The 57671-nt window shown below is 45.5% G+C and carries 58 protein-coding genes (2 of these 58 running past the window's edge); 21 read left to right on the top strand and 37 right to left on the bottom strand.

Translation table 11 applies throughout. From position 1 onward, the window contains the following. On the bottom strand, positions 1–1423 hold the 5' portion of the coding sequence (locus QUB35_RS01015; protein WP_333138513.1) for a transposase. 11 nt of this gene lie to the left of the window's left edge; 1423 of the gene's 1434 nt are visible here — the first part of the coding sequence; its start codon is at positions 1421–1423; its stop codon lies off the left edge, out of view. A gap of 353 nt (positions 1424–1776) precedes the next feature. Between QUB35_RS01015 and QUB35_RS01010 the strand changes: the two genes are divergently transcribed. Together QUB35_RS01010 and QUB35_RS01005 are read left to right on the top strand one after the other, a co-directional pair. Then, complete coding sequence (locus tag QUB35_RS01010) at positions 1777–3153, top strand: cytochrome P450 (protein ID WP_333138511.1); 1377 nt, start codon at positions 1777–1779, stop codon at positions 3151–3153. After that, the gene (locus QUB35_RS01005) at positions 3150–3272 is read left to right on the top strand and encodes a hypothetical protein (protein ID WP_333138509.1); all 123 of its coding nucleotides are present in this window, start codon (positions 3150–3152) and stop codon (positions 3270–3272) included. The genes QUB35_RS01010 and QUB35_RS01005 overlap by 4 nt, the downstream gene beginning before the upstream one ends. A 419-nt stretch (positions 3273–3691) precedes the next feature. Here the strand turns inward: QUB35_RS01005 and QUB35_RS01000 are convergent, their stop codons facing one another. After that, on the bottom strand, positions 3692–3979 hold the full coding sequence (locus QUB35_RS01000; RefSeq protein ID WP_333138507.1) for a hypothetical protein: 288 nt from the start codon (positions 3977–3979) through the stop codon (positions 3692–3694). A 494-nt stretch (positions 3980–4473) separates the two neighbouring features. Here QUB35_RS01000 and QUB35_RS00995 point away from each other — a divergent pair, with 494 nt between their 5' ends. The 4 genes from QUB35_RS00995 (at position 4474) to QUB35_RS00980 (ending at position 7070) form a co-directional block, all read left to right on the top strand. After that, positions 4474–4734: a MoaD/ThiS family protein gene (locus QUB35_RS00995; RefSeq protein WP_015179186.1), complete on the top strand. Its 261-nt coding sequence runs from the start codon at positions 4474–4476 to the stop codon at positions 4732–4734. Positions 4735–4795: 61 nt separating this feature from the next. Next, positions 4796–4951, top strand: a complete 156-nt coding sequence (locus QUB35_RS00990) for a hypothetical protein (RefSeq protein WP_333138504.1) — start codon at positions 4796–4798, stop codon at positions 4949–4951. A 271-nt stretch (positions 4952–5222) separates the two neighbouring features. Then, positions 5223–6521, top strand: coding sequence for a threonine synthase (gene thrC / locus QUB35_RS00985; RefSeq protein ID WP_333138502.1), 1299 nt, complete (start codon positions 5223–5225; stop codon positions 6519–6521). Between the two features lie 273 nt (positions 6522–6794). After that, complete coding sequence (locus tag QUB35_RS00980; RefSeq protein WP_006632924.1) at positions 6795–7070, top strand: MoaD/ThiS family protein; 276 nt, start codon at positions 6795–6797, stop codon at positions 7068–7070. 185 nt (positions 7071–7255) lie between these two features. Here QUB35_RS00980 and QUB35_RS00975 read toward each other — a convergent pair whose 3' ends face one another. The 3 genes from QUB35_RS00975 to QUB35_RS00965 all read right to left on the bottom strand — a co-directional run bounded on the left by QUB35_RS00975 (position 7256) and on the right by QUB35_RS00965 (position 11581). Next, on the bottom strand, positions 7256–9136 hold the full coding sequence (locus tag QUB35_RS00975; RefSeq protein WP_333138500.1) for a ribonuclease J: 1881 nt from the start codon (positions 9134–9136) through the stop codon (positions 7256–7258). Between the two features lie 400 nt (positions 9137–9536). Then, positions 9537–10430, bottom strand: a complete 894-nt coding sequence (gene dapA, locus QUB35_RS00970; RefSeq protein ID WP_333138498.1) for a 4-hydroxy-tetrahydrodipicolinate synthase — start codon at positions 10428–10430, stop codon at positions 9537–9539. Between the two features lie 107 nt (positions 10431–10537). Further along, positions 10538–11581 (bottom strand): aspartate-semialdehyde dehydrogenase, encoded by a 1044-nt coding sequence (locus tag QUB35_RS00965; RefSeq protein ID WP_333138496.1) that lies wholly within the window; start codon positions 11579–11581, stop codon positions 10538–10540. Between the two features lie 1015 nt (positions 11582–12596). On the opposite strand from QUB35_RS00965, the gene tig reads away from it, so the two are divergent. From tig to clpX, 3 genes are all read left to right on the top strand, one after another. After that, on the top strand, positions 12597–14024 hold the full coding sequence (gene tig / locus QUB35_RS00960) for a trigger factor (RefSeq protein ID WP_333138494.1): 1428 nt from the start codon (positions 12597–12599) through the stop codon (positions 14022–14024). A 522-nt stretch (positions 14025–14546) separates the two neighbouring features. Further along, complete coding sequence (gene clpP / locus QUB35_RS00955) at positions 14547–15236, top strand: ATP-dependent Clp endopeptidase proteolytic subunit ClpP (protein ID WP_333045253.1); 690 nt, start codon at positions 14547–14549, stop codon at positions 15234–15236. A 9-nt stretch (positions 15237–15245) separates the two neighbouring features. Continuing rightward, positions 15246–16589 (top strand): ATP-dependent protease ATP-binding subunit ClpX, encoded by a 1344-nt coding sequence (clpX, locus tag QUB35_RS00950; RefSeq protein ID WP_333138491.1) that lies wholly within the window; start codon positions 15246–15248, stop codon positions 16587–16589. Between the two features lie 206 nt (positions 16590–16795). Here the strand turns inward: clpX and QUB35_RS00945 are convergent, their stop codons facing one another. The 3 genes from QUB35_RS00945 to QUB35_RS00935 form a co-directional block, all read right to left on the bottom strand. Further along, entirely contained in the window at positions 16796–17320 is a 525-nt protein-coding gene (locus QUB35_RS00945) for a hypothetical protein (protein WP_333138489.1), read from the bottom strand. Positions 17321–17339: 19 nt separating this feature from the next. Continuing rightward, a complete protein-coding gene (locus QUB35_RS00940; RefSeq protein ID WP_333138487.1) occupies positions 17340–17588 on the bottom strand; it encodes a hypothetical protein in 249 nt (82 codons plus the stop codon). 124 nt (positions 17589–17712) lie between these two features. Next, the gene (locus QUB35_RS00935) at positions 17713–19794 is read right to left on the bottom strand and encodes a DNA polymerase III subunit gamma/tau (RefSeq protein WP_333138485.1); all 2082 of its coding nucleotides are present in this window, start codon (positions 19792–19794) and stop codon (positions 17713–17715) included. Here QUB35_RS00935 and QUB35_RS00930 point away from each other — a divergent pair. Together QUB35_RS00930 and QUB35_RS00925 are read left to right on the top strand one after the other, a co-directional pair. Next, entirely contained in the window at positions 19771–20043 is a 273-nt protein-coding gene (locus QUB35_RS00930) for a hypothetical protein (protein WP_333138483.1), read from the top strand. The genes QUB35_RS00935 and QUB35_RS00930 overlap by 24 nt on opposite strands. A gap of 289 nt (positions 20044–20332) precedes the next feature. Then, a complete protein-coding gene (locus QUB35_RS00925) occupies positions 20333–21244 on the top strand; it encodes a hypothetical protein (protein WP_333138481.1) in 912 nt (303 codons plus the stop codon). A 17-nt stretch (positions 21245–21261) separates the two neighbouring features. Here QUB35_RS00925 and QUB35_RS00920 read toward each other — a convergent pair whose 3' ends face one another. From QUB35_RS00920 to devC, 5 genes are all read right to left on the bottom strand, one after another. Further along, entirely contained in the window at positions 21262–21984 is a 723-nt protein-coding gene (locus QUB35_RS00920; protein ID WP_333138479.1) for a DevA family ABC transporter ATP-binding protein, read from the bottom strand. Between the two features lie 37 nt (positions 21985–22021). Continuing rightward, complete coding sequence (locus tag QUB35_RS00915) at positions 22022–22819, bottom strand: Uma2 family endonuclease (protein ID WP_333138477.1); 798 nt, start codon at positions 22817–22819, stop codon at positions 22022–22024. A 255-nt stretch (positions 22820–23074) separates the two neighbouring features. Then, positions 23075–23425 carry a multidrug efflux SMR transporter gene (locus tag QUB35_RS00910; RefSeq protein ID WP_333138474.1) on the bottom strand — a complete coding sequence of 117 codons (351 nt, stop codon included), beginning with the start codon at positions 23423–23425 and terminating at the stop codon, positions 23075–23077. 56 nt (positions 23426–23481) lie between these two features. After that, on the bottom strand, positions 23482–24069 hold the full coding sequence (locus QUB35_RS00905) for a hypothetical protein (protein WP_333138472.1): 588 nt from the start codon (positions 24067–24069) through the stop codon (positions 23482–23484). A gap of 329 nt (positions 24070–24398) precedes the next feature. After that, positions 24399–25559, bottom strand: a complete 1161-nt coding sequence (gene devC / locus QUB35_RS00900; protein ID WP_333138470.1) for an ABC transporter permease DevC — start codon at positions 25557–25559, stop codon at positions 24399–24401. On the opposite strand from devC, the gene QUB35_RS00895 reads away from it, so the two are divergent. Next, entirely contained in the window at positions 25532–25672 is a 141-nt protein-coding gene (locus tag QUB35_RS00895) for a hypothetical protein (RefSeq protein WP_333138543.1), read from the top strand. The genes devC and QUB35_RS00895 overlap by 28 nt on opposite strands. Before the next feature lie 76 nt (positions 25673–25748). Here QUB35_RS00895 and QUB35_RS00890 read toward each other — a convergent pair whose 3' ends face one another. Together QUB35_RS00890 and QUB35_RS00885 are read right to left on the bottom strand one after the other, a co-directional pair. Continuing rightward, complete coding sequence (locus QUB35_RS00890) at positions 25749–27392, bottom strand: HlyD family efflux transporter periplasmic adaptor subunit (protein WP_333138468.1); 1644 nt, start codon at positions 27390–27392, stop codon at positions 25749–25751. A gap of 71 nt (positions 27393–27463) precedes the next feature. Next, on the bottom strand, positions 27464–28201 hold the full coding sequence (locus tag QUB35_RS00885) for a phycocyanobilin:ferredoxin oxidoreductase (protein WP_333138466.1): 738 nt from the start codon (positions 28199–28201) through the stop codon (positions 27464–27466). Between the two features lie 139 nt (positions 28202–28340). Here QUB35_RS00885 and QUB35_RS00880 point away from each other — a divergent pair, with 139 nt between their 5' ends. Then, positions 28341–28538 carry a TatA/E family twin arginine-targeting protein translocase gene (locus tag QUB35_RS00880; protein WP_333138464.1) on the top strand — a complete coding sequence of 66 codons (198 nt, stop codon included), beginning with the start codon at positions 28341–28343 and terminating at the stop codon, positions 28536–28538. A gap of 78 nt (positions 28539–28616) precedes the next feature. On the opposite strand, the gene QUB35_RS00875 is transcribed toward QUB35_RS00880, so the two are convergent. The 11 genes from QUB35_RS00875 to QUB35_RS00825 all read right to left on the bottom strand — a co-directional run bounded on the left by QUB35_RS00875 (position 28617) and on the right by QUB35_RS00825 (position 36049). Then, a complete protein-coding gene (locus tag QUB35_RS00875; RefSeq protein ID WP_333138462.1) occupies positions 28617–28922 on the bottom strand; it encodes a type II toxin-antitoxin system RelE/ParE family toxin in 306 nt (101 codons plus the stop codon). Beyond that, a complete protein-coding gene (locus QUB35_RS00870; protein ID WP_333138460.1) occupies positions 28915–29184 on the bottom strand; it encodes a type II toxin-antitoxin system ParD family antitoxin in 270 nt (89 codons plus the stop codon). The genes QUB35_RS00875 and QUB35_RS00870 overlap by 8 nt, the downstream gene beginning before the upstream one ends. 412 nt (positions 29185–29596) lie before the next feature. Beyond that, the gene (gene panB, locus QUB35_RS00865; RefSeq protein ID WP_333138457.1) at positions 29597–30376 is read right to left on the bottom strand and encodes a 3-methyl-2-oxobutanoate hydroxymethyltransferase; all 780 of its coding nucleotides are present in this window, start codon (positions 30374–30376) and stop codon (positions 29597–29599) included. A 20-nt stretch (positions 30377–30396) separates the two neighbouring features. After that, positions 30397–30696 carry a type II toxin-antitoxin system RelE/ParE family toxin gene (locus QUB35_RS00860; RefSeq protein WP_333138455.1) on the bottom strand — a complete coding sequence of 100 codons (300 nt, stop codon included), beginning with the start codon at positions 30694–30696 and terminating at the stop codon, positions 30397–30399. Continuing rightward, entirely contained in the window at positions 30693–30959 is a 267-nt protein-coding gene (locus tag QUB35_RS00855; RefSeq protein WP_333054747.1) for a type II toxin-antitoxin system ParD family antitoxin, read from the bottom strand. The genes QUB35_RS00860 and QUB35_RS00855 overlap by 4 nt, the downstream gene beginning before the upstream one ends. A 148-nt stretch (positions 30960–31107) precedes the next feature. Next, positions 31108–31524: an aspartyl protease family protein gene (locus QUB35_RS00850; protein WP_333138453.1), complete on the bottom strand. Its 417-nt coding sequence runs from the start codon at positions 31522–31524 to the stop codon at positions 31108–31110. Positions 31525–31677: 153 nt separating this feature from the next. Further along, positions 31678–31947, bottom strand: coding sequence for a hypothetical protein (locus QUB35_RS00845; protein WP_333138451.1), 270 nt, complete (start codon positions 31945–31947; stop codon positions 31678–31680). Positions 31948–32160: 213 nt separating this feature from the next. Further along, positions 32161–33003, bottom strand: a complete 843-nt coding sequence (locus QUB35_RS00840) for a hypothetical protein (protein WP_333138449.1) — start codon at positions 33001–33003, stop codon at positions 32161–32163. Positions 33004–33098: 95 nt separating this feature from the next. Then, positions 33099–33533, bottom strand: a complete 435-nt coding sequence (locus QUB35_RS00835; protein ID WP_333138447.1) for a hypothetical protein — start codon at positions 33531–33533, stop codon at positions 33099–33101. Between the two features lie 200 nt (positions 33534–33733). Further along, positions 33734–35491, bottom strand: a complete 1758-nt coding sequence (locus QUB35_RS00830) for a serine/threonine-protein kinase (protein ID WP_333138445.1) — start codon at positions 35489–35491, stop codon at positions 33734–33736. Positions 35492–35806: 315 nt separating this feature from the next. Beyond that, positions 35807–36049 carry a hypothetical protein gene (locus QUB35_RS00825; RefSeq protein ID WP_333138443.1) on the bottom strand — a complete coding sequence of 81 codons (243 nt, stop codon included), beginning with the start codon at positions 36047–36049 and terminating at the stop codon, positions 35807–35809. 67 nt (positions 36050–36116) lie between these two features. Here QUB35_RS00825 and QUB35_RS00820 point away from each other — a divergent pair, with 67 nt between their 5' ends. The 3 genes from QUB35_RS00820 to QUB35_RS00810 all read left to right on the top strand — a co-directional run bounded on the left by QUB35_RS00820 (position 36117) and on the right by QUB35_RS00810 (position 38474). Continuing rightward, the gene (locus tag QUB35_RS00820; protein ID WP_333045238.1) at positions 36117–37547 is read left to right on the top strand and encodes a form I ribulose bisphosphate carboxylase large subunit; all 1431 of its coding nucleotides are present in this window, start codon (positions 36117–36119) and stop codon (positions 37545–37547) included. A 136-nt stretch (positions 37548–37683) separates the two neighbouring features. Continuing rightward, positions 37684–38094 (top strand): RuBisCO chaperone RbcX, encoded by a 411-nt coding sequence (gene rcbX, locus QUB35_RS00815; RefSeq protein ID WP_333138541.1) that lies wholly within the window; start codon positions 37684–37686, stop codon positions 38092–38094. 44 nt (positions 38095–38138) lie between these two features. After that, positions 38139–38474, top strand: coding sequence for a ribulose bisphosphate carboxylase small subunit (locus QUB35_RS00810; RefSeq protein ID WP_332954823.1), 336 nt, complete (start codon positions 38139–38141; stop codon positions 38472–38474). Positions 38475–38554: 80 nt separating this feature from the next. On the opposite strand, the gene QUB35_RS00805 is transcribed toward QUB35_RS00810, so the two are convergent. The 3 genes from QUB35_RS00805 to QUB35_RS00795 all read right to left on the bottom strand — a co-directional run bounded on the left by QUB35_RS00805 (position 38555) and on the right by QUB35_RS00795 (position 40909). Continuing rightward, entirely contained in the window at positions 38555–39196 is a 642-nt protein-coding gene (locus QUB35_RS00805; RefSeq protein ID WP_333138442.1) for a restriction endonuclease subunit R, read from the bottom strand. A gap of 245 nt (positions 39197–39441) precedes the next feature. Then, complete coding sequence (locus QUB35_RS00800; protein WP_333138440.1) at positions 39442–39675, bottom strand: hypothetical protein; 234 nt, start codon at positions 39673–39675, stop codon at positions 39442–39444. 10 nt (positions 39676–39685) lie between these two features. After that, entirely contained in the window at positions 39686–40909 is a 1224-nt protein-coding gene (locus tag QUB35_RS00795; protein WP_333138438.1) for a hypothetical protein, read from the bottom strand. Between the two features lie 220 nt (positions 40910–41129). On the opposite strand from QUB35_RS00795, the gene QUB35_RS00790 reads away from it, so the two are divergent. Continuing rightward, positions 41130–41399 (top strand): hypothetical protein, encoded by a 270-nt coding sequence (locus tag QUB35_RS00790; RefSeq protein ID WP_333138436.1) that lies wholly within the window; start codon positions 41130–41132, stop codon positions 41397–41399. A gap of 127 nt (positions 41400–41526) precedes the next feature. Here the strand turns inward: QUB35_RS00790 and QUB35_RS00785 are convergent, their stop codons facing one another. Further along, on the bottom strand, positions 41527–41901 hold the full coding sequence (locus QUB35_RS00785) for a hypothetical protein (RefSeq protein ID WP_333138433.1): 375 nt from the start codon (positions 41899–41901) through the stop codon (positions 41527–41529). Between the two features lie 261 nt (positions 41902–42162). Here QUB35_RS00785 and QUB35_RS00780 point away from each other — a divergent pair, with 261 nt between their 5' ends. Further along, on the top strand, positions 42163–42732 hold the full coding sequence (locus QUB35_RS00780; protein WP_333138431.1) for a Uma2 family endonuclease: 570 nt from the start codon (positions 42163–42165) through the stop codon (positions 42730–42732). A gap of 75 nt (positions 42733–42807) precedes the next feature. On the opposite strand, the gene ruvC is transcribed toward QUB35_RS00780, so the two are convergent. Both ruvC and bchI read right to left on the bottom strand, forming a co-directional pair. Beyond that, the gene (gene ruvC, locus QUB35_RS00775) at positions 42808–43341 is read right to left on the bottom strand and encodes a crossover junction endodeoxyribonuclease RuvC (protein ID WP_333138429.1); all 534 of its coding nucleotides are present in this window, start codon (positions 43339–43341) and stop codon (positions 42808–42810) included. Positions 43342–43436: 95 nt separating this feature from the next. After that, positions 43437–44552, bottom strand: coding sequence for a magnesium chelatase ATPase subunit I (bchI, locus tag QUB35_RS00770; RefSeq protein ID WP_333138428.1), 1116 nt, complete (start codon positions 44550–44552; stop codon positions 43437–43439). Between the two features lie 1395 nt (positions 44553–45947). Here bchI and QUB35_RS00765 point away from each other — a divergent pair. The 3 genes from QUB35_RS00765 to QUB35_RS00755 all read left to right on the top strand — a co-directional run bounded on the left by QUB35_RS00765 (position 45948) and on the right by QUB35_RS00755 (position 55951). Next, entirely contained in the window at positions 45948–54380 is an 8433-nt protein-coding gene (locus tag QUB35_RS00765) for a DUF4114 domain-containing protein (RefSeq protein WP_333138426.1), read from the top strand. An 88-nt stretch (positions 54381–54468) separates the two neighbouring features. Next, a complete protein-coding gene (locus tag QUB35_RS00760) occupies positions 54469–54720 on the top strand; it encodes a hypothetical protein (protein WP_333138424.1) in 252 nt (83 codons plus the stop codon). Between the two features lie 55 nt (positions 54721–54775). Next, entirely contained in the window at positions 54776–55951 is a 1176-nt protein-coding gene (locus tag QUB35_RS00755) for a DALR anticodon-binding domain-containing protein (RefSeq protein WP_333138422.1), read from the top strand. 195 nt (positions 55952–56146) lie between these two features. On the opposite strand, the gene QUB35_RS00750 is transcribed toward QUB35_RS00755, so the two are convergent. The 5 genes from QUB35_RS00750 to QUB35_RS00730 all read right to left on the bottom strand — a co-directional run. Further along, complete coding sequence (locus tag QUB35_RS00750; RefSeq protein WP_333138419.1) at positions 56147–56422, bottom strand: DUF5615 family PIN-like protein; 276 nt, start codon at positions 56420–56422, stop codon at positions 56147–56149. A 31-nt stretch (positions 56423–56453) separates the two neighbouring features. Further along, the gene (locus QUB35_RS00745; protein ID WP_333138417.1) at positions 56454–56801 is read right to left on the bottom strand and encodes a DUF433 domain-containing protein; all 348 of its coding nucleotides are present in this window, start codon (positions 56799–56801) and stop codon (positions 56454–56456) included. Between the two features lie 392 nt (positions 56802–57193). Further along, on the bottom strand, positions 57194–57355 hold the full coding sequence (locus QUB35_RS00740; RefSeq protein WP_333138415.1) for a PIN domain-containing protein: 162 nt from the start codon (positions 57353–57355) through the stop codon (positions 57194–57196). Beyond that, a complete protein-coding gene (locus tag QUB35_RS00735; protein ID WP_333138413.1) occupies positions 57327–57572 on the bottom strand; it encodes a twitching motility protein PilT in 246 nt (81 codons plus the stop codon). Before QUB35_RS00735 ends, QUB35_RS00740 begins: the two co-directional genes overlap by 29 nt. After that, positions 57562–57671 carry the 3' end of a type II toxin-antitoxin system ParD family antitoxin gene (locus QUB35_RS00730; RefSeq protein WP_333138411.1) on the bottom strand. 145 nt of this gene lie beyond the right edge of the window, so the window shows 110 of its 255 coding nt (coding positions 146–255); its start codon lies beyond the right edge, outside the window — the gene reads right to left on this strand; its stop codon occupies positions 57562–57564. The genes QUB35_RS00735 and QUB35_RS00730 overlap by 11 nt, the downstream gene beginning before the upstream one ends.

Raw genomic sequence — 57671 nt, 5'->3', positions numbered from 1 at the left:
CCGTTAGACCGCAGGCTTCTTTTTCCTTTTGTTCAAAGGCTTTTTTGAGTGACGGAGTTCCCCCGCCACTTTCGTAAGTTAGACCAATCCTTCTTATAAGTTTGGCTGAATTTTCATCTCGATCTAAGGATTCTCCGCACTGGCAATAATGCCATCGCTCCGACAATTCTTTTGGTACTTTATTAAGGCAATTCCAGCAATGCCCAGATGTGCCTTTGGGGTCAACAAATAAAACGCTTTTACCTAATTTCCAGGCAACATATTTGAGGACGCTGGCGAATTGTCCGTGAGCAGCATCAAGCATGGATTTATTCAAACCACTTTTAGCTGATTGACCATTAGGTAAATAAACCAAGCTACCATTCTCAATGTCAGTCTTCGGCTTGGCACGTCTAGTCAGATTTTTGACACTCAAATCTTCAACAACTAAAACATCACATTTGCCGAATAGCTCCTGTGCCGTTTTGAATTGAAAATCTACTCTATATCTAGCTATAAACTGGTGAAGTTGAGAAATCTTATCCTTGATTATTTTCCAAGGCTTAGAACCTTTAACCCTACTAGCCAGCTTCGCTTGAAGTTTTGCTAATTTCTGGGCAGATTTTCTCAAAAATCTAGGATTTTCAACTCTTTCACCATTGGAAAGGTAAATGTAATTCGTGATTCCCAAGTCGATACCAAGAGTATTTTTATCAGTTGGTTGAATTTCTGCAACCGTTACGGGAACAGTCTTATCTTCTAGCGTTAAGGAAATATACCACCCATCCGCTTCTCGAATAACCGTTCCCGTCTTAACCTTAAATCCTGTTGGTATTGGACGATGGAAAACCATCGGTACTTGACCTATTTTTGCGAGGTCAATACAAATCCTATTCTGCTCATCCTTAATAATGTCAAGATTGTCTAATTGAGGATAAGTGAAAGATTTGTAGTAGTGAAGTCCTTTGAACTTGGGCTTGCCTCTACGATTGCCATTTTTGTCGGGCGTTGTAAAATTTGAAAAGGAAGTTTCAACCCTGTTGACGACATCCTGTAAAACCTGAGAATCCAACACTTTATAATCAGGAAATTGCTTTTTAGTGTTTTTCATGTCGGCAAGCTGTATGGTTTGCCACTGTACATATCCGCCTTCAATGTTCGAGAAAACCTCACCTTTTTTAGTTAAAGGATTGCCTGATTCATCCTTTTTTCTACCATCCCTAGTCTGCACCCTAGTTAAAGGAATATTTTGATAAATTTCCTCAACAGTAACTATCGAAACAATCAGGGGGCAGGCCTTGATAGGTGTTCTCGTGGCTTCCCACCATCTAAATCTTTCGCCAAGTCGGTAGTTGTACTGCCGACGACAGAGTTCTAAATGAGCCACAATTGTTGCTAATTGGGCTTTGGTGGGTTTGAGGCGGTATTTGTATGTGAGTTGCATCGGAAACTCCTTTTTCGACCTACCTTAATGTACCATTTGTTTTGATTTAATATTTAGAAAGTACATCAAAATTTAAGGTACTTGCAATGTTTAATTGTCGGTTTCCGTCCGCGACACCCGACGCTTCTGGACATCACGCTCGGTAATTTATTCGGGGTACTTCGCGTAGCGCTCAGATTCATCCCCTCTAAATATACCGAGGGACTTCCCGGCTGATAGTTAAAATTATTGGAGATGGGACTTACGCAATTCTCCCCTTAAAAACAAGGGTTGGGAGGGATTAAATAAACCTTCAAACCCTTTGAGGTTTTTTGATGCTGCTAAGTCCTGTGACCAAAACCCCGGTAATTCCTATGACACTACCTGACGGCCCCAAAAGCCCCCGCTTCGTGCAGCTAATTCAATGGATCGGCGATCCGCTGACATACATGGATAAATGTGCCAAACAATACGGCGACATTTTCACGGCTCAAGTGAACAACGGGAAACCATTGGTGATGATCAGCCACCCGCAAGCTATCCAGGAGATGCTCAACAGCAACGCGTTTCACGCTCCAGGCCGCCTGAACAGCCTCCTCAAACCCCTGCTGGGAGAACAATCCATGTTTCTCCTCTCAGGAGAAAGGCACAAACGCCAGCGCCAATTATTGATGCCACCCTTTCACGGGGAACGGATGCGGAATTACGGTCAACTAATTTGCGATATAGCTCAAGATGTTGCCAGCAAATGGTCGGCCGATCGACCTTTTGTGGCCCGCAGCGCCATGCAGGAAGTCACCATGCGGGTAATCTTGCAAGCTGTCTTCGGCATGGATGACGGGCCGCGGTTACAAGCACTCAGACCACTACTTGCCTCAGTCGTCGATATGACCAACTCTCCCCTGCGATCGAGCATACTGTTTTTCGGCTGGATGCAGCAAGATTGGGGATCTTGGAGTCCTTGGGGACGCATGAAACAGCGGCAGCGGAAAGTTGACGCACTCATCGACGCGGAAATTGAAGAACGCACACAGCAACCAGACGCCAGCCGCACCGACATTCTCAGCTTAATGATGGCCGCGCGCGACGAAAACGGGCAACCAATGACGAAGGAAGAATTGCGCGACGAGTTGATGACGCTGCTGCTGGCAGGCCACGAAACCACAGCAACGGCCCTAGCTTGGGCGTTTTACTGGATTCACCACCTGCCCTCGGTGCGCCAGAAGTTGCTGCAAGAATTGGACAGTTTGGGGGAAAATCCCGACCCGATGGAGATTTTCCGCTTACCTTACCTGAGTGCAGTTTGTCAGGAGACGCTGCGAATTTACCCCGTGGCAATGCTGACGTTTCCGCGAGAAGTTCTCACGCCCGTGGAACTGATGGGACATCAACTCGAACCGGGCACAGTTGTCGTCGGCTCGATTTATTTGACTCACAGACGGGAGGATTTGTATCCAGAACCGCTGCAATTTAAACCGGAACGGTTTTTGGAGAGACAATTCTCGCCTTACGAGTATTTGCCCTTTGGAGGCGGCAGCCGCCGCTGTATCGGCTTGGCGCTGGCGCAGTTGGAGATTAAACTCGTGTTGGCAACCATTTTGCGGGATTTCGACCTAGTATTGGCCGAGAAAAAGCCCGTACAGGCCAAACGCCGAGGGGTGACTTTAGGGCCGGCCGGCGGCGTGCGGATGGCCCTGCTGGGGCGGCGGATGTCGCAGCAGAAGCCTGAACCTGTTGTTAGTGGGGTTTGAAGTCGCAGCAGTTGCAGGTGGCGATCGAACTTTCAGCTTTGAGTGCAAACAATTTAGCGAGAATGTGCGATCGTCCGCCAATGCCACCATTTTTTGTAGCCCCCGCTACAGATAAATAGCTAGAATCCTTGACCTGTAAGCCTCCCCCCTCTCAATTTTCAAATTCTCAGTCTAAAATAGTATGAACCTCGCAAACACAGCCTGAAAGCAAAAGTGGGTGATTGCAATAGTCCTCTTGATATCTCAAAAGCCTCCCTGCCATACTGTAAAAACATATGCATACCCTGTTATTCAGCAAGGTCGGAAGCGCGTTGGCATTGCCTGCAATCTTCCGGCCTCTTTATTTTTTGGGCTACTTCCGGCATTGGGTACAAGATGCTGAAGGGAAGGCAAAAATATAAATTCTCCCCCTGTTCCCATCTGCCCCTGTCCCCAATCTAGAGTTCTGCCTCTCATTGAAATAGAATCCGACAGCAAGTTTAAGGAATCACTAAGGAATAATTAATAACTTGTTAAATCAGCTCCTTTTGCCCTTCTCTCAATCTTCTGTTTTCAGAAATTCCGATACCGAGACAGACTTCGGGAGACTATCCAGATCCTGAATTTCGCTTTCGTGGGCAAAAAACTCGACTTCTTTGTCGTCAATCTGGATCTGATAGCTAGCGGTAGCTGTCACAACCCGTCGCTTTTTTTTATCTTCTATTAAAACCCAACACACAACAGGTCTTACCCATCTCTCAACGTGCTGGTTTTGCTTCGTACTCCCAAAGGCATACCAGCCTTTAGCTTCAATAATTTGAAGCACTTTAAACTCGTTATTTGCCATATATCTCTATCGCGTTAACTTCAGTATTCTTCTTAGATAGAACGGCTAGCTTGCTAAGCAGGGCAAAGGTTTGACTATTCCAAGCCGCACTTGATAACCTGATTTTTCGTCAGGAGAAGCGGGTTTACAGGCCCTTGTCTGCGTTGTTGCCTGCTAAATTTAGTGGGATCTTTTTGTACTCTCCCACAATTACGGTAAAGTATCTATACCCCATCCTCAAAAATTATTCTCGCATTAGCCTCAACAGCAGCCAACTAGACGTTAGCTAGCTGCATCTAAGTGGATGCCAACTGCTTCTAACGCCTGGTTGGTGAGAGCGATCGGCATACAATCCGGTTAAGACTTTTTGCTGCAATCAACTATCATCTTTACCCGATGGGGTAAAACTTAACTAGAGGTTGCCGCTTTCAATTCTAAGCCTCGGCGCGCCTAATTCCTAATTAATTGTATGGTGTAGTTGATAATTGCCAAACCGTCGATCGCACTCAACAGCCGTGTCTAACTCTTCGATTACCATTACCGTTAAACTGTTTGCCGCCTTCGGTGAAGCCTACGGCGTTTCGGAACTTACCTTAGAACTTCCTCCCGAAACCCCAGTGTCTCAAGTGCTCGAAAGCTCGATCGCCCAATATCCTCAATTAGAACAATGGCGCGATCGCACCCGCTTTGGCCTCAACCTGGAATTCGTCTCCCCCGACACCATCCTCCAAGACGGCGACGAAGTTGTCCTCATCCCTCCCGTCAGCGGCGGGTAGGCTAAGTTGGTTAATCTGAAATGTTGCACCATTCTCAATAAGCTTTTTATGAACAGGCAAGATGCTTGTTCCACAAAGAATGAATTTTGTTGTGGAACAGGCATCTTGCCTGTTAAGCGAGAAGGGTGCAATATCTCAGTTAATCAAAAATTCGAGGTTTTGTAGTTGTGTTCGATCGCACGACTGCCCAATTCTTAGCCCAAAAAAGATTTATTAAGTTTTGTAACAATTTCGTCGGCAAATCATCCTTGAGCTCGATCGGGCTTGCGTGCAGGGCTGACAATCTGGATTAAGAACCCGATCGTGAAAACAACTCAAATCCTTGTGGTGTGGGCGTCCCGCCCGCCCAAATATCAAAGTTAAATACACCACCTTTTAACTGAAAAATCAATCCCGACTAAAAAAATCGGGTATGGTTGACGGGCTAAATTGACCGTGCTAATCTTGCACAAGACTAAGAAAACATCGCAAAACTAGAGAGTTGAGCTATGACCCAGGCGACCAGAACCCAATCCACAGCAGCAACCTTCACAGCCCTCAAATGTAAAGAATGCGGCGAAGAGTACGAACTCCAAGCCAAGCACGTCTGCGATTGCTGTTTTGGCCCGCTTGAAGTCAAGTACGACTACGACGCCATCCGCCGCAGCGTCACTCGCCAAACCATCGCAGCCGGCCCCAACTCGATCTGGCGCTACCGCGCATTTTTACCAGTCGCTACAGATAACGTCATCGATGTCGGCACTGGGATGACTCCTCTATTAAAATCCCACCGCTTGGCGCGCCGCCTCGGTCTAAAAAATCTTTATATTAAAAACGATGCCGTCAATATGCCCACTCTCAGCTTTAAAGACAGAGTGGTGTCAGTCGCCCTCAGCAGAGCGAGAGAATTGGGTTTCACAACGGTATCCTGTGCCAGCACCGGCAATTTAGCTAACTCTACGGCTGCGATCGCCGCCCACGCCGGACTCGACTGCGTAGTCTTCATCCCCTCCGACTTAGAAGCAGGCAAAGTCCTCGGCACTCTGATTTACAATCCAACTGTCATGGCAGTTCACGGCAACTACGACCAAGTTAACCGCCTCTGTTGCGAAGTCGCCAATACACATGGCTGGGGATTTGTCAATATCAACTTGCGTCCCTACTATTCCGAAGGCTCCAAAACCCTCGGTTACGAAGTTGCCGAACAACTAGGCTGGCAATTGCCCGATCACATCGTCGCTCCCCTCGCCTCCGGCTCTTTGTTCACAAAAATTTACAAAGGTTTTCAAGAATTCATCGAAGTCGGTTTAGTTGATGAAAAGAAAGTCCGATTCAGCGGCGCCCAAGCTGACGGCTGTTCCCCCATCGCCCAAGCCTTCCGCGAAGGCCGTGATTTCGTCAAACCGGTGAAACCGAATACAATTGCTAAGTCGATCGCGATCGGCAATCCAGCCGACGGTATGTACGCCTTGGAAATCGCCCGCAAAACCAACGGCAACATTGAATCCGTCAGCGACACCGAAATCATCGAAGGCATGAAACTGCTAGCAGAAACTGAAGGCATATTCACAGAAACCGCAGGCGGCACGACCATCGCAGTCTTGAAGAAACTTGTAGAAGCAGGTAAAATCAATCCCGATGAAACCACCGTCGCTTACATCACCGGCAACGGTTTGAAAACGCAAGAAGCAGTTCAAGGCTACATCGGCGAACCCATCACCCTCGAACCGAAACTAGAAGCGTTCGAGCGCGCCCTAGAACGCGCCCGCACGCTCGAACGCTTGGAATGGCAACAAGTTTCGGTTTAATAGTCATTAGTCATCAGTCATTAGTCATTAGTTATTAGTTATTAAGCTGTTGACTAATGACTGAGGACTACTGATTAATAGTCATCAGTCATTAGTCATTAGTTATTAGTTATTAAGCTGCTGACTACTGACTAAGGACTACTGATTAATAGTCATCAGTCATTAGTCATTAGTTATTAGTTATTAAGCTGCTGACTACTGACTAAGGACTACTGACTAAGGACTACTGACTACTGACTACTGACTACTGACTACTGACTAAGGACTAAAAAAATGACCGTCAAAGTTTTAATTCCCACTCCCCTGCAAAAATTTACCAACAATCAAGCCACGATCGAATGCGCCGGCGATAACATTTCCGAACTAATTGAATCCCTGGAAACCAATTGTCCTGGCATCAAAAAAAGCCTGTGCGACGAAAAGGGAGAACCCCGCAGATTTCTCAACTTCTACGTCAACAGCGAAGACATCCGCTTTTTGGATGGCTCAAAAACAGCCCTCCAAGATGGCGATGAAGTCAGCATTGTTCCTGCTGTTGCTGGTGGCTGATTAATTTTTAACCGCAGATTGAGGCAGACGAACGCAAATGAACGCAGATAGTTATTTAAATCTATCTGCGTTCATTTGCGTTTTAGGAAATCAAATGTAGGTTGGTAGCTGCGCTTGGGTACCCAAGCGCAACTACAAACCTAAAACTTATTTCTTTGTCCGCAGTGCGTCAGAAAATTATCGCACTAGGAAGCTGCCCTTGCAGCAGTCCGGGGACGGCGCCGGCCAGTCACCTGATTGGCAGGAGATGGCAAGGATGGGGATGGCAAGGATGGCGATGCCGATGATGGCGATGATAATAGCTTAGGTGCTTCCAGGGCACCTGGAGATACTGCTGCTTTTTCCGATCGCACGGCTTCTTCAGGAATTTGCATCAGGAATACCAGCAACGGATTGCTTTGCAGTTCCCGGCGCATCACTCGCCCAATTGCCTTTTCTATTTGCGTTTGAACTCCTACCCAGTCAATGTCAACTTGCGAGTCAGCAGTCGCGGGTTTTACAAATTCTGACCAGCGATCGCTCAAAACTGTTTCAATGGTTTGAGTGATTAATCCGATCACCTCCGCGCGATCGGCTGATGTCACTACACCTTTCAAGTGAACTTCTGGTTTGGCAACTAATTTGCCTTCCCAATTCAAAGCCGCCGCTACCGTTACAACGCCATCTCCGGCTAACTGCTGACGTTCCTTGAGGACGCTAGCTTTGACCACGCCCGATCGAGAAGCATCTACCAATTCAATTCCTGAAGGCACTTGACCAGCGACTCGCATCGAATTTTCGGTCAATTCTACGACATCGCCGTTATCAATAACCACCATATTGCTAGCGGGAATGCCCATGCTTTGAGCCGTCTTGGAGTGCTGGATCAGCATCCGGTGTTCCCCGTGCACTGGCAAGAAGAACTTGGGACGAGTCATGTTAATCATTAACTTTTGGTCTTCTTGACAACCGTGACCCGAAACGTGAATGCCTTTATCGCGGCCGTAAACCACGTGTGCTCCCAGCATCATCAGTTTATCGATCGTGTTTACCACTGCGATCGTATTTCCGGGAATCGGATTAGCCGAGAAAATGACTGTATCGCCCTTTCTGATTTTCAGTTCGTGATGTTCGCCGTTAGCAATGCGAGTCATCGCCGCCATTGGTTCGCCTTGGGAACCTGTAGTTAAAATCAGCACCTTGTCTTCAGCCAAATTGCGGATTTCTTTCAGCGGTTTGAAAATACTATCTTCGCATTTGATGTAGCCGAGATTGCGGCAGTGAGCGATGACGTTAAGCATCGACCGGCCAACCACTCCGACATACCGATTGTTTTTCTTAGCCAAGTCCAAAACAATTTGCAATCGGTGTACCGACGAAGCAAAAGTCGTCAGCAGCACTCTTCCCGGTGCTTGAGCGATAATTCTGTCTAAATTCGGCGCCACAGAACCTTCCGAAGCGGTAAAACCGGGAACTTCCGAGTTAGTAGAATCGCTAATCAAGCACAACACGCCTCTTTCGCCGTACTCCGCTAGCTTTTGCAAATCAAAATGCTCGCCGTCTACAGGAGTGTGGTCAATTTTAAAGTCTCCGGTGTGGATCACAATTCCCACGGGAGTGTGAATTGCCACAGTAAAACTGTCGGCCATCGAGTGAGTGTTGCGGATGTATTCGACTAAGAAATTCTTGCCAATTCTTACAGTATCCCTGGGTCGAACCGTTCTCAATTCAGTGCGGTGAGACACTCCGGCTTCTTCGAGTTTTCCGGCTAGCAAAGCCATCGCCAAACGGGGGCCGTAGATGACCGGAATTTCAAATTGTTTGAGGTGATAAGGGATACCACCTATGTGGTCTTCGTGACCGTGAGTCACGATCATACCTTTAATTTTGTGGCTGTTTTCCCGCAGGTAAGTCATGTCTGGGAGGACAATATTTACCCCGTGCATTCCATCTGTCGGGAACGCTAAACCGGCATCTAAAAGAATGATTTCGTCGCCGTACTCGAACACACAAGTGTTTTTACCGATTTCGTGCAGCCCGCCGAGGGGAATAACTTTTAGAGCAGATGCAGTTGTATTTTTGATCATGCGTATCCTTTGTTAGTTATTTTTGTTATTGGTCTGTTAACTGTTGACTGTTGACTGTTGACTGTTGACTGTTGTCTGTCGTCTGTCGCCTACTGTCTATACCTCTCCAATAATCCCTGTGGAACAGGCATCCTGCCTGTTCAAGACAAGCTTTTTGGGAGGTTTTTATCTGTTGTTCGTTGATGGGGGCGATTTTTTCCAAGATATTTGTGGAAAACTCCCCTACGGGGTTTTACTATCCCCTACAGTCAGTTGTCTTTTGCCTTCAGTCTTTAATCCTCAGTCTTTACTTTTTGACTGTTAGCTAATTACTAACAGTTAATTACTAATGACTAATGACTAACAACTAATGACTTATCACAACCAATATTCAGTTGTCTGAAAACTCGTTCTCGCTCGTCTAGCTAGCTGATACTGCTGCTAGCTGACTCAGTACGTCCTTTAACTTTTGAGTTACCTCAACGGGCGGATCGCACAGGGGCGGACGGGTGGAGCCTACATCCCAGCCTTGAAGTTTGAGAGCTGTCTTGACGGGAATGGGATTTGTGGTGAGAAAAAGAGCTTTAAACAGGTCAAAAAGTTGCAAGTGAATCTGGGTAGCGACTTGAACTTGACCGGCCTCGAAAGCTTTGATCATCTGTTGTAGTTGCTCTCCTACCAGATGGCTGGCTACGCTAACTACACCAGATCCTCCTACCGCCAACATTGGCAAAGTTAGGGAATCATCTCCAGAATAGATGGCAAATTCAGGGGATGTCAAGCACCGAATTTGACTTGCTTGATCCAAGTTGCCACTTGCTTCTTTTACGGCCACAATGTTGGGGATTTCTGCCAATCGAGCCACCGTTTCCGGCAACATATTCTGACCAGTGCGACCGGGGATGTTATATAACATTATAGGCAATTCGGGAGCAGATTGCGCGATCGCCCGAAAATGATTATATAAACCTTCTTGCGGCGGCTTGTTGTAATAAGGAACCACCTGCAAACAACCATCTAACCCTAGTTTAGCTGCTTTTTGGGTAGCTGCTACTGCTTCTGAAGTAGAATTCGATCCGGCTCCTGCGATTACCAACGCCTTACCGGCCACCGCCTTTTGTACCACCTGAAATAATTCGTACTCTTCATCCCAGGTCATAGTGGGAGACTCGCCAGTAGTGCCGCACACTACCAAGCTATCAGTACCGCGATCGGCTAAATGAACTGCCAATTTTTCTGCTACCGCATAGTTAACGCTGCCGTCTTCCTTAAACGGCGTAATCATTGCAGTCAGAACCCGTCCAAACTTTACCACACTTTCTCCGATTTTAGACTGTTGATGTTTGATTTTAAATTTTTGATTTCAGATGAAAGGTTGATCTAAAATCCCCAATTTCAATTTCCCAATTGCCAGGGTTCCCCCTAAGTAGAAGCCGCCGCCACTTGGGTTCGCAACAAATCTTTTTGGGCCAGCAACTCAGCTATCTGCACCGCATTTAAAGCCGCCCCTTTGCGAATTTGATCGCCCGACAGCCACATTTCCAACCCGCAGGGGTGAGAAATATCTTGGCGAATCCTGCCGACTAACACGTCATCCTTACCGCTGGCCTCGACCGGCATCGGGAAATAATTAGCTTGCCAGTCTTCTACCAGCTTAACCCCGCTTGCCTGCTTTAAGATTTCCCTGGCCTCGATCGCGCTAAAAGGCTCTGCAAACTCTAGATTAATCGCTTCCGAATGAGCCCGCAGTACGGGAACCCGCACACAAGTTGCCGTAATTTTAATCTCGTCCGTACCAAATATCTTCCGAGTTTCGTTTACCATTTTCATCTCTTCTTCACAATACCCCAAATCATTAATCGGGGTGTTGTGCGGAAACAAATTAAATGCTAAGGGGTAGGGAAATATATCTGTTTGGGGCGTTTCCCCCTGCAAAATTGCTCTTGCTTGAGCTTTCATTTCCTCCATTGCCCTCGCCCCCGCGCCGCTGGCTGACTGGTAAGTCGCTACAACTATGCGCTGTATCGGCCTAACTTTGTGAAGCGGCCAAACGGCAACTGCCATCAAAATAGTCGTGCAGTTGGGATTAGCAATTATACCTCGGTGAGCTGCCGCCGCTTGGGGATTGACTTCTGGAACCACTAGCGGTACGTTCGCATCCATGCGGAAAGCGCTAGAATTGTCAATTACCACTGCTCCGGCTGCCACCGCTTGCGGAGCCCATAATTTAGAAGTAGAGCCGCCGGCAGAGGCGAGCACCAGATCTACGTTATCAAACGATCGCGCCGAAACTGCTTCGACCGGCAGCATCTCGCCGCCAAAAGGCAAGGTAGTGCCTGCTGAACGTTCCGAAGCCAGCAGCTTCAAGTGAGAAATCGGAAAACTCCGGCTGTGCAATAGTTCTAGCAACTCGGCACCGACTGCGCCGGTAGCCCCTAAAATGGCAACTCGATAGGATTGAGACAAATTAGTTTCCTCCACAAATTAAAGTCTAAACGATCGAAATCAAAAATTTAAATAACTGCAATTCTCAATATCAAACTTAATTAATGTTATGCGACATCAGGAGCATGAGAGGATAGCAATGGTGCAGTTAAGCGAAAAGGCAGATCGAACTTCCTGAATGCGACGTGCGATCGTACCCAATGCCAGTTTAGCATCTTTTGTCGCTCGCCCACGCCCAATCCGCATCCGGTTAAGTTTTGCGATATATCTGCATTTTCGCAGGCGCATCCATTGACTTTGACTGGCCGCAGAGACCGGCAAGATTGACATCACAGGGCGATATGTGCTATGGTGCATCGGCAATTAGTGGACTTAACCTCCACATTCCTAGCAGCAAAAGCTAGTATCCTCAAACCAAAACTATTTGGCAAGAGCCAAAAAAGTAGCCGGCAATGACTTACAGTCTCATCCGGTAAAGGTGTTGTAGTTGTGCCGTTACGAGTCAAAGCGTACCAAATTAAAATGCAGGCAAAGTCAGATTTGTATGTATTTTATCAAGGAAATTGGGTCTAAAACCCTGTCCTTCTAGGACGGCTTTAATTTCTTAAATCCCTTCCTAAAAGTCAGGAAATTTCTAGTATTCTAGAGTAGTCAAGGTTAAACTCCTGCGCCCTAGTGCATAAAAACAGTTAACGACACACTTTGGCGCGTAAACCGGGGGACAAAGAGCGGCGAAAACTCTATAAACAGCTAGGGGCTTAACACAGTTCCTTTAACCAGAGAAACAAACTATTTAGTCTTGTTAAGTAGGGTAGGGCATACCCGAACTCTAGGTAAATATCCTAGTACGCTTTTGGAGATAGACCAAGAAGGGATGACTGCGAATCAGGCTCGTTAATTGGTAGGATTTCTACGGTTAAAAAGTTTGAGGATTGCCGAAAGGACGCAACATTTTAAGGTCAGTCGCTGAATTAAGAATCCCTGTCCTTTAGGTCAGGGAGTGTCAATACACTATTGTTAAATATCAAAAAAGCCGATGAAAGTAACCCAGGAAAAACTTCCAGCTAGCCAAATTGGTCTGGAAATCGAAGTACCGTCAGAAAAGTCAAAACAAGCTTACGAGCAAGTAATTAAACAATTTGCTCGCGAGGTTAATATTCCTGGGTTCCGCAAAGGCAAAGTTCCCCGTCAAGTTTTGCTACAGCGCCTAGGCCAGACTCGTTTGAAGGCGACGGCTTTGGAAAATTTGATTAATGATTCCCTGCAAAAAGCCCTCGAACAAGAAAAAATTGCCGCAATTGGCAGTTTTGAACTTCGCACCGAGTTTGAAGAATTACTAGAGAAGTTCGATCCAGAACAGCCTCTGATTTTTTCGGCGAAGGTTGATGTACAACCCGAAGTGAAAATGGGTCAGTACACAGGTTTGCAGCTTCAAGCAGAAGAAGCTAAGTATGATGAGGCTCAGGTAGATGAGGTACTGGCCAAATATCGATCGGACAAAGCTACTTTAATCCCTGTAGAAGGCCGGCCGGCTCAGTTGGGAGACACGGCTTTGGTTGATTTCTCCGGTAGATTTGCGGAAGCACCCGAAGGCGAAACTCCCGCAGAAATTCCTGGCGCTCAAGCAGAAGACTTTCAAGTAGAATTATCGGAAAATCAGTTTGTACCGGGCTTTATCCAAGGCATGATCGGGATGAATCCAGGAGAAACTAGAGAAGTTTCTGTGCAGTTCCCAGATGAGTATAGCAGTGAAGAATTAGCGGGGAAACCTGCCGTCTTTACGATTACTCTCAAAGAACTTAAGGAAAAAGAATTGCCGGAGTTGGACGACGACTTCGCCCAAGAAGTCAGCGAGTTTGAAACTTTAGCAGAACTGCGCGAATCGCTCGAAACTCGGTTTAAAGCAGACCAAGAAAACAAGACATCAGCTAATAAGGAAAAAGCTATATCAGCAGCCCTCGCGCAGCTAATAGAAGTGGAAATTCCCGAAACAATGCTCGATCGCGAAATCGATTATTTGTTGAATCAACAAGCCCTCCAATTGAAAAATTACGGCATAGATATCAACCAACTGTTTACCGAAGAAAATATGGGCCCGATGCGGGAACGCTCGCGCCCGGAAGCAATCGATAGGCTCAAGCAGACTCTAGCTCTGGCAGAAGTAGCCAAGCTGGAATCCTTATCTGTTGAACCAGCAGAAGTAGCAGCAGAAGTAGCAAAAATCAGAAAGCAGTTTCCCAAAGGAGATTTTGACCCCCAAAGGTTGCAGGAATTTGTAGCAGAAGACTTGCTCAAACAAAAAACCCTGAAATGGTTGGAAGAAAAAGGAACAATCGAACTCGTACCTGAAGGCTCACTGACTCCTGCCGCAGAAGAATCTGATGCAGATGCAGATGATGCAGATGATGCAGAAACTTCAGAAGCAGCCACAAGCGTCGAAGTTGAAGTTGTAGGCGAAGATTAGGGCGCAGAATCAAAGTAGTAGGGACACCGCACGCCAGCCCTTCTTCGTGTCAACAAACACGTTAAACCCGCAGTCCGGCAGGGGTTTAAACCCCTGCCTCAAAGCTAAAGTCCTCGCTATGAGGACTGAATAATTCATTAGTCCTCATAGGGAGGACTTTAGCTATAAGCCCCGTGGAATTCATTCCCTGGCGGACTAGCGGGCCCACTGGTGGACTTGGCGGGCTGAAATCTTAAGTGGACACTAAGGGGGTATTGGAGTGTCCCTACGGCGGGGATCGATCGGAGGTATCTGAAGTGCGATCGAATTTTACGTTAAATGTCGAGCTACTGTTGAATTTGGGTTAAATAGTCACAAGATTTTTGCTCGACTATACCCAATGCCCAATGCCCCATTCCCCATTCCCCATTCCCCATTCCCCCGATATCTGTTCAGAAGAGGCATAATAGTTAAAAGCTGGCGGCTTAATTTAAAGCTTTCATCAGCAGCAGCAAATTGTCTAGAATCCTTGACTGGTGTCTTATGGTTGTATCTCAATCTTCCAATTACCTAATTACAAGCTATAACGATTTTGATGTCAGTTCCAGCCCCAGCAATGTAGTGCCGATGGTGCTAGAACAGTCGGGGATGGGCGAGCGAGCCTTTGACATTTACTCGCGCTTGCTGCGGGAGCGAATTGTGTTTTTAGGGACTCCCGTAACCGACGAAGTTGCTGACTCGATAGTGGCTCAGCTATTGTATCTAGATGCCGAAGACCCAGAAAAAGATGTCCAAATGTACATTAATTCCCCCGGCGGCTCGGTGACGGCCGGCATGGCAATTTATGACACAATGCAGCAAATCCGCCCGGATGTGGTGACGATTTGTTACGGTTTGGCAGCGAGTATGGGCGCATTTCTACTGACAGCAGGAGCCCACGGTAAGCGGATGTCTCTTCCGAGTTCCCGGATTATGATTCACCAGCCGCTTGGAGGCGCTCAAGGTCAAGCAGTTGATATTGAGATTCAAGCCAAAGAAATCCTTTATCATAAGCGTAAGCTGAATCAACTGCTAGCGCACCACACAGGTCAACCGATCGACAAATTAGAGGCGGATACAGAGCGCGACTTTTTTATGTCAGCCGAGGAAGCCAAAAATTACGGTTTGGTCGATCGAGTTATCGAAAAGGAAAACCTTCCGACGGCGGGAGAGAATGTCACTGCACTGAATTAAGAGGCTGTTATGTCTAAGTACGACTCCCATCTAAAATGTTCGTTTTGTGGCAAGTCTCAAGAGCAAGTACGCAAGTTGATCGCAGGCCCTGGGGTGTATATCTGCGACGAATGCGTTGACTTGTGCAATGAAATTTTAGATGAGGAGTTGTTTGATTCGAGTGCAGTACCCGCAGCGGCGGTGCCTCCGAAGCAGGAAACGACGCAAAAGCGCCGCGCTACTTCGGGCAAAAGTATGTCGCTGAGCCAAATTCCCAAGCCGAGGGAAATTAAAAATTATCTCGACGAAAATGCGATCGGGCAAGATGAGGCGAAAAAGGTGCTCTCGGTGGCAGTTTACAACCACTACAAGCGCCTCAGCTTTATCCATGCCAAAAATAGCGGCAAGCACCCGCCGGAAGAAGTAGAACTGCAAAAATCGAATATTTTGTTAATCGGGCCGACTGGTTGCGGCAAAACTCTGCTGGCTCAGACTTTGGCAGATATGCTAGACGTGCCCTTTGCGGTGGCTGACGCGACGACGCTGACGGAAGCGGGCTATGTCGGGGAAGATGTGGAAAATATTTTGCTGCGGCTGCTGCAAGTGGCAGATATGGACGTGGAAGAGGCGCAGCGCGGAATTATTTATATTGATGAAATTGACAAAATAGCCCGCAAGAGCGAAAATCCTTCGATTACGCGGGATGTGTCTGGGGAAGGCGTACAGCAGGCGCTGCTGAAAATGCTTGAGGGGACGATCGCCAATGTACCTCCCCAAGGTGGCCGTAAGCATCCCTACCAAGACTGCATCCAAATTGACACTAGCAATATCATGTTTATCTGCGGCGGTGCTTTTGTCGGTCTTGAGAAAGTGATAGAGCAGAGAACGGGTAAAAAGTCAATGGGTTTTATTCAGCCGGGAGAAGCTCAGCCGAAGGAAAAGCGGGCTGCTGATGTACTCAAGCAACTGGAACCGGATGATTTGGTGAAGTTTGGGATGATTCCTGAGTTTATTGGGCGGGTGCCGGTGGCGGCGGTGTTAGAGCCGCTGGATGAGGAAACGTTGATGGCGATTTTGACTGAGCCGCGCAATGCTTTGGTTAAGCAGTATCAAAAGCTGCTGAAGATGGATAATGTGCAGTTGGACTTTAAGCCAGAGGCGATTCGGGCGATCGCCCAGGAAGCATACCGCCGCAAAACTGGAGCACGGGCGCTGCGGGGAATTGTCGAAGAATTGATGTTGGATGTGATGTACGAGTTGCCGTCGCGCAAGGATGTTGCCCGGTGTACGATTACTAAGGAAATGGTCGAGAAGCGATCGACCGCCGAGTTGTTGGTACTTCCCTCTTCGCTACCCAAGCCAGAGTCAGCTTAAGTTCAGATATTTTACTATTCTCGTGGAACAGGCAGGATGCCTGTTCCACAAAAATTAAATTTTCTTGTGGGGTGGGTTCTTATAGCCCGCTCTAAAGCATTATTGAACGAAGTCAGCGCAACGAGAGACTAAAGAATCCAGTATGAAATCTATTTGTGGAAAGGAGGAAAAGTCGGCCAAAGCTAGGGAGCGAGAGAAGTTGATTTTTAGTCATTTTCGGTTTCATCTAGATCGTCGGGTTTCAATCGTTTTAGACTTTTTTCACTAATCGGGAAATACACATTGAGGGATTGATGTCCTTGGTAAGTATCAGTGAATTTCCATTCTAAAATTAAAGCGGCTACAATCAAGCAACCGTTAGCAACATAAGACCCAGTGTCTTTAATACCAAATTTACTTTTTTTTCTAGCCCACCAATTTTCACAAGCGTGTTTTAACCCATAACTTGTATGTCGATAATTAAATGATTTGATGGACTCTATTTGACTCAGCCAATATCGAGAGCGATAAATTTGGTCAAGATAATATTTATTATTCCAATCTTCGATTTGCCACAGCTTAAATTCACTCGCATCTGTCCCCATTCTAATTTTGTAACGGCTGTATTGTTGTTCAGTCTGAAAATACCCATCAACAGTTAACCAAGGATGTTTTTCAACTACGGTCAAAACTCTCTTCCATTCTGATTCAAAATCGATACCTAATAAAAAAGGAAAATCGTATTCGCTCAAAAGTTTTCTCATTTTTTCTCTACCTCAACAGGAGGACAAGTATTAGTATAGCAATAAAGATAACTGGTGCTGCCAGCCTAGCCCAAAACAAGGTTTCTGTAAGTTCCAAAGCCAGAAAATCCCAGACACCAACAGATATCCACAGGATAATACCTACCAAACTCAAAATAGCGGAGAGCGACATACTCGCCGGAAACCCTGAAAACGGTTGTATAATAGCAACCGCCAAGGCGGTTATGGCATAAACGGGATTTTGAGTGCGGAGCATTGTGGAACAGGCCGGAGAGCCCGTTCCTAATAATAGTGCAAGATGTAATATCAACTGGACTTAATATTATATGTCAAGCCAATTCCCAATTCCCAGTTCCCAATTCCCAATTCCCAATTCTCATTTACCAATCTATAAAATCATCCTCATTTAACTCAGAAGATAACTCGGAAAAATCGGGTTCAGATTCCAATCTAAAAGTTTCCGACTCCCAAATCTCCAAGTCATCCGACAAATCGACTACTTCCCCGTCAAACATATCAGCCAACTTCCTAGTCGAATTCGCGACATTTCGCGCATCATCACGCACCGCTATAGCCTGAGCGTTAAAGTCATTTTGAGAGTCTGTAGAACCGTTTGTGGGCGATCGCGATTCGGAAATTGCCGGCACATTAACGGCGGTATTTTCAGGCGCTGGCGGGTGTTTTTGTTCTTCTCTACCCTTCCCCAAAAAATCCTCTGTAATCTCAGAACCCGCCGAGTTCTGCACCTGTTGGCCGGCATCATCTGCAGGATGAGAATTCCTGGGATTTTCGCCACCAAGTCCGTTAGAAGTAGGCAAATCCTTGGCGCGGGAACTTTTAGTTTCAGCGGGATTTGTCAAGCCCACCTTTACTGTTACTCGACGGTTAAAAATTTGCAAAAAAGCTTCTTCAATATTAGCTACTTTGTCTTTAACCATATTGAGCAACGGCTGCGAACTAATCTTAACATGAGCAGTATCATTGCTAAAAATTACTAGCTGTCCATGTTGGCGAAGCAGCGATTGAGTTCCATGCGGCCGCACGCGGTCAAGTACCTGTTCCCACACTCGATTTAAATCGATTTCATCGGCCCAATTAGTCGAGGAATAATTTGTTTGATTAGTTTCAGCAGTTGGTACAGGTGCGGGAATCGCTGCTGCAGGTGTGCTGTCTATTCGATTAGCCACAGACGGCGACTGCGGCGGAGGAGTTTGCGAATTGGGAACTGAAGATTGTTCAATATTAGATGTCTGGCTCCCCGCCGATTGTAGGGGCGGTGCCCCCGTGCCCGCCCTTGGTTGGGGGGGGTGATTTTGTGGTGGTTGAGCAACATTTTTAGCTGGTTCGGCTGTTGGTTGCTGCTGAGTTCTAATTGCTGAGGGCAACAATCCCAACAGCGTTACTTCCAGCCATAAACGCGGCTGAGTGGTGTTTTTAATTTGCACTTCGTGGGTTTGCAAATGTTTCTGACCTGCCAAAATCAACTCCGCATCCCAATGGCGGGCAAAATCCGCCAATTTTTCCCAAGTTGCCGATGTTAAAGCTACTAAATCTGACCGCTTTGGTGCAGCTTTGGCTATTAGCAAATCTCGGTAAAAGCTCGCGAGACTTTGCAGCACGATTAGCGGTTCCCGACCGCGATCCATGAGGTGGCGAGTCATGTCTATTAGTGCTGTAGCGTTATCTTTGTCAATAGCTTGCAGCAAATCCATTAAATCATTTTCGGGAACCGCGCCGACTAAATCCCAAACTTTTTCAACTGTTACTTGACCGGGAAATAAGCTCAGTTGGTCTAGCAAACTTTCGGCATCTCGCAGACCTCCTTGGGCGATTTGAGCAACCATTTGTACTGCATCACTGGCAATATTGATATTTTCTAATTGGGCAATTTTGTGCAAATGAGCAATCATTGCTTCGAGGGGTATGCGGCGAAAGTCGAACTTTTGGCAGCGAGAAATAATAGTTGGTAATACTCTTTGTGGGTCGGTTGTTGCGAGAACGAATACAACGCGATCGGGCGGTTCTTCTAGGGTTTTCAATAAGGCATTAAATGCCTGGGTACTGAGCATATGAACTTCGTCGATTACATATACTTTATAGCGGCACTGTACGGGGGAAAATTGAGCTCGTTCGATCAAATCCCGAATGTTATCTACTCCGGTGTTGCTGGCGGCGTCAATTTCGATGACATCTAGTGTGGAACCTCGGGCAATTTCTTGGCAAACGTTGCATTTGCCACAGGGGGTCGGGGTGGGGGCAACCGTAGAAATACAGTTGAGAGATTTGGCGAAAATTCTGGCACTAGAGGTTTTACCGGTGCCTCTGGGGCCGGTGAATAGATATGCTGGTGCTATGCGCTCTTGTAGGATGGCGCTGGTGAGGGTTTGGGCGATCGCCTCTTGACCGACTAATTCGGCAAATGTCTGAGGGCGATATTTGTGGTGCAGGGGTTCGTAGGTCACGATCGAATATTGGTGGTATTAGCTGTAATCTTAGCTAAGGAGACGTTGTTCGATCGCAAAGAGGGTTCGACTCTCACAGCCAGCCGCCCGGTGGGCTTGCAAGGCGGGAGTGAGGGCACAGTAGGAATTATCACTCTCCCAACGTCCGCCCCTCGATCGTCCGGGCGATCGGCTGTTCTCCGTGATGTTTTCCGCTGCTCGCTCCCAGAGTTACTATTAATTTATGTGTATTTCTTTTTATTTTGCTAGAAACGGAGACCGCCGAACAAACATTTTTTTAGCTGTATTGGTATAATATATTACAGACAATTCACCATTTCTATTGGCCAGTACCAGCGCGGGATTCTCCGATATTTCGGAAACCTGCTTGCAGTTAAAGATAAAGTATTAATTAGAGGGTGCGTGCTCCAGTTGCAGAAATCCAGTTGTACCAAGATGATGGTGGAATAATGTCAATGTTGGTTGATCCAGTTGCACTACCAGCTCTACTCTGGAGTCCTGTATAAATATAGCGTCAAATTTTACCCTTTAAAAGCCCATGTCAACCCAAATAATCCTTGTAGAACCAAGGTTGGCAGTAGCCTCTCCCAAACCTAAAAAGGCTAAACCCGGAGATCCGTCCTCAGACCAACTCTTAATAGGAGGGGCGGGATTACTGTTGTTATTGCTTATCGGTTTAGCGGTGTTTACCAAGCTAAAACTCGACGATTTGAGTAAAAAGCTCAAATTTGAAGAGTTTAGAAATCGAGAACTCCAGAAAAAATACAAAATGGCTCTGGAAACCATGTCAAAGATGGAAAAGAATCCCGACCTTATCCACTCGCGAGACTTTAATTTAGACTACCTGAGAATGCGGATGGCGGAAGAAGTCTTTCACTTTGCCATTGTGAACCAGATCAAGGTAAAAGTCAAAGAAAAAATTAGTATTGCCCTGCGTCCGACTCAGGCTGCAGTGGGAGATAAAAACGGGAATGCCGGCAGCGGCAGGCAAGTTGATTCGATGTTTGATATCGAATACGAAACTGGCGATCCCGCAGTAAAAATAGAAAAACGAGTGCTGTTTCGGATTCAAATTAAGCTGATGAAACTGCCGACTCAGGCAACATCGGCGACAATTAATCAAATTATTGACTGTTTGGAAACTTATCTGAGTCCTTCAGACGACCACGACAGTTGGCAGCCGACAATTCAAGGTCGCATCGTTCATATTGAGTGGGATCAAAAAGCCAAGCCGACGCCGATGTTGGTGCTGGAACAGTCGAATGAAGGGGTAAATGTTACCTTTAGGACTACGAGAACGCCTGCGGGCAGACCTGCAAATGACCTTGACAGCCAGTTGACAGGAGCTAAAGGTCAAAAAAGTGGCAAAAGTAGTTCTAAAACTCCAGCCAAAGGTACAACAAAAAGTCCTACCAAGGTAGGAGGAAAGCGTCCCGGTTCTCGGAAATAAGTTGAGGTGAATTAATATTATTTTCCCGAAAGAATGCCTGTGGCAGCCGTTGTGGATGTGTCTTGTGCGAGGTAGCCGTCTTCCATGTGAATAATGCGATCGGCTATGTCTAAAATGCGGTTGTCATGGGTGACAAGCAAAATAGTGCAGTGCTGTTCTTTGGCCAAACCTCGCATAATTTCTACCACATCTCGACCTGATTTACTGTCTAGTGCTGCTGTGGGTTCGTCTGCTAATACTAATTTCGGCTGGCTGACTAATGCGCGGGCGATCGCCACTCTTTGTTTTTGTCCACCAGAAAGACTGCTTGGGTAATAATCTATTCTTTCTCCCAAGCCCACAGCTTCCAGAATCCCTTCTATTTTATCATTAGTTTCTTGGTTAGAAAGATGGTTGTGCAGGTCAAGGGACATTTGCACATTTTGCCTAGCTGTCAAGCATTTGAGCAAATTATGAGCTTGGAAAATATAGCCGATGTCGCGACGGATTTTAACTAATTTATTTTTCGCCGTTCCCCGCAATTCTTGGTCGAGAATTTTCAGACTACCTTCTTGGATCGATCGCAAAGCTCCAATTAAGGTTAACAATGTTGTTTTACCAGACCCCGAAGGCCCTGTCATCAGCACAATTTCGCCCGGATAAATTTCGAGGTTGATATCAAATAATGTCTGTTTGCGAAGTTGACCTTCGCCGAAAGAATGGTTGAGATTTTTAATTGAGACAACTGGTACTGTGTTCATGGTAATGGCTAGATTTAAAAAGAGCAACAGACCAGTCTCATATACGATCGGGATCGATTCCCTGCGATCGCAAATAAGCCGCCAATCGCTCTTTTTGTTCTCGTTCGCTATCTGCCCGTTGGCGTTCCTGTTCGGCGCGCAGGCTTTCAAGCCTAGCTCGCTCGCTTCCTGTCAGCAATAAATTGCCTTGGTTATCCCACCAGCGCAACCACTGCTGCGTCTGATTTTGATAGCTACCCGACCATACACCCAACTCTACTCCCATTAGGTCGATCGGGTAATGTCCGCGATCGTTTGGTTCCAAGCGCCGATACCGAGTATTCACACAGTTATAGACTTCTAATTCACTGGTTTGGATCTTGTAGATTGCGTAGTACGGAATCCTGATAATTCGCTCGTATACCCAAAATTTTCCCGGTTTCTGGTTTCCGCCAGATGGTAAAGCAGATAAAGGAGTGCTGTCGAGTTCTTCAGAACCATCACCCGAAGCAAATTCGATCGCAATCAACGGCACAATATACTCTCGCCACAGCACGTAGGAACGGCGGTATTGCCCGTCTAATCTCGGCGGGACGTTGGGGACGTAGAACCAGTCAGGCGCTTCGGCACCCTTTTCTGGAGGGTCGGTTTCGCGCCAGTAGATACCGCAATCTTGCCCGATCGCATATTGTCCGTCAGGATGAAGATTTTGCAGCGTAATTTCCAGGGAGTCTGTGAGCAGGATACTCTGGGGATGTTCTTGAAAGTTTTTCACAAACGTGCCGTCAGATTCTGGGAGTTGCGTGTGATCGGGAAAGGCGGGAGGCAACGCTGTGGGGTTGAGGTTTTGGGTCATAGCGTATAACCGAGGGAGAGCGCGATCGAGACGGATGCTTTCTTACAGCATAGCGTTCGATCGGCACAGCTATCCAATTCCCGATCTGGCAAAAAATTAAGGGGATAGTAAACCCAGAGTTGGTATTACTTTATTTTTTCGAGGCAGAAACCTGGTTTTTTGTGTAAATATGAGATTCCGAGCCTTTAATGTCGATTAAAAACCCGGTTTTTTTTGTACGGCTGCGTCCAGGACTGTACTTATTCTTAGCATTCTTCAATGAGATAAACCTGTAAAATTCAAAATAATCACACCTAGGATGATGAAGGAAATGGCAGAAATCCTAAAAACCGTAATGGGATCTTTAAAAAAGAAAATGCCTCCAATAGTGACAAGAGCAATCCCCAACCCGGAGAAAATTGCATAAGCTACGCTCACATCTAACTTTTTAATAGCTAAATTTAAAAATATAAAACTAATTCCATAAAAAATTAGCATCAAAATCGAGGGAACCACTTTTGTGAAACCCTCTGATAATTTCATATAAATAGTGCCTGCGGCCTCTAAAACGACAGCAAGAAGTAGATAAATCCAGCTTACAGAATAGTGTGGCTTTGGTATTGACATTTTTGTTCCTCAATAATTTTGCGTGTTTTGCTCGTTTCCTGGATAATTTAAGGGTTTTAAATTTTCACTTCAGGATATAAGGCGTTTTGTTTTGCTCTGAGAATCTTCTGTTTGACTCGATCTCCCAAATTATCTATAAGTGAATACGCTGCATCAAATCCCAAAAATGCCATAAAATATAAATTAGCCTTATACCCAAAAATGCAAAATAATAAAACTGTTATTTTGGTAATAATCCGATTGTAAGAAATTACTTTTAATACCAAATGTAACGAATTTTTATGATTATCGCTAAAATCATTTAACCATTCATCTGCAAAAGATGAAAACGCTATGGCAAGAAATATCAACAACCCAGTAGATAGCGATGAGAAGTCGATTGCAACTGGAAAAATTAATATTCTCAATACAGCAGAAATAAGGATCGATACTGTTAAAAGTCTAAAAATTAAGTTGTCTATTTTACCCGATCCCAATAATCCTACAGCTACACCTATGAAAATTATCCCAGAGATGTAGTCTATAAAAACTAAAGAAACAAGTAAAAACATGGAGATAGCAGCTAGGAATAGTGCAATTTTTTTATTAAAAATGGATTCGTCATAGGCTTCATCAATGTATTTAGTGGAACCTCCTAAAACCATATAACCACATAAAATGTAAAAGTTTAGCGCTAGATTATCAGCATTTTTTTATGATAAAAAAAACTTCTATTAGTATAACTAATGACAGGATGACAGCAGGGGTGACGATTTTCATAGTAAAGATCAACCAAAGGAAACTTTGGGCGCAAAGGAAAGTTAGACTAAAACAAATCATAATACGCATGGGGGCGATAAACCCGGTTTCTCCGAATTTTGCATTGAGTAACGAGAAATCTACGAAGAAACTGGGTTTCTGAGACTTATCCCCTGAAAATCTATCCGTTAAATCAGTTACATCCCGTACATTGCTCGTTGCCGAACTTCTTGCGTTAAAAAATATCTGCCGGATCTGCCGCCTGCAACTTCCTAACTGCGATCGCCCCTGATACAGTACACATAATAACTGTCATTGTAAACACAGTTACAACTTTCCCCAAAGTCATGTACATCGGTAAACTCGTAGCAGTTCTCGCTAAATTGTACAGCACCACAGAAATCCCTAGTCCGGGCAAATAGCCCAGGATTGCCAAAATTAAAGCCTCTTGAAAAACCACACTCAAAAAGTAACTGTCTTTATATCCCATCGCCTTCAAAGTAGCGTATTCTGGCAAATGGTCGGTAACATCAGTATAGAGAATTTGATAGACAATCACGATGCCGACAATAAACCCCATTGTCGCGCCGAGAGTGAAAATAAATCCGATCGCCGTGCTTTCCTCCCAATATTTTCTCTCAAAAGCTATAAACTCTTCTTTAGAAGCAATTGTCACGTCTTGCGGTAAAGTTGCCCTCATTTTTTCAATAACTGCCTTGACATCAGTTCCCGGCTGCAAGTGAACAATTCCGACATCAATTAAGCCTCTAGTTCTTCTACTGTGAAAAATCCGCAGAAAGTTCAAATCGCTGGTAATAATATTGCCATCAGCACCGAAAGATGCTCCTAAAGTAAATAACCCCTCTACAGTAACGCGGCGGTTATCTATTTCAGTTTCCACAGGCTTTCCCTGGTTGAAATATTCCGCTACTGGCCCAAACTCCGGGCGGGAAGATCGATCGAATAAAACGACATCTGAAATTTTGATTTTGTCCAAATTATCCTTAACTTCCGGCAGCTCAAAGATGGGACGAGCGGGGTCAAAACCGATTACCATCAGTTGGCGGGTATTGTTTTTGTCTGGTTCGGGATTTTTCCACAAACCAAAGCCTAGATATACCGGGCTGATTCCTGTAACGCCATTAAAACTCAAAGCTTGATACAAACGCCGTTGGGGAAAACTTTTCATGGCTATTAAAGCCGTAGACTGGGTGCTGGTGATAAAAATATCCCCTTTTAATTGCGAGTGAAAGCTGATGGAACTTTCAAACAGCGCATCTCTAAATCCAAACTGGATAAACATCAGCAAGTCAGCAAATCCAATGCCGGCTAGCGCGATTACTAAACGCATTTTTTCGCGAGTTAACTGTGCCCAAGCTAGCGGTATTTTTGCCATACAATGAAGGAAGAAGGAAGAAGGAAGGAGGAAGAAGGAAGGAGGAAGAGGGAAGAAGGAAGGAGGAAGAAGGAAGGAGGAAGAGGGAAGAAGGAAGAGGGAAAAGGGAATAAGGAAGGAGGAAGAGGGAAGAACGAGTAATGAGTAACAAGCTCGATCGCTCCTCTGACCAATTACCAATTACTCATGTTAGATGTCTATTTTAACTTCTACTTGCAAGTTTGTTAGGGTTGCAACTTTCTTGCTCGATGCCGGATCGAGGCGAATTCTTACTTCGATAACTCTCGCGTCGGTGTCGGCGGCGGGGTCTGTATTAAGGACATCTTTTTTGCCGATTTGTTTGCCGATGCGAGCGACTGTTCCTTCCAAAGCGCCTGCAAATACGGGGCTGGTGACTGTTGCGCGCTGGCCGTTTCGCACTTTGGCGATGTCGGTTTCGTAAACTTCTGCTACGGCATACATTTGATCCGTGCCGCCTAGTTCTACGATGCCGTCTTGAGTGTTGACACGTTCTCCTTGTCGGCTGTGAACTTTGAGGATGTAGCCGGATACCGGTGCTTTGACGTAACTTAAGTTTAAGTCTACTTGAGCTTTTTGTTTGGTGGCGATCGCACTTTCTACGGCTGCTTGGGCTGCTTGCACGTCTTCGGGACGTACTTCGGCAATTTGGTCGAGATTTGCTTTGGCTTGATTGATTTCTTCTTGGCCGGTTTCTGCTTTTTGTTTGAGTATTGCTTCGGCTTGATTAATTTGTTCTCTACCAGTTTCTATCTTTTGATTTAAGGTGGCTCTAGCTTGGTTAATTTCCTGCCTGCCTGTTTCTAACTTGCGTCTGAGATTGGCTCGCGATTGATTGATTTCCTGCTGGCCTGTTTCTACTGTTTGTTTGATTGTTGCTTTAGTTTCGACTATTTCCTCACGCAAAGTTTGCACGGTTTTTTCTAATATGGCTTGAGCTTCTTTGACTCTCTGGCGAGCCGTCTCTGCTGCTAAGCGTTTGGTGTCGTAGGCGGAAGCTGAAATTGCGCCTGTTTCGGAAAGTTCTTTGTTGCGTTGTTCCTCGGCTTCGGCGTTGGTTAATTCGGCTTTTAGCCGATCGACTGTAGCATTTTGAGAGGCAATTTCGCCGCGCAATTGAGCTTCTAGCCTAGCCAATTTGGATTGCTGCACCTCTGTTTCTCTGTCTAGTTGTGCCTCAAATTTGGCAAGATTAGCTTGTTCGGCTTCGGTTTCTCTTTGCAGTTGTGCTTCAAACTTGGCGACGTTAGCTTGTTCGGCTTCGGTTTCTCTTCGCAGTTGAGCTTCTAAGCGGGCGACATTCGCTGCTTCGCCTTCGGTTTCTCTTTGACGTTGAACTTGAAACTTGGCAACTTCTGCTTTCCCGGCGCCGACAACGCCTGTTTTTGCGCCTGCTTGAATTTTCGCTAATTCTGCTTGTTTGACTTTGACTTCTTTGTCGGCTTGTTGGAGGATTGCTTGGAGCCGATCGCGCGTATCGAGAACTGCTATGATTTGTCCTTGACTGACTCGATCGCCCTCTTCCACCTGCAACTGTTCAATTCTTGCTCCCTCCGACGCAGAAGGGGCGGACAATTTGATAACTTCCCCCTGGGGAGTCAACCTACCCAAAGCTGTGACGCTGTTGCGGGTGGCGACGGAAGTTGCAGCCGCCGTTGCAGCCGCCGCCTTTAACTCTTCGGCTTTTTTAAGTTGAGATACTTGCCAAAAACCGACTCCTGTGGTAATGAGAGTTGCACCGATCGCTAAACCGATAATTCCTCGCCCTGGGGGTTTTAAAAATGATTTATCCTTGAGCCGTGATTCCTTTACCATTACTTATAAAGTAGGTGATTTCCTGATTAAGTTTTTTTCACCTACTGTGAAGTATTGTAAACCAATTTCAGCTATTTAGGGATATCAAAAAGCACCTCGGTCATGTAATGTTCAGCCCAATCTTGACCGAAAGCTTTTTCTAGTACGCGGCGGGTTTTGTCGTTTTGCTGCTGCTGGGTGCAGTAGTAAATTTGAGCGTCTAGAATTTCCGAGGCTTCGGCGGCAGAGACTGGTTCGGAAGCGACTGCCTGTTTGCAGTGAATTTCCACGTAGGATTCAACAATATCCAAAAACCGACTGTTTTCTTCGATCGACTCTGGCCGCACAAACAGACAAAATTCTGAGAAAATATCCCCCCATTCGGGAATTGGGCGGGGACAAGAAAATTGCTTAATCGGCAAAATTTCCAGTTGGGTTCGGTAGGTTTCCGACAAAGTTCGATCTCGATTGAGGGGAGAAAGGTCTGCGATCGCGGCGCTAACTTGGCCTTTGCCTGCTACGATATCCGTACCGAACATCGGCAAAGCATAATTCGGTCTGGGAAACATCACGCAGTGCAGAATGTCAAGCAAGGGCCCGACTTTAGCGAGTTCGAGGTGTATTTTGCGGAACTGGGGCGTTTGATAGCAGCGGTTTTCAATGATCAGTTTTTCTCCTTCCAAGCGGCCTTCTACGTATCCCAACTCAGCGGGCAGGTGGTAGGGTTCGAGGTCGAGATAGCGGTGCCATACTGCTTCCATCCGGTCTGCTAAATCGCGGATGAGATGGTGCTGTTGCTCGCGTAGAGAAGGCTGGGATGTTTCTAACATTCTTATTTATCGTGCGATAGCTTAATAAAACTTGATTCTACTGTTGCAGGATGCAGGAAAAAAGGTAGATACTTTAACAATATCAGTAGATTGACTTAAGATTGACTTACGATCGAGCAAGTTTTAGAGGAGATTTTGTATGTTTGGTCTGGGATTGCCCGAAATGGGCATTATTGCGGTGGTTGCCATACTAATTTTCGGCCCCAAGAAGATTCCTGAGTTAGGAAATGCTTTGGGCAAAACGCTGCGGAGTTTTAAGGAAGGGGTTGGTCAATCTGAGGATGAAGCTGTTGAGAAGGAGAAGGAAAAGGAGGAAAAGAGCCAGTCTGGGGATTAGATAAATTAGGGATCGTTCGATTTTAAAAATGCGATCGATTCTGGGGAGAGAAGGCGATCCACTAATTTTAAATGTCCATTAGTTGTCGCCATTCTCACATAATAGAGCTTCTAGATCGCGGTAGCCACTCAGCAGGCGTTCAACTGCAATCCCATTTTCAATGGGACGGTAGAAGATGATATAGTTTCCAATAGCAAAACCGCGCAATCCCGGTGCTAGTTCTTCATAACTCCGTCCCATTCTAGGAGATTTTGCAATTAAATTGCATTGGTTTCTAAAGGTTTCAACAAAACGCCTCGCTGCTGCAATATTATCGCGAGCAATATAATTTTTAATCTCCCTCAAATCATACTTAGCTTGAGTGCTCAGAAAATAGCTACTCATTGATTGCCCGCTCTTCTAATTCTATTTCTTCCAGAAGTTCTGCAACTACTTCTTCGCCATCAAAAGTTTCTCCTCTGTTCGATTGCTCAATACCAACAGCCACTTCTCGGCGAAGTTTTTCGATCCGCATTTGACGCTGCATATCTCGCTCTTCAAGCAGTCGCAATGCTTCCCGAATTACTTCACTAGCCGATAAATACCTGCCAGTGTTGACCTTTTGCCGAACAAATTTTTCTAATTCAGGTGTCAGCGATACATTCATAGCTGAGTTGAAGTTGTGATGTATTTAAGCTGATTTTAGCAGGAATGTCAAAGTTTGTCAAACTTTGTTATGGCTGAGATAGAGCAGGCTTTCCAAAAAGTTCCAGGGCGGGTTTCACCGACAATAAGTAGTAGGACACAATTAATTACACAAAACTCTGGGCTACAACCCTTGTTTAGTAAAAAATCAGCAAAGAATTAGTGTGTAATTAATTATGTCCAATTACTTAATTGCAATACTCCGGACAGTTTTTGAGACCGAGGCTGAAACCCTCATTCTACCGTTAGCATTTGACCTCACTGAGAAGGTGGAAACCCGCATTCTGCCGTTAGTGATTGAAAACTGTCCGGACTATTGTAATTGGGGAAAACCCGCAATCTCCTAAACCCGAAAGATCCCAACTATAAAATCTTTACGAATTAGGAAATTTTCGTTCTCTAACTTCTAAAGAATAATCTTTCACAGCTTGGGTAATTGTTTCTCGCAAATTGGCGTAAGCTTTCGCAAAAGGCGGCTGTTTTTCGGAAAGTCCCAACAAATCGGAAGTAACTAAAACTTGACCGTCGCAGTGCGGCCCGGCGCCGATACCAATGGTGGGAATAGTTAGTTTTTGGGTAATTTGAGCGGCTAAGTCTGCGGGAATGTGTTCTAAGACGATCGCAAAGGCACCGGCTTCTTGAAGCGCGATCGACTCTGCTATGATGCGATCGGCTGCTTCGGCCGTTTTTCCTTGTTTTTTATAACCGAGTTGGTGTACCGACTGCGGAGTTAAACCGACGTGTCCCATCACCGGAATTCCGGCGGATGTTAGCTGCGAAACTGTAGCGGCCATTGCTGGATATCCACCTTCCAATTTTACAGCTTGAGCGCCGGTTTCTTTCAAAACTCTCCCGGCCGAGTGCATGGCTTGCTGGGGACTTTCTTGGTAAGTCAAAAACGGCAAATCGACAACAATTAATCCTTGTTTAACTCCGCGGCGCACTGCTTTAGCGTGGTGCAGCATTTCATCGAGGGTTAGCGGCAGGGTTGTGTCGTAGCCTAAGACTGTCATGGCGAAGGAATCGCCGACTAGGATGATATCTACGCCGGCTTGATCGATGAGTTGGGCGATCGCATAATCATAAGCTGTCAGGGCAACAATTGACCGCCCTTGTTGTTTCCACTGAATTAATTGATGAGTAGTGACTGACATTTTAGTGCAAAAATATAATATTATCTGTCTTCTACAAAAACATCCTCAAAGTCTCTATAACCACTCAACACCCTTTCAATTTGGATACCATTTTTAATAACGCGGTAAAAAATTACATATTTATCTACAGGGAAACTGCGTAGAGACGGTGCTAATTCCTCACGACTGCGCCCCCTTTCTGGAAAATCTGCTAATAAACGAAATTTTTCCTGAAAAACATTAAGAAAATGGTTGGCTGCATTGGCGCTAAACAGCAACAGATAGTTCGTGAGTTCCCTTAAATCTTGCTTGGCGGGGGCACTCAAAGTGTATCGACTCATTTTTCACCCTCATCGGCTTGCTGAATCTCCTCACGCAGTTCTCTTAACACTTCTTCACCATCAAAAACCTCTCCGCGATCGGAAGCTTCAATTCCAATCATTATTTCCTTGCGGAGTTCCTCTAAACGCACCAAGCGTTCCATTTCTCGTTGTTCTAGCAATCGTAACGCAGCCCATACCACTTCAGAAGCTGATGAGTATCTACCGTTGTTGACTGTTGACTGAACAAACTGCTCTAGTTCGGGAGTTAAGGATATGTTCATTACGTTGAGTCACCTATTTGAGTCAACTACTATTTCCCATAATAACAAAAAACTATCAAATTTTGCGATCGGGATTTTAAACAAGGAATCAGAGACAAGTAAGCTCTAATGTAGGTAAATCAAGCATTTAACGTTAATCATCGAGATTTTACACGCGAATATAGCTTTGCATTCCCTCCGCCGGCAAAACAATCAACCGCTGATTTTTTAAGTCCGGTTCTAAACCCAAATCTTCGAGGGGAATTAAGCCGAGTAAAGGTTCTTCTCCTGCGGGAATTTCTACACAATCATACCTGCCTTCTCGTCCAGCTACGGCAAGAGTGACATCTTTGAACAGACGAAATTTTCTGGTTCCTATTGCCGTATGTCCGTCGATTTCACCTAGCATTGGCAAACCCAACTGACTGATAATATCTGCTGGTAAGCAGAGTCGAGTTGCGCCTGTATCGACTAAGACGTTATCGATGGTGATAGAGCGTATTTGCTCTGCGGGGATGAACCCTCTTTCTCCCAGAATTTCATCGATGTGATTGGTGACGGTTATTGTTGCGGTGACTCGATCCATTTTTTTATCCTTTTGTTTTGCTAGAGAATGTTTTCGTTGCTTTTTGACTAAATGATCTACGATCGAGGTTGCCTATTTTACATTTTAACAATATTTGTAACTAAAAGCGCTGTTGTTATTTATTGTTGAAATGGGATTGACAAATATGGCAACTTAATAGCAAAAATGCTCTCTAATTATTGAATTACGAAGCTTCTGCCATTCTTGTTTAGAAACATCTGCACGAGTTTTGTCACCCGATGGATCGCGGATATCCCAAATTGTATCTGCAATCCGATCTAGCGATCGCCCATGAGAACGATAATCGAAGTCCCAGAAAGCATCACCGACGCAATCTCCTTGTGTAGTAATCATTTCTCGATCGACTGTATTACGAATAGCATTCCATTCGCGGATGTAGGCAGAAGAATCGTCAGAACGCAATTTGCGACCTCCTAATTGAGGATTCACTCTATAAAAAAACCAATCCGTAAACCTATCCACAGCTTGAGTTCGTGATTCATAATCGCGCGCTGTAGCACTGTCTAGATTGGAACCACCGAGTACAAGGGCTATAGCTAACGCACACACCCCTAAAAACTTCGATTTTGACTTAATTGAAAGTGATTTAATTACCACGATGAAACCCAATAATAATTATCCATTTCCCCGATATAGCTGGTGAGATATCTTTTGTTTCCATCCATCTTTAGAACAAGAAAAACCTCCCGTTTTCGGTGCTAGAGTAGATAAACACCAATAATTTCTCCCATCAAACACAACGCCTTTTTTGATATATTGTAGATCAGAGAGAGGTTGCCACGGTCGCTCGATATTAGACTCGTCATAATATCGATATTGTTGTCCCTTGACCTCTAAACCCTGAGCCGTACCTCCCAACCAATAACGACCTTCTTGAATTATGTTTGATGACGATTTTTGTTGAGGGCTATCTGTCTTTTTCTCAAGCCACCAATTCCTCACAAAACGTTTTGTATTTTCAGAACCTCTTGTCGTAGCGACTATAACTAGCAGTTCTCCTTGTTGATTGATAAACTCAAAACGACAAGGCCCCTCTCCTGTACCCGAACAATCCTTAATCTCTTTATATCCCAAATCAAATAGCTCTTTAACCGAACGATCTCTGAGGTTGGGTTGACCCTGTAAGCTTGGCTGCCACCGTTGTTGAATCAGGATTTGGCGCGCCTCTTTGTATGGCATACCTTGTTGAAGAGGTATTTTTTTGGGGGCATTTACATAAATTTCAAGGCTGACTTGAACTTTTTTATTTAAAGCCTCGATAGTTGAATTTTCGGGTGGATTATTCAGGTAATTTTTTTTACTTTTTGTATCGATGTTTGCACTATTTATGCTGGGAAGTTGTTGCTGTGTGGCAGCATCCGCCAAACTTGTATATCCAATGGCGATTAGTCCCATCAAGGGTGCAATAATTCTGGTTGTAACAAGAGTGCGATCGCATATCCAATTTTTCATACTCATCGGTTTAAAACCTTTCTTTTTACAGAGTTGTGTAGAGATGACCTCTACTCTAGGAGTTATCTTCGATAAATGCTGCGCTGTAAGGCGATCGAGTCTCACAGTCCACAATTGGAAATATACATTTCGCGTCGAATTGCTGACCATTCACTAATGCCGATCCGATCGCTTTTGGGAATGGGCTGTCCGGTTCGTTGAGGATGGCGGCTATAAAAAATTGTATCTGCAAGTAAATCGTAGGTTTGCTCGTAGGTTTCGCCGTTAATTGTCGTGAATTCCCATCCTGTCTCTTCTGGGGCTGGCCTAAAACAGACTTCTTGTACCGACTTAACTCGTGGATCGATCGCTTCGCGCAATCTCCGCCATTGATTGCTATATTCGCGATCGCCCGCTTGCAGTTTGCGATTGTTTAACTGAGGATTAACCCTGTAGAATAAGAAATCGGTCAATCCATCGACGGCTTGTTCTCGCGATTCGGCTTTGGCTAGATTCTGGCTGCTGAGGACAAGGGCGATCGCCAGAGCACCAACCATTGAAAATCTTGAGACAGACTTAATTGATAACGACTCGATTAGCATATAGCAATCCTAAATCATTTGCATAATTATTGTAGGGGCAATCCGACCCCTACTCCCCGTGGTTGCCCGATAGATATGGGGTAGGCACTCTTAGCACTACCCCTACAAATGTATCTGAATCATTTAGGATTGCTATAGTGATTTGGTGTTAATTCCTACCGCCATCCCAACCACCTGAGCACGGGCACAATTAAATAATGACTCACTCCCAAACAAAGCCCGATCGCACTTCCCAACAAACCAAAAAACATAATCGAGCCCCAAACTTGCAGCCAGCCGAAGGTAACGTTAGACAGTGACAAAATCCCAAAGAAACTCCCCGGAAAAATGTTCCACGCATTCAGCAACAGAAACATTCCCGTAGAGAAAACAGCCACTACCAAAGCGTGAACTAATTGATGACTCCGCAAACCCATTCCCACAGTCATAGAGGCGATCGCAAAAGCTCCCAAAATAACCCCCTGCACACCACTAGAAGCTGTTGCTTCCATCCAGCACAAACCCGCCAACAAATAGCCCTGAGCTCCCATCAATCCAGACAGCCAATACTGTTTTTGCTGGCGAAAACTCCCCGCATCCGTCAAACCGATCGCAGTTCCGAACCCCGCAAATCCAAACAGCAGCACTTCCGGCCCGACGGCGAAAGTCATATTAGGAATTAATTGCTGCAAACCTTCATTTAGAAAACTGGCAATTTCCGGGCCAATAGGCGAAGCATAGGCCAAAACCAAACCGCCGATCGCCCCCGCAGTTCCACCAACGCCACCGAGTACCATTTCCCAGCCCGTATCCAGAGAAGCTACCACGATTTGGGCGATCGCGCCGAACAGCACAACCATCAAACTTCCCGTTTTTTGCGCCCCCGTCACCACTACTTGCCGGCAGAATTCTACAATAGCTTGACCCATTGGGGCGATCGCGATTTTCCCCTTACTCCTAGCATAAATCTCCTGCAAACGCGCCCGAACATCCCCAGCCGTCGCCGGACGTTCCCGCACGTTCGATCGCACCATATCGTCCAACAAATTCGCAAAAGGCGGACTCACAGATACAATGTGGCGCCATCGCAACTCTCCCGTCATCGGATCTTCAATTTCCGCCGGATACTTCCCCGTCAGCAAGTGAATGCAAGTCCGCCCCAGCGCATAAAAATCCGTCGCCGGCACCACACCGCCTCCCACAATTTGTTCCGGCGGACTGTACCCAGGCGAAATCAACCGCGTCGAACTCGGAGAATCTTTCCCCATCGGTTCGACACCGCCCATTTGTTTAACTCCCCCAAAGTCGATCGCCACCAATTGCAGTCCGCCCAAACCCTTGCTAAGCAAAACTTGGGGCGATTCCGGGTCTCGCAGCATCAAATTTGAGGGTTTAATGTCGCGGTGAATAATCTGAGACCTGTGCAACTCCTCTAAAATTTCCACAGCTTGACTCAGCCAACTAAACACCCATTCCTGCGGACATCCTTGAGGGTGCTCGTCGAGAACCTCTTCTAAAGTTTTGCCGTGAATCTTTTCCATTACCAAACAAGGCAGCCGCTTCGCCGCAGGATTTCCCTCCCCGCCTGCAAAATTTTGCGTTTGGACGTGAAAATAACCCTCACGATCGACTCTAGGGACGCCTGGGTGCTGCAAACCTGCCAAAACTTCAGCTTCTTGCTCGAACAGTTTCAGCGCTTTCGGGGCAGTTTCGAGCAACACTTTCAGAACGCGCTCGGTTTGAGTTTCTTTGTCCCAAACTGTGAAAATCGCTGCAAAACCCCCGGAAGCGAGGCTTTCTAGAGGCACATAGCGATTTTTTAGCTGCAGCGGAGCCCCGCAACTATGACAAAAATTGTTGCCCCAAGTCTGAGGGTAGGGCCTTGGGCAATCTGGATTGATGCAGTGGACGGCTTTTGAAGGGGGGTGAGGCACAACCAGAGTAAAAATGGGACTAAATATCCATACTAGACTTACGCGCAGCTAAGGCAGAAACCAGGTTTTCAGCGAGGTTAAATTGCTGTAACGACGGATTTGGTTTGAGAAACAAGCTTGCTCTTGCTGCACAAGCCCTGTCCATATTATGTGGTATCCTGTGGATTTTTGAGTTAGCGGTCTCAGATTCACGGGATTTTAGATTTTAGATTTTGGATTTTAGATTGCTACATACTGAATGGCAGTTGAGATCGATCTTAACTCCCAACCACAACTTTAGGTATTTCTAACTACTTCCCTCTGCCCCATTACCCATTACCAATTCTGATTTTTCAGTATTAAATTCTTTACATAAACCGTATTGCTCCGCTGTTCGGCTCGCTGCACAATATATTTCGATCGCTCAAAATTCCCCCCCACTCTGCGATCCCCAGCCTTTCCTCCTGCATCCTTCGCCACGGAAATTTCATAAGATATGTTACAAATATTTTCGGAATGTAAAGCAAAATAAACAATACTTATGATGATTAAAAGAATATTAAAATTGGAGAGTGACACTTTGTTGATATATTTTTAACAGCCTGCGATCGGGCAAAAAAATTAAGCGAATACTAGGAAGCGAGATATGGCTTACGCGCAAACCCAAACTCAATCAAAGGCTGGGTATAAAGCCGGAGTTCAAGACTATAAACTAACGTATTACACGCCGGACTACACGCCGAAAGATACAGATATTTTGGCTGCCTTCCGCGTCACACCGCAGCCGGGAGTTCCCCCAGAAGAAGCAGGCGCTGCTGTGGCTGCTGAATCTTCTACAGGTACATGGACGACTGTTTGGACTGACCTCCTGACCGACCTCGACCGCTACAAAGGTCGCTGCTACGACATCGAACCAGTTCCCGGTGAAGACAACCAATACATCTGCTTCATTGCTTATCCTTTGGATTTGTTTGAAGAAGGTTCCGTCACCAACTTGCTGACCTCTTTGGTGGGTAACGTGTTCGGTTTCAAAGCTCTGCGCGCTCTGCGTTTGGAAGACTTGCGGATTCCCATTGCTTACCTGAAAACCTTCCAAGGCCCTCCTCACGGTATTACCGTTGAGCGGGACAAATTGAACAAGTACGGTCGTCCTTTGCTGGGCTGTACAATTAAGCCCAAATTGGGTCTGTCTGCTAAGAACTACGGTCGTGCCGTTTACGAAGTTCTGCGCGGCGGTTTGGACTTCACCAAAGACGACGAAAACATCAACTCGCAACCGTTCATGCGCTGGCGCGATCGTTTCTTGTTCGTTCAAGAAGCTATTGAAAAAGCCCAAGCAGAAACCGGCGAAGTCAAGGGTCACTACCTCAACGTAACCGCCCCTACCTGCGAAGAAATGATGGAGCGGGCTGAGTTCGCTAAGGAAATCAAAACCCCCATCATCATGCACGACTACCTGACCGGTGGTTTCACTGCAAACACCACCTTGGCCAAATGGTGCCGCCGCAACGGTATCTTGCTGCACATTCACCGCGCTATGCACGCCGTGATTGACCGTCAGAAAAACCACGGTATCCACTTCCGCGTGCTTGCCAAGTGCTTGCGGATGTCCGGTGGCGACCACCTGCACTCCGGTACAGTTGTGGGCAAACTCGAAGGCGAAAAAGGCATCACGATGGGCTTCGTAGACTTGATGCGCGAAGACCACATCGAAGAAGACCGCAGCCGCGGTATTTACTTCACCCAAGATTGGGCCTCCATGCCCGGTGTCATGCCGGTTGCTTCTGGTGGTATCCACATCTGGCACATGCCGGCTTTGGTGGAAATCTTCGGCGACGACTCCTGCTTGCAGTTCGGCGGCGGCACCTTGGGCCACCCTTGGGGCAACGCACCTGGTGCAACTGCTAACCGCGTTGCTTTGGAAGCTTGCGTCCAAGCTCGTAACGAAGGCCGCAACTTGATGCGCGAAGGCGGCGACGTAATTCGCGAAGCTTGCAAATGGTCTCCTGAACTGGCTGTTGCTTGCGAACTCTGGAAAGAAATCAAGTTTGAGTTCGAGGCAATGGATACCCTTTAAGGATTTTTGGTTTGAGATTTTAGGTTTTAGGTCGCAAACTTGCTGGGAAGTCTTTATCTTTGAAGAAGATTTACAAGTAAGTTTGCATCCAAAATCTAAAATCCAAAATCTAAAATTTGAGGGGGCTGGGGTCAAAATGGATCTCAAACAAGTTGCGAAAGACACCGCTAAGGTGCTGGCAAGTTACCTAACCTATCAATCCGTGCGGATGGTGGTCGCTCAGTTGAGCGAAACCAATCCTCCTCTGGCAATCTGGTTGAATGACTTTTCCACTAAGGGCAAAATCCAAGATGGAGAAGCTTATATTCAAGAGTTGCTTTTGGAAAATCAAGATTTAGGCTTTCGGATCATGACTGTGCGAGAGTATCTGGCTCATGATGTGACAGAATATTTGCCAGAAATGGTTTGTACTGGCATTCAACAGGCGAATATGGAACACAGACGCCAGCATTTAGAGCGAACTACGCAACTTAATTGGTCTGTTCCTAGCAGTAATCCTGAAACATCAATAGATTCTGAACCGAATCTGGATAATTTGTCGAGTTAATCGATCGACAAGTGCGATCGAACACACACCTTAGAGATACAAAAATGAAGACTTTACCTAAAGAGCGTCGTTACGAAACTCTGTCCTATTTGCCCCCGCTGACAGACGCGCAAATTGCCAAGCAACTCCAGTACATCCTGGATCAAGGCTACATTCCCGGCGTAGAATTCAACGAAACCTCTGCTGCTGAAATGCGCTACTGGACTTTGTGGAAGTTGCCTTTGTTTGGTGCTCGCAGCGTCCAAGAAATCATGGCTGAAGTTCAAAGTTGCCGTCAAGAAAATCCTAGCTGCTACATCCGCGTCATGGGTTTTGACAACGTGAAGCAATGCCAAGTGCTGAGCTTCATCGTGCACAAGCCTAACACCAGAGGCTACTAAAAAGTATTGGCTGGCTAATCTAACTTTTAGGTTAACAGTCATTGCAGATTGGAGGCGGGGAATTTTCTCTGCCTCTTTTTTTATAGTTTGCAAATAGCTTTTAAAACTTGCAGCAACAAAATTGAAGGTTCGGACTCCATCAAAGTCAGAAAGGGCATTAGCTGATAGGTTGGGGGATTTCCTCTGCGGATATTGACAAACTGATAAAACTCTCCGCTAGTTGCCAATCCCCAAACAGACTCTTGATATTCTAAACTTTTAGAGGCGTAAGTTAGGAGTTGGGGCAAACCTGCGCGGGGAGCAATTAGACTATTTTTAGATTCTACTACTAAAATCCAAAATGGTATATCAGCGGCAATTTGTTTCTCTTTATTGATTGCTAAAATGTCTAATCTGCCTGTAATCGTTGTGTCTTCATCTTCTATAGTTATGTTAGCAATGTCTTGTTCTAGACTCATCTTGATTGGGCGGCGGTAGAAGCCAGCCAATCGCATTAAGGGAAACGTAGTTAAAGCCTGTACCAGTCCTTCAGAGACTCTTTCCACTGAGAGGTATTCGCGAAAATCGTTGCGGATTTGGGCGAGTTCTAACTGTTCTATCTCTGTTAAGGATTCTAAGGATAAAAAATTTGTGTACGTGTCATTATTAAGCTGCTCTTGGAATTTCAAAAATTGACTTACTTCACCGAGAGTTATATTTTTGGCGTTAATAGTTGTTGTCATATTTTGATAGGGATTTAAGTTTTAGTGATAATTATAACATAGAGATTGTGAGAGTCAATTTGTACCATTTTTAGGAACAGGCAAGATGCCTGTTCCACAACATATCAAGTTTCTTGTGGGGTATGCCGGAGAGCCGGCCCATATTATTAGGAACAGGCATCTTGCCTGTCCCACGACATATTAATTTTTTTGTGGGGCGGGCATCTTGCCCGCCCATGAAAGTGACAAATGGGATAACTGCGAACCTAATCTATCCTTTCCATCACAATTCCATCAACTATTTCATAACCCCAATTAAAATGTCGATTTGCCAACTGCTGGGCCATGTCATATTCGCCCAAATTGCAGAGTTCAACTAACTTTTGATATCCTGCATCTCTTTCTCGCTGCAACCTTTCCCGCCGCAGTTTTTCCCTCTCTTCCTCAGAAGGATTTGGTCGCTCTTCTCCCAGCGGATTAATCTCGCTAACTCGTTTCATATCAGCCTCATTAAAAAGGTATTGATTCGACTATTTCACCGTCAACTATTTCGTACCCCCATTCTGGGTTAGCAGCGATTTGTTTTTCTACTATACTTCGACCCAGAGGAGTTTGGTAAGCTTTTTGCAAAGAGGAAATACTGGGGATTTCGGCGACTGTTGGCAGCTCTTTTTGTTCGTTTTTTGGCGGTTCAGCAATTGTTTCAGATGTGGAGTGATTTAAGGCCGATTGAGGCGCGATCGCCCCTAACTTCCGCATAACGCTATCCTTGGTGATTTGCGGTTTTTCGTTGAAGGAAGAGGGCAGATATGGTGTGTCAACCCCCTGCTGTTTTGCTTTGAGTGCATCGTCGGCAAGGCGATCGCACTTTCGCAGAAATCCCTCCCACAAATCTTTGCCCAAAACCGGGTTTCTCAAGTCAGCACGGGCTTTAGATACTGCTGCTTCCAGCGGTTCGCCTTTGTGCACGTAATACTGAATTCGCTCCTCTTCAAAGGCAGGATAAGGCACTTCCGGCTCGATTTCCCAATCTCGCTTAACTTTCTGACTTTCTCCTAAAGGAATTCCGGCGATAAATTCATCCCAAAAAGTCGAGGTTAAGCCTTTTGTCATGCTGTCAATAATTTTAAATGCCCATCCAGAAGGATTGCCAAATCCTAAGTTGTGCTCTTGAGCATATGCTTCTAAAGCTCGCTGAAAGTTGTGCAGTTCTTCTTGGGAATTCCAAGGGCCGCTAAATCGGTAATGAGGCGTGACAGCAACGGCTATTTGCTGGCGAGGTTGCCCGAAATATTTGTCGGTTTTAACTACATGATTTGGGGGTGATGTTTCGGGGATTATTTCTACAGGGCGATTGTTGCTTTCGCGGCTTGTCTGTGGTATAATTCCGGCAGGATTGGATGTCCAAAAGTTATTGAGTTTTTCCTCGAAAGCGTCAATGTCCGCCCAGAGTTCTAGGGCGTCGGTGTTGGGATTTGTTAATTTTTCTTTCAGGAGCGATCGCACTTTGAGTTGCTGTCTGGCTAATTCCTGTTCTTCCTGATTTAAACCGGTGGCTTTTTCTATTTCTGCGCTGTTAGTTTTCACCCATTCGCCGGAGTAGGAATGTTGTGCTTGCCATTGCAATAATTGGCACAGAAAAATACTGGCTGTGACTCCGCCGGTGATTTTGGCTAGTTTGGGATAGTAGATGGCGGGGTTTCCTAGATTTCCTAAAAATATTCCTATTTTCATTTTTTATATTCCTAATTCCCTTGAATAGTAGGGTGCTCTTCGGCGCACCTTACCTCGACTAAACTAGCATGGAGAAACTTAAGATTTTCTTTAAACTTGTGTCTATTCCTGACTGAATGGAGTTCCTAGAGTAAAAACGGGGATCGCTTATTCGATCGCCTGATTGACAGGACTGAGTTAAACGTAATAATAAATTATTTACTGTAAAGCTCCTGCCAAAATGAATCCAGAACGCCAAGAGGCTTATTTGAACTTAATCGAGCGAGTGCTTACCTGTCCCAACGGCCAAGAACCAGAGGTTTTGAGTTCCTGTTCCGATTTAATTGATGCGGGATTTGTGCAAATGCTAATCCAGATATCGGCTTCAATGGCCCGCGAAGGTGACGAAGATACTGCTAATTTTTTAGTGCAACTTGCTCGTTTGCTGGGGAAATCTTTGGGTTTGTCGCCGGATTTGATGCTGGCTGGGTACAGTAGTGGACAGGGGTAGAGAAAAAGTGCGTTAGCGAAGCCCTCGAAGAGGATCGCCTCGTTGTATCATGTTTTGAGAAATGAGGGCGATTCCCTACCCTTGGCGATAGCTTCGCTTCACCTACCTTTTAAATGCAGCGATGGCTTTACAGTTTATATTCTAGAGGCTCGCAAAAATCATCCACCCCAGTTTTAAATACATAAATAATCACCGACGTTACCAAAATATCAGGGCAAATTTTTGCGGCAACTAAATCTCTAAATGCTGCATTCAATTGTCCGTTTGTCAACTCTTCTTTAACCTCTGATTTGCAGATAGCAACGCGGCATCTTTTTGCCAATCCGTCTAACCAATTTTCCGAGATATTCGGTTCTTGTCCGGCTTGAATTGCTAGAGATATCGCTGCATCTTCGATGTTACCTTCGCAATCTTCGATGGCGTCTAGGGCTTTTAGGGCTTCGGGATATTCGGCTAATTGTGAGCGAAATTGGGCAATTTGTTGTGAGGTAATAATCACCATATTATTTTCCTGTGTTCTCTGCTGGTGGGATAAGTTTAGCAATTAAAGTTGCTATTATAGCATTTTTTCATTAAGGTGGGAATTGGGCGATCGAACTTAATTACATTTTCAACTAATATTTTGCACCTCGCAATAGTCTGTCTGGGGCTTAAGCCCTGGTATTAAAGCTTAAGTCCGGGCTATGAGGAGTGATGTTAAAATTGACAAAAGGCGGCGCTAAAATAGGTTTGCAGGGCTCATATTTCTAGGGAGTTAGGAAAAATGACAACCATTATTTTAAACTTAGATACTGTCGAATTAACCGACGAACAATTTTACCGTTTATGCCAGATGAATCGAGATTGGCAATTTGAACGGACACCTAAAGGAGAAATCATTATTATGTCACCCGTAGGCGGAGTCAGTGGCAATCGAGAAGCCTATTTAATTACAGATTTGGGCTTGTGGAACCGTAAAACGCAGCTAGGGAGAGTGTTTAGTTATTCTACAATTTTTCGCTTGCCTAATAATGGCTATCGAGTTCCAGACGCCGCTTGGGTTAGCTTAGAAAGATGGTCTGCTTTAACAGCAGAAGAACAAGAGAAATTTCCGCCCATTTGTCCTGATTTTGCCATTGAATTGCGATCGCGCCCAGACCCCCTGCGGCCGCTTCAGGATAAAATGCAGGAGTATCTAAACAGCGGTTTACGCTTGGGCTGGTTAATTAATCCTCTAGACGAAAAAGTAGAAATTTATCGCCCTTCTCGCGAAGTAGAGATTGTACAATTTCCTGTGAGTTTATCGGGAGAAGATGTCTTGGCCGGATTTGTTCTTAATTTGCCCATGATTTGAACGGGAATTAGGAATCGGCGATTGAAATCGCTACTACACAAACCAAGTCCGCGCAACGCGAGACTAAAGATTAGATTAAATTTTTCCTGTTTCCAACTCTATTTTCTTCGGACAAATATCATCATCGTACCAACCAGTCAAAGCCACCGCCAAAGCATCCGCCGCATCGTCGGGTTTCGGAATGTAACCCAACTCCAACTCCCGCGCCACGGCATCTTGCACTTCAGACTTATCCGCATTACCGCGCCCTGTCAAAGCTTGCTTAATTTGAGCCGGCGTAAACTCGAACAGCGGCACTCCACACTGCGCCAATACTAGGGTCAAAACGCCCCGCGCTTGCGCTACAAGTATGGTATTTCCCATCTTGTAAAAGAACAGTTTTTCGGCAATTGCTATATCAGGTTTAATCTGTTCAATTACCTCGTGCAAATCGTCGTAAATTGTTTTCAACCGCTGTCCCATTTCCTGTTTTGGCGTTGTTTGTATGACGCCGCAATCAATCATGGAAACGCTGTTTTTATCTTGTTTGCCCGGTACAATTTGACAGGAAATTGCCCCGTAGCCGAGATTGGCCAAGCCCGGATCTAGTCCTAAAATTCGTTTTTCCATTGCCAGAATTAGTAATTGGAAATGGGGAATTAGGTATGAAAATTTGGGAAGGTTTCATCACCACCAATTACCCATTTCCAATTACCAATTACCAATTACCCCTCAGTTGTTTCTAGGCCGAATACCCGATCGAACACTTTCGTCACTTTATACCCCGAATCTATTGATTCTAGCGGGTCTTTCCGCAACCGGTGCCGCAAACACAGAGTCATCACCCGGCGAATATCGTCCACAGTCACCTCCGTGCGACATTCCAAAGCCGTGAAAGCTTTCGCAGCCCGATTCGTCACCAAATCGCCCCGCAGCCCGTCTACGTCCAATTCCGCGCAAACTTGGGAGATTTTTACCCGCAACTCTCGATCGATAGTTACCGATTTCAACCTTTCCTGGGCTTCCACCAACTTCTGCTGCATATCATCTTGTTCCTGCTGATATTTCGCGAGAAACTCCGCCGGATTTTGGTCAAAACTCGATCGCTGTTCGACAATTTCCACTCTTAAATTCGGGTCTTTTACAGTCCGAATTTCTGCGTGCATCCCGAATCTATCGAGCAACTGTGGCCGCAATTCTCCTTCTTCTGGATTCCCGGAACCGATTAAAATAAACTTAGCCGGGTGGCGGATTGAAATGCCTTCTCTTTCAACAGTATTCCAACCGCTAGCGGCGGAGTCAAGCAAAACATCGACTAAATGATCGTCGAGCAAATTGACTTCATCAACGTACAGAATGCCGCGGTTAGCTTTAGCTAAAAGGCCGGGTTCAAAAGCTTTAACACCTTCCGACAAAGCTTTCTCGATGTCGATCGTACCGCAAACTCGGTCTTCGGTAGCGCCCAAAGGTAAATCTACCATTTGGACTTTTTTGCGGGCGATTTTAATGTCAGTTTGAGATAAAGTGCGATCGCGCACCTCATCGCTCATCAAATCAGGATCAGTGGGATGACTGTTAAAAGGATCGTCAGCCACCACCTCAATTTCCGGCAGCAAATCAGTGAGGGCGCGGATTGTGGTAGATTTACCAGTACCTCGATCGCCCATAATCATCACCCCGCCAATTTTGGGATCGATGACATTCAACAGCAGCGCCAGTTTCATCTCCTCCTGGCCAACAATTGCAGTGAAGGGAAAAACAGCGCGGCGGGCTGCGGTAGCGGTAACGGTTGGTAGAGCGCCCGCATTTAGGGTATTGCTGACTTCGGCAGTAGGACTCACAGGATAACTCAAAATATAATAATTGCTTGTTTATTGTAGGGGATAAGGGATTGTCTGGGGCGATCGCACTTGTAGGGCCCGCACGGAGCACAAAGTCGCTTCAACATCCAAGCGCAACGCCAGATTTGTTGCATTTACATTGTAGATTTTGGCGGGCAGGATGCCCAACCCCTACTCCCCACAATAGTTTGAACCAAAATCACCAGGTACATTCAATGTAGGTAGCGCCTTCAACACTCAAGCGCAACTAAGCTTTTCTCGATCGCGACTTACGCATCAAAACCAAAGAAACCGGGTTTTTTGCCGTTTCTGCGGTTTGTAACGAAATATTGTCGCAAAAAACGGTTTCTGACCACCGGTGCGTTCAGGAGTATTTATTTGAATTGCAGCTTTGGGCGGGCTCTCCTCCCCACCCCACAATAGTTTCAGTCAACTGAACCAGTAAGTTAAATGCGGGGTGGCTTTGAATTTTTGGGCGATCGGCAACCCAACTGTAAACTAATGTAACGATTTCCTGCGATTCGCATAAAAACCTCAAGTTCCCCCAGATAGATAATTAAGAGCGCTTTGCTCGCAAAGTGCTGTAACTTTGGGCGATCGGGCAACGCTAATGTAAACTTATGTAACAATTTTCCCGAATTTGCATAAAACCCTCAAGTTCCGCCAGATATATATTTGAGTCCACTTTGAAGCAAATTTTTTTCATGGTAGTTAGTCCAAGACGCAGAAACAACGTATTTCTATCATTATTCGCTGTGCTACGTAATCGCAACCCTTTGTTTTTAGCGGTTCTTGCGTCTAGGACTGGTAGTATAGCTGTCGATCGACGATTAAGGAGCTTTAAAGTAATCGTCATTAAATTCGGTTTAAAGGAGTTTTAAGTAATGTCATAAAGTCCTGTTTCTTTGATACTTTACACAAAGTTAACAAATCTTCTGCATTGGGGATGCTTTACATCTGCCGTGCTTTGCTAACAGTCTGGTGGGCAATAGCGCTAATACTTTATTAGTGCTTAATTTCTATGGTTTTTGGCTCTTTCACAGTCATCCTACCAAAAATTATATTGGCGATCGTAAAGTTCCTGTAAAGTCTTTAATGTAAAAAAACCGTATTCCTACGTATTGCTTTTTTTTTGCTTTCTGATAATATAAAAACGAGGTAAAATTTGGATTAAAATCTGACACGCTGGCAAATATCACTAAAGCTTCTTCACAAATAAATGCAATACTTCCCTGCTTCGTTGAAACAGTAAACAAGCAGTCTTGAAAGTTTACATTTTGAGGAAAATTTCAGGTGGCTCGAAATGCTCAAAAACGCACCGGAGAAAACATAAAAACATAATAAGGCGAGCGCTTCTCAACAACTGATTTAACCAACTATTTTTCAGGGGTACAAATGGCTGAACTTAACATCGGGGCATTGGCTGACGGCAAAACCTACACAGGTAGTGTTGGCGCTACAAATATCTACGACCTTTACAAATTTAATATCACCAGTCCGGGAAGTTTCCAATTTTCGATCGACGGTTTGAGCGGGAATGCCGACGTATTTTTGTTAAACTCTAGTGGCGAAACCCTTTACAGTTCCACCAACGCGGGAACCAGTGCAGAAACAATTAGTGTTGACAGCTTACTAGCCGGAGACTATTCAGTCAAAGTTTTGCAAATCAGTGGCGACATCAAATACACGCTGAATTTAGCACCAACTAGCACTCAAAAAGCATCCGACGCAGACACCCTCACTGGTGCCAAATCGGATTCTCCACTTCCCTCAAACAGCGCCGCAACTTCGGAAAAACCCACTGCAAACATAGATGTAATTACAGGAAGTGCTGTTGATGACAAGACTGTCACCGCAGAAACAACATCAACAACTACCGACAAACCAGTCACTACAGACTCCGAAACAACTCTCACATCTGAACCAGAAAAACCTGTAGCAACGACTGAATCTGCCACAGAAACATCAACAACTACCGACAAACCAGTCACTAGCGACTCCGAAACAACTCTCACATCTGAACCAGAAAAACCTGTAGCAACGAGTGAATTGGCGGCAGAAACAACATCAACAACTACCAACAAACCCGTCACTACCGTCTCCGAAATAACTCTCACATCGGAACCAGAAAAACCTGTAGCAACGAGTGAATTGGCGGCAGAAACAACATCAACAACTACCGACAAACCCGTCACTACCGTCTCCGAAATAACTCTCCCATCTGAACCGGAAAAACCTGTAGCAACGACTGAATCTGCTACCGAAAAACGGCCAATTGAAGAGACTACATCTCCACCAGACAAACCACCAACCGATTCTGCAATTTCAACCGCCGAAAAACCCAGCGAAACTGTTGCCACAAACAATCTAAATAGCACAACCGCCACCAAAACAGATGCAGTTGCAGGCGAAACTGTCGCCACTCAAGAACAAAAAATAGGCGAGACTGTAGTTACTATTTCCCCAGATGCCAGCAAGCCAGAAGACGAAACAACTACTGACACTAGCAACGGGGAAGAAACAGAGAAAGAGAATTCAACTACTACAGTAGCAACAACTGAAACCAAAAAAGAACCAGAACCGACTACAGACAAAAAGTTAATTTCTCCCTTTACATCGGGGGTATTTACTACCGATGAAACTGGTCGGATCAGTGTAGACTACACATTTGATGGTGGGAGGTTCCAAGGTGAGTTAGCTATTTTCAGCTTAGACGATTTAGACAAATTTGAACCAGGTTCCGAAGCATTCATTAAAGAAGTAGCTGCGCGTTCTTTAAGTAACTCGGTGAAAGGTCATGTAGTGATTAATGATGCTACAGAAGGTGCGCGGTTTTCCGGTTTCTTAGGAGAGAGTAATGCCAATGAAGGAGCCTACTTAGGAGTCAAGAGTTTTGCCGTTACTGCTGGGGGTAAATATGGGGTGATGTTGGTACCCAATGGTAGTGTCAAGTCTGTGTTTGATAATCCGACTGTTGGGGGCGCTCAACGTCCTTTATTTTCTATGGCTATGGCGAATCCTGTGGCGGGATTTCACTTTGGTCAAATTGCGGATATAACCGGAGAAGGTAACACCTTTATCATGGAGGATATGCGGTTAGATGCCGGGAGTGATAGGGATTACAACGATATCATTTTCCAAGTGCGGGGTGCGACGGCAACAACTGCTTTGGTGGATAGTGTGATTAACCCCGATAAAGAGTGGCGGAAAACAGATTTGGGCAAGGCACTTATTGCTTATGCGAAACCTTACATTACCCCGGAACCAAAACCAAATGTAGATGCTGAATTATCCGATTTACTTGATGATTTAGAAACGGAAATTCTGAATCCATCAACTTCAGATAAAGAGACTCCAAAAACTCCAGCGCCTGTCGCAAATACCGACACCAATACTACTGATGCAACCAAGGTTGTACCAACGGATAAGGTAGATGCAAATCCTACTACTCCAGCGGTGACGACTGAGGAAGAAGTCAAAGATACTGCGAATAATTCGGGTGATTCGACTCAAGTTGAAACAACCGACAAAGTAGATGCAAAGCCTACTGCTCCAGCGGTGACGACTGAGGAAGAAGTCAAAGATACTGCGAATAATTCGGGTGATTCGACTCAGGTTGAAACAACCGACAAAGTAGATGCAAAGCCTACTACTCCAGCGGTGACGACTGAGGAAGAAGTCAAAGATATTGCGAATAATTCTGGTGATTCAACTCAAGTTGAAACTACCGAAAAGGTAGATGGAAATCCGACAACAGGTGCGACAACTACACCAACTGCTGGCAAAGATACTGTGGCGGATTCGACTGAAAAATTACCAGTTGAAAAAACGCCTATTCCCGCAGCGACAACTGAGGTAAAAGACAAAGTTACTGAAGCACCAGCGATGCCAACTTTGCCAGCTAAATCTACTACTGAGACGGAAGTTGCTGCAACGATACCAACTGAGAAAGTAGAAACAAAGCCGTCAGTTTTGCCAGCGGAAACTCAGGCGAAAGTAGAAACAAAGCCGTCAGTTTTGCCAGCGGAAACTCTGACAAAGGTAGAAACAAAACCCGAAGTTTTGCCAGCGGAAACTCAGGCTAAGGTAGAAACAAAACCCGAAGTTTTGCCAGCGGAAAGTCTGACAAAGGTAGAAACAAAGCCGTCAGTTTTGCCAGCGGAAACTCTGACACAAGTAGAAACTCAACCCGAAGTTTTGCCAGCCGAAACCCCGGCTAAAGTAGAAACAAAGCCGTCAGTTTTGCCAGCGGAAACTCTGACAAAGGTAGAAACAAAACCCGAAGTTTTGCCAGCGGAAACTCAGGCGAAAGTAGAAACAAAGCCGGCTTTAGTAACTGAGGTAGAGAAAACTGAAACTCCTCAAGTTGTTGTAGCCGCAAATCCTGTAGAGTCGGTGAAGGAAAGTCAGCCAACAGTGGCTATTGAGCCGAAAGAAACTCCAGCGATTGTGCCGCCGACAGCAGCGAAAACTATGCCAGTTGTAGGTACGAATACTGCTGTAGACTTGCGGAACAAGGAGATAGTTACTCAGACTGAGACTGCGGGTGTTAATGATGCTGCACCAAAAGAGTCATTGCCAATTTCTCCAACAGTTGCAAAACCAACTGAGGATAATTCGACTGCGGCGGTGACTGAACCGGTTAAGCAGGAAGTAGCACAAAACAATAATGATGTCAATGCTGATTGGGTTGCGCGATTGGATAGCATTAAACAGCGTTTGAGTAATTTGGGTGGTGTTGATGTTGTTGCCGAAAATGCGATCGATCGCACTTTGATTGCTCGTTTGGAAACCATGACTGAGAAGTTGAGGGAGCAAACTGGGGCGACTCCTATTTCGGCTCAGACAGGAGCGTTGATTTCGCGACTGGAGGATATGGTAGTGAAAGTTGCACCACCTGCGATCGCACCAGTACAATTCGAGTTTCCTCAAGCCGATCGCCCTTTGGTCGGTTTTATCAACGATACTGGCTTGACTGTCGATAATCCTGCTGAGGAAAAGAGTCTGATTGTTGCAGGGGAAAAACCAGAAAATAGCACAAATAACTCGTCGCAGCCAGTCCTTCGCACTCAAGATAATTCGAGTCAGTGGGTAGAATCTCTGATTAAATTTGTGGATGCTGCTAAAGTATCCAAGCAACCCCATGCCGTTGTTAATATTAACATCAACCTGACTCAAACTCAGCCTGATGGAACTGTGATTCCCCGCAGCGAACTAACGGCAGCGGAACGAGCGGCAATCGCCTACGCATATCAGAACAAAGTGATTGTTGTTGTTCCGGCGGGAGATAACCCTGGCACAATGTCAGCTCTGGGTCTATTATCTAAGGAAGTTGACAACGTAGTTACTGTGGGTGCGGCTCAACGATTTAACAATTCGGTTGCACTATCCAATGCCTTTAAATTGGCAGATTATTCGGGCAGTGGCAATACTCTTGATATTCTCGCTAACGGTAGCAGCGGCAGTACATCCAGCACAGAGGTTGCTGCTGTTGAAGTCACAAATGGACTCGCTCAAGTGTTAGCAGCAAATCCTAAGCTGAATTACACTCAAGCAATTGACGCGATCAAGCGTACTTCTACAGACCTCGCTCAACCTAATTGGGACGCTAAAACTGGGTCTGGTTTGTTGAATGTTGTTGCTGCGGTGCAGTTGGCAAAGGTAACTATACCGGAACTTTACACGATTAAACCCGGACTGCGAACCATTACTGATGTCTTCATTTCTCAACATCCGAGTGCCAAGCAATTACCCGGCGATCCGACTCCTCCTGCGGTTACAGTCCCTGGAATTCCTCAAACAAATGTCGATCGGGGCAGCAATGATCTTGCTAATGCAACGCAGCTGATTCCTTCTGCTACCGAAGATATTATCGATCAGGTTAGCAGCGTCGATCCGTCGGATATTTATCGGGTTGACAGTCGCTACTTAAATGGTGCTAAGTTTTCCGTACTCTCAGGCGACTTATCCGTCAGCTACCTGACAACTTCTGGACAAATATTGGGGACTCAATCTTTGAGCAAAGGCAGCCATAAATTGCAGTTGCCAGCCAATGCACCAGCAGAGGTGATTGTCAAGATCGACCAACGCGATGCCGATCCTGCAACTTACGTTCTCTCTGGTTTTGAGAGTACCGCGACTGAGCCGTTTAATATCGATCTGGAATATGAAACGCCGCTGAGTGATTCGCAACAGGCTATTATGCAAGCCGCTGCAAAAAGCGTCGCTGGATTGATTGGCAAAGGGTTGCCGAGTGCAGTGGTTGACGGCAAGATTATCGACGATATCAATATCAAGATTTCTACTGCCAATATTGACGGTGCGGGCGGTACTCAAGCGCGAACTAAAATTGATTTCATGCGCTACGGAACTATGTTGCCCGCTCAATCTTTAGTGCAGTTTGATGCAGCGGATATTGCCGAGTTGGAGCGTTCTGGGAAGTTGTTCAGCGTCGTGCAGCATGAGTTTTTACACGCTTTGGGCTTTGGGAATCTTTGGGAAGCTAAGGGTTTGGTGGATTATGCGGGTACGCCGTTGGCTCAGTATAACGGTGGAAAGGCGGTTGATGCGTTTAAAGATTTGGGCGGTTTGACTGATGCGATTTCTCTGGAAACTGAGGGTAAAGGTTCGGCTGGTTTGCATTGGAATGAGGCGCTGTTCCAAGATGAGGTGATGACGGCTGATTTGAACTTTAGCGGTAAGACTGGAAATGCGCCGATTAGCCCTGTTACTATCGCATCTCTGGCCGATTTGGGTTACGAGGTGAATTTGAATGCGGCAACTCCTGATTTTGGGTTGTTTGGCGGGCAGCGGTTTAATGCAGCAGATTTAACGCCTGAGCAGATTGAGGCTTTCCGGCAACTGGCAGAGATTTTTGGCGATGGGGATGAGCCTTCTGAACCTGCGATTTTGCAAGAGGTTGACCCAAGTAAAGTTGCGCCGGAGATTTGGGCGCACGCGGAACGGGCACCAGATGGTCAATATTACGATTGGCAGCCTTACAAACTTAAGTGGGGCGATACTCTCAGCGGTATTGCCGCAGCGACAATGGGCAGTGGTTCTGCTACGAATTACTGGTGGATTGCTAACCATAATGGCATTCCGAATCCAGACAAAATTTATGAGTATGACACAATTGACATTCCCGTCCACCGCCCTAATTACGAGCAAGATCAAGAAGCCGAACGGCAGCGTCGCGAACAAGAATTACGGCAAAGGCAGGAACAAGAAGCAAGGGATCGCCAGCAACAAGAAGACCGACTCAGGAACGACCAAGCTGAACAAGAACGGCTACGGCAAGATGAGGAACGCCGTCGGCAAGAGGCAGAGGCTAATCAACGGGCGCTAGAGGAACAAGCTCGAAGACTAGCAGAGGAACAAGAACGTCGCCGTCGGGAACGGGAAGAATACGAGCGCGAACAGGCGCGGTTGGCGGAACTGCGGCGACAAGCGGAGATTGCGCGGCAACAAGGTAAGGGAGGATTGGATTGGTATGTTGCCAAGCCTATGCCTGAATTTGGGCCTGTCGATCCGTTTGAAACTTCTCTAACGGGTGAAACAGTTGGAAATTTAGTTCCAGATGATTATTATCGGTTTACTCTGTCTCGCGGTGGTCGGATTACGGCTGAATTGAGAAAGCTTTTGGCTGATGCAGATTTGGTTCTGTACGATGTGCGGAATGAACCTATTGCCTATTCGATGCGGGAGGGAATTACCGATGAGCAAATTATTGCTGATTTGATTCCCGGTACTTATATGCTGCGAGTCAATAGTCCTAAAGGTGTGACGACTGACTACGAGCTGATTGTTAAGTTCCAGCACAAGCTTTCTGCCACTCAAACTCAACCTTTACCTCCGGGTTGGCGGCCTAGTGGTAGTGGCAATAGTGGCGGTAGCGGTGGTAGTGGCGGTGGGAACACGTCTCCGGGTGTGGCGTTCGCTGACCCGCGAATTCAGCAGATTTATGAGGTGGCATTCAATGAATTTTCTAGCACTGAACCAGCTAAGATTAATCCTGAAATTGCTCGGCTAGAAAATCTAAAACAACAGTATGAAGCTGAGAAACAGCAATATCAAAATGAGTACGATGCAATTTTAGCTAGGATGAATGGCGAACAGCGAGCTAAAATTCATTCGTTGCTTGATAGTGGACGTAGTATCGTATTAAACGCGATTGAATCAGTAAATGCTGAAACAGTGAAAAATATTGCCAACACTATCAATAGATCGCTTGATATGCTCGGCAACATATCACTGCTCTCTGGACCTTTAGGATCGGGAGTTTTAATCAAACTTGGTACTGATTTACTAAAAACTGCCATTAACTCTACTCAAAGTTGGTTAATAGCTCAACTTGAGTCAGTTAAAAAGAAGATCAAAGATTTTGTTTGGTCGTTTACTGAGGACTTAAAAAGAAACTACCAAACAGGTGGCGAAATCAATGCTAATATTGAAGCCAAAGCTCAACAACTGAAAAATCAAGTGGATCGGGAGTTGGCTAATTTCAATATAAATCTACAACAGACTAAGGGTAAATTTCTTCAATCTCTTGGTTCTTTACGCAATTTGGGCTTTGGCAACTTTAACTTATACGATCAAGTAGCGGCTCCCATAGCAAATACAATTGCTGGTCAAGTTAGCCAGCTAGGTCAATCTCATGCTAATGATTCCAAGGAACAAATTAATTATGAAAAGCTGACTCAGCAAAGAGATATAGCTAATTTCACCTCAACGTTTCTGGCAGATCCAACTGGTCTGTTTTTCAACAAGATTCATAAAGTTGAAGAGCAACTACAAGAAATTGAAGAGCAAATTCGTCAGCAAAAAGAAAAGGCACGTCTGGAAGCTCAGGAAAAGGCACGTCTGGAAGCTCAGGAAAAGGTACGCCAAATTGAAGCCCTACTTAACGATCCAGAAGAAAGAAAGAGTGTTTTAGATGCTCTTTGGAAATGGGGTTTCAAAACGGTTGATGAGGCTTACAACTTTGTGAAAGAGGAACTTTCTAAAGTCCGCGAACAAATCAAAGAAAAAATGCGGAGTGACTTTGTTTTTTCTTGGAAAAAAGAAGTTCCATTAGTAGGTCTTCCTCCTGTATTTCCAATATATGCAGGATCAGTAGTGTACTTCATTCAGCCCACAAAGTTTACTCATGAAGCCTTACTGAAGATCGGTCCACATCTTGGACTTGAGCTTGTCAATGGTGAAACAATCAATATAGCAGCCGAGAAAAAACTAAGTAATGGGGGTGTTCAAGGATTTGAAATTGATTCAGAAGGTAATTTTGTATTTGGTTTTGGTAATGAGAAATTCAAGCTAAAGCCTTCCTTCAATATTCAAGAAGGTGAAGTTATGATTTCTGCTGCTACTAGCATTCCCGAAATTAAAGTCATTGAAAACGATGATTCAAAAGTTGCTTTGTCTGGAGAGGTAAGTTTAAAGTTGACAGGAAAAGTCGGAGCAAAGTTCAGGTTAGAACCTGTTTTTCTTTTGACCGAGGCAGCAGTTAGAGTTGCTCTGAAAAAACTTCAAGAGACAAACAGTGCTTTTCGGGAATGGAGTGACAGTGTTATCGACACCCTCGCCGAAACTTTTTCAAACCCAGACTTTTGGATCAAAGTTGGCCTTGGGGTTGCTGGTATTGCCACTGTTGTTGCTGCTATTGCTGCTGCTCCTACGATTTTTGCTGGTATTGCCACTGTTGTTGCTGCTATTGCTGCTGCTGCTGGGACTGTTGCTGCTGCTAAGGCTACTGTAACCTCAGTATTTGCAATCTTGTTTGCACTTGGCGTACTGCAACTAGAAGAAGGTAATAGTGATGTGATTGCCTAATCCTTCTAAGCTAGCGGAATTGCCTCTACATAAAGAAAGCAAGCGCACCGCAAGCATATCCCCACCAAAAACCCAACCTCCCTAACGCATGCCATCAGGTAACATCCTAACTGCCGCCGATGTCCTCAATTTACTCGTTAGTGGGATCGACAAAACCACCTTAGAAAATGAACTCACCGCCTCAGCTTGGATATCTACCCCAGCTAGAGGCGGCTCAAATTCCCCTGATCAATGGCTACATCTATTTTTTGATATCGGTGGCAACAACAAAATTGAAGCTCTTTGTCAGTCGATAGTCATCGAACAATTAGCCAAACAATCCTTAGCACTGATTTCGTAATCAGTTAAGAAACTAAGGCATCAAATATCATCCCTAGTTAAAGAGTGAAATGATGATGACATTATCCCAAAAATCGGCTAAAATTTGGTTGAGCATTCCCGAATATCCTTTAGAAGCTATTCCTTCCTCAGCTTATATTCGTTGCTCCCTGACAACGACTGTTAAAAACATCCTAGAAAAATGCCACAATTGGGTTAGCACAGAAGGTGCAAATAATCAAGAAACTTTACCTGATATTGAACTCTTTTTTAACTCAATTCAAACCAGCAAGCAAGTTTACAAAGCTTCCCTTTCTCGTCAACTCGCCGCCGACTTACCCCCCGACGTTGAAGAAACTTCCCTCAAAGACGAACCCAAAGACTGGTTTATCAAAACCGCAGACTTTGGCGACGACTGCGATCGCGTCCTCCAACACCGCGACGGCGAATTCACCCAACTCCTAGAAGACATCACCCGCTACCATGAAATATTCCAACAAGGCTATGACAAAATCATCCTCATTCGTCCCACCACCTACATCGGCTACGACATCCAACTCACCGCCGCCATGCAATGCTTGGGCTACACCAAAGAGCAATTTCAATTCATCATCGTTCAACCCATCAAACTTTACGCCTTCCACAAACCCACCCAGCAAATCCATCGCATCCCTGACATCGCCCCCGCAGAATTGCTCAAAGCCGTGACTATGGATGCACTGCGCTGGTACTCCCTCCGAGTTCCCCTCACAGAAGTTGCCCCGATTAACATCAGCACAGCAGGAAAACCCACCCCGCAAGATAGCCTCTATCGCGTTCAATCTGCCTATCTTCGTTGCTGTACCCTGCTGCAACAAGCACAGCAGCAAGGCATCATTCAGCTAGAAACCAATGGGGGCGGCGGCGAAATTTCCCCTACGGAAATCGCAGCTAAACTCATGTCATTAGCAGATTATGTCTGGGAATCTCCCGATGCCGCCATCCTAGCCAACCTTCTGCAAGCGGTTCCCAAAATCCTCGAACAAAGCGCCGCCGAAATTGCCCCCCATCTGGTTTGCCGCCACCTGGAAGCTATTAGCGAAACCTGCCTTCCGTGGTTGGATTCCCTGAGTCTCAACCCGCAAAACTGCGCCCTTTTGTTAGCTGCGAAGCAAACAATTTTTGAGTTGTTAGAGAACGTTTTGGCGATCGCCCTTCCTGAGTCAACTTTTCCCGACTCAAATTTGCGATTTGTCAAGTTTTCTGAAGATTAGGCCGCGTTTCGCATAAAACTAGCGCCTTCTTCCAGATAGATAAGTGACGGTTGGTTTTTGAGTGCGACGGGCTGTCCTGAGTGCGATCGGGCGATCGACCTTTATTAATTTTTCTCAAAAACTGACGGGCTGTCCTGAGTGCGATCGAGCGATCGACCTTTATTAATTTTTCTCAAAAAAGGGCGATCGACCTTTTCAAATAAACTCTATATGGTTCTGCATATCCGACGGTTCAAGTACCTCCCAAATCAGAATCAAACCGCGCACAATTTCACCAAGTGAACGGCTGTTTTGGTGACAGTAAACAATACCGCAATGCTCTAAACCCCGCTGATGAATTGCCAAAAAATCGTCATCCTGGGTAAAGATTACTCGCCCTTGAGAAATTGCAAAAGCTAACTGTTCTTCATCCATAGCACCTAAAAGCCGTGCTTCTGGTGTAGTCGTGACATCAATACCGCGCCTTTTCAAAGCTTCTGCGATCGCCCGTTCGACTTGTTCATCACAATGAAATCGGATCTTTTCCCAGATTCTGCCCTGTCAATTTCTGCTGTACCTTGGAAGGAGTTTTTGCTTGCAATTCCCGCACAAAAGCATCGCTATCTCGAATTTGTTGTCGAATTTCCTCAAGATGGTCGTGGTAATAAGTCAAGGCTGCGTATACATCTGCTAAAGTAATTGTGGGATACCGCGACACAATTTCATCAGGAGACATTCCCATCTTTTCGTGCCAAATTACAACATCTTGAACCCTAATCCGATGTCCCGCTATACGTGGTTTACCGCCACAAATACCCGGAGTAATTTCAATATGTTCTTGGATTACCGATGGCATAGGCATCTGAGTCATAATTTTTTATTGCACAATGCGGAATTAGCTCCTATTTTAACAAAAACCAAGGCGGTATAGATAGCGAGATCCCTTCCTGAGTCAACTTTTCCAGACCCAAATCTCCGATTTGTCAAGTTTTCTGAAGATTAGGTCGCGTTTCGCATAAAACTAGCGCCTTCCTCCAGATAGATAAGTGACGGTTGGTTTTTGAGTGCGACGGGCTGTCCTGAGTGCGATCGGGCGATCGACCTTTATTAATTTTTCTCAAAAAAGGGATCTCGCTCCTCGATCATCAGTTAAAAGGTCGATCGCCCTTTACTCCTTTTTCTCAATAAAGGGATCTCGCCCTTTTGGAATAAGTCAAAACGTGCGATCGCCCTTTACTCCTTTTTCTCAACCAAGGGCAATCGCTACCAATTAATTACCGTTAAACTTGTTACCTTTGCAAACTCTCGATCGGCTGTCACCAAAGTTGCTGAATTTTGGATTGCCATTGCTGCAATAACCGCATCCGGTAGTTTCAAGCGATGTTGCTGGCGAATTTCAATGATTTTCAGAGAGCAAGACAGCATCCATCGCCACTAAACCAAGAACCTCCACTCGTTGCAGAAACTGCTCAAAGATCTGACGATCGTCTTGAGTCAGCCCAGGAAATACCAGAAACTCAATTTGGCTAATAACTGAAACTCCAATCCAATCCGCATCTTTCAGTAATTCAATGAGTTGAATATTTCCTTGAAGCAAAGCAACGATCGCATTCGTATCCAACACATAGCGATTACCACTCATCGCGTAGATTCCTCTGCATTGTTACTGCATCTCCCTGCCAAGTTAATCGCCCCACCAAATCAGAGAAATCATAGCTGGGTTTCTGCTTCTCCTCTGATG

The organism is Microcoleus sp. B13-B6 (genome assembly GCF_036705405.1).
Lineage (GTDB): Bacteria > Cyanobacteriota > Cyanobacteriia > Cyanobacteriales > Microcoleaceae > Microcoleus.
The sequence above is the reverse complement of the archived record's forward strand: the minus strand, read 5'-3'. Positions and strand labels throughout refer to the sequence as shown.

What these genes read in the sequence shown, in the direction of transcription:
- QUB35_RS01010 (WP_333138511.1), top strand. Translation starts at nt 1,777, where the DNA reads ATGACACTACCTGACGGCCCCAAAAGCCCCCGCTTCGTGCAGCTAATT.
- QUB35_RS01000 (WP_333138507.1), bottom strand. Translation starts at nt 3,979, where the DNA reads ATGGCAAATAACGAGTTTAAAGTGCTTCAAATTATTGAAGCTAAAGGC.
- QUB35_RS00990 (WP_333138504.1), top strand. Translation starts at nt 4,796, where the DNA reads ATGCTTGTTCCACAAAGAATGAATTTTGTTGTGGAACAGGCATCTTGC.
- thrC (WP_333138502.1), top strand. Translation starts at nt 5,223, where the DNA reads ATGACCCAGGCGACCAGAACCCAATCCACAGCAGCAACCTTCACAGCC.
- QUB35_RS00980 (WP_006632924.1), top strand. Translation starts at nt 6,795, where the DNA reads ATGACCGTCAAAGTTTTAATTCCCACTCCCCTGCAAAAATTTACCAAC.
- QUB35_RS00975 (WP_333138500.1), bottom strand. Translation starts at nt 9,136, where the DNA reads ATGATCAAAAATACAACTGCATCTGCTCTAAAAGTTATTCCCCTCGGC.
- tig (WP_333138494.1), top strand. Translation starts at nt 12,597, where the DNA reads ATGAAAGTAACCCAGGAAAAACTTCCAGCTAGCCAAATTGGTCTGGAA.
- clpP (WP_333045253.1), top strand. Translation starts at nt 14,547, where the DNA reads ATGGTTGTATCTCAATCTTCCAATTACCTAATTACAAGCTATAACGAT.
- clpX (WP_333138491.1), top strand. Translation starts at nt 15,246, where the DNA reads ATGTCTAAGTACGACTCCCATCTAAAATGTTCGTTTTGTGGCAAGTCT.
- QUB35_RS00940 (WP_333138487.1), bottom strand. Translation starts at nt 17,588, where the DNA reads ATGCTCCGCACTCAAAATCCCGTTTATGCCATAACCGCCTTGGCGGTT.
- QUB35_RS00925 (WP_333138481.1), top strand. Translation starts at nt 20,333, where the DNA reads ATGTCAACCCAAATAATCCTTGTAGAACCAAGGTTGGCAGTAGCCTCT.
- QUB35_RS00920 (WP_333138479.1), bottom strand. Translation starts at nt 21,984, where the DNA reads ATGAACACAGTACCAGTTGTCTCAATTAAAAATCTCAACCATTCTTTC.
- QUB35_RS00915 (WP_333138477.1), bottom strand. Translation starts at nt 22,819, where the DNA reads ATGACCCAAAACCTCAACCCCACAGCGTTGCCTCCCGCCTTTCCCGAT.
- QUB35_RS00910 (WP_333138474.1), bottom strand. Translation starts at nt 23,425, where the DNA reads ATGTCAATACCAAAGCCACACTATTCTGTAAGCTGGATTTATCTACTT.
- QUB35_RS00905 (WP_333138472.1), bottom strand. Translation starts at nt 24,069, where the DNA reads ATGGTTTTAGGAGGTTCCACTAAATACATTGATGAAGCCTATGACGAA.
- devC (WP_333138470.1), bottom strand. Translation starts at nt 25,559, where the DNA reads ATGGCAAAAATACCGCTAGCTTGGGCACAGTTAACTCGCGAAAAAATG.
- QUB35_RS00890 (WP_333138468.1), bottom strand. Translation starts at nt 27,392, where the DNA reads ATGGTAAAGGAATCACGGCTCAAGGATAAATCATTTTTAAAACCCCCA.
- QUB35_RS00885 (WP_333138466.1), bottom strand. Translation starts at nt 28,201, where the DNA reads ATGTTAGAAACATCCCAGCCTTCTCTACGCGAGCAACAGCACCATCTC.
- QUB35_RS00880 (WP_333138464.1), top strand. Translation starts at nt 28,341, where the DNA reads ATGTTTGGTCTGGGATTGCCCGAAATGGGCATTATTGCGGTGGTTGCC.
- QUB35_RS00875 (WP_333138462.1), bottom strand. Translation starts at nt 28,922, where the DNA reads ATGAGTAGCTATTTTCTGAGCACTCAAGCTAAGTATGATTTGAGGGAG.
- QUB35_RS00870 (WP_333138460.1), bottom strand. Translation starts at nt 29,184, where the DNA reads ATGAATGTATCGCTGACACCTGAATTAGAAAAATTTGTTCGGCAAAAG.
- panB (WP_333138457.1), bottom strand. Translation starts at nt 30,376, where the DNA reads ATGTCAGTCACTACTCATCAATTAATTCAGTGGAAACAACAAGGGCGG.
- QUB35_RS00860 (WP_333138455.1), bottom strand. Translation starts at nt 30,696, where the DNA reads ATGAGTCGATACACTTTGAGTGCCCCCGCCAAGCAAGATTTAAGGGAA.
- QUB35_RS00855 (WP_333054747.1), bottom strand. Translation starts at nt 30,959, where the DNA reads ATGAACATATCCTTAACTCCCGAACTAGAGCAGTTTGTTCAGTCAACA.
- QUB35_RS00850 (WP_333138453.1), bottom strand. Translation starts at nt 31,524, where the DNA reads ATGGATCGAGTCACCGCAACAATAACCGTCACCAATCACATCGATGAA.
- QUB35_RS00840 (WP_333138449.1), bottom strand. Translation starts at nt 33,003, where the DNA reads ATGAGTATGAAAAATTGGATATGCGATCGCACTCTTGTTACAACCAGA.
- QUB35_RS00835 (WP_333138447.1), bottom strand. Translation starts at nt 33,533, where the DNA reads ATGGTTGGTGCTCTGGCGATCGCCCTTGTCCTCAGCAGCCAGAATCTA.
- QUB35_RS00820 (WP_333045238.1), top strand. Translation starts at nt 36,117, where the DNA reads ATGGCTTACGCGCAAACCCAAACTCAATCAAAGGCTGGGTATAAAGCC.
- rcbX (WP_333138541.1), top strand. Translation starts at nt 37,684, where the DNA reads ATGGATCTCAAACAAGTTGCGAAAGACACCGCTAAGGTGCTGGCAAGT.
- QUB35_RS00810 (WP_332954823.1), top strand. Translation starts at nt 38,139, where the DNA reads ATGAAGACTTTACCTAAAGAGCGTCGTTACGAAACTCTGTCCTATTTG.
- QUB35_RS00805 (WP_333138442.1), bottom strand. Translation starts at nt 39,196, where the DNA reads ATGACAACAACTATTAACGCCAAAAATATAACTCTCGGTGAAGTAAGT.
- QUB35_RS00800 (WP_333138440.1), bottom strand. Translation starts at nt 39,675, where the DNA reads ATGAAACGAGTTAGCGAGATTAATCCGCTGGGAGAAGAGCGACCAAAT.
- QUB35_RS00795 (WP_333138438.1), bottom strand. Translation starts at nt 40,909, where the DNA reads ATGAAAATAGGAATATTTTTAGGAAATCTAGGAAACCCCGCCATCTAC.
- QUB35_RS00790 (WP_333138436.1), top strand. Translation starts at nt 41,130, where the DNA reads ATGAATCCAGAACGCCAAGAGGCTTATTTGAACTTAATCGAGCGAGTG.
- QUB35_RS00785 (WP_333138433.1), bottom strand. Translation starts at nt 41,901, where the DNA reads ATGGTGATTATTACCTCACAACAAATTGCCCAATTTCGCTCACAATTA.
- QUB35_RS00780 (WP_333138431.1), top strand. Translation starts at nt 42,163, where the DNA reads ATGACAACCATTATTTTAAACTTAGATACTGTCGAATTAACCGACGAA.
- ruvC (WP_333138429.1), bottom strand. Translation starts at nt 43,341, where the DNA reads ATGGAAAAACGAATTTTAGGACTAGATCCGGGCTTGGCCAATCTCGGC.
- QUB35_RS00765 (WP_333138426.1), top strand. Translation starts at nt 45,948, where the DNA reads ATGGCTGAACTTAACATCGGGGCATTGGCTGACGGCAAAACCTACACA.
- QUB35_RS00760 (WP_333138424.1), top strand. Translation starts at nt 54,469, where the DNA reads ATGCCATCAGGTAACATCCTAACTGCCGCCGATGTCCTCAATTTACTC.
- QUB35_RS00755 (WP_333138422.1), top strand. Translation starts at nt 54,776, where the DNA reads ATGACATTATCCCAAAAATCGGCTAAAATTTGGTTGAGCATTCCCGAA.
- QUB35_RS00745 (WP_333138417.1), bottom strand. Translation starts at nt 56,801, where the DNA reads ATGACTCAGATGCCTATGCCATCGGTAATCCAAGAACATATTGAAATT.
- QUB35_RS00740 (WP_333138415.1), bottom strand. Translation starts at nt 57,355, where the DNA reads ATGCTGTCTTGCTCTCTGAAAATCATTGAAATTCGCCAGCAACATCGC.
- QUB35_RS00735 (WP_333138413.1), bottom strand. Translation starts at nt 57,572, where the DNA reads ATGAGTGGTAATCGCTATGTGTTGGATACGAATGCGATCGTTGCTTTG.